Source organism: Streptococcus sp. SP8 (assembly GCF_030440045.1).
Taxonomy (GTDB): Bacteria; Bacillota; Bacilli; order Lactobacillales; family Streptococcaceae; genus Streptococcus; species Streptococcus parasanguinis_I.
The window spans coordinates 1-57,671 of record NZ_JAQFJL010000006.1 but is presented as its reverse complement, the minus strand read 5'-3'; the positions used below and the strand labels follow the sequence as shown (position 1 = coordinate 57,671).

Sequence of the window (57,671 nt, the reverse complement as noted above, 5' to 3'; positions counted from 1 at the left end):
TTCCTTGAGACCAAGTCCTAATTCTCGAATTCCACGTTCTCCTGCTTCTGTCAGCGGAGTGTCTGACCAGCCCTGTGCTCGTCCAATGGTATTAAACATGGTTTTTCCATGACGAGCAATATATAATCTGGTTTTTGTCATTGTATTACCTCCGTATGTATCTCTTTCATTATATCATTTTTTGCAAAAAGAAAGTAGGAAAGCTCTTACAAGTTTTTTGAAAAAGAAAAGGCTATGACCAAAGGGTCAGCCTTTCAGGACGGACTAGGATTCTTGCAAGCTTTCACCGACCTCACGGTAACTGCTATCTCCAATCCCCTTAACCGTCAATACTCCATCTTCGTATTCTACAAGGGTAACACTACCGTTTGAAAGAGGCAGATTAAGATTTGGTTTTCCTTCGATCAAGCAGACCAGGGTCTGAATGGTCCAACTATGGCTGACCACCAAGGCATTGCCTCCACCATTTTCTTCTACTTCTTTGGCAATGGCTTCAAAACCTTCTAGGATTCGGTTTTTCAAGACTTCCCATGGTTCAGCCCAATTTGCTGTGTCCACTTGGCAAATTCCATTGGCCAAGTTTTCCAAGGTCAAAGTCTTATAGTCTTCTACATCCAGCACGCGCGGCACGACACCGTGAAAGAGTTCCCCACCGTAGGCCCCATCAAAGCTACCAAAACACCACTCGCGGATCCGTTTGTCAAAGCGATAAGGAATCTGGTCTTTCAAGCCCAATTCATCAAGAATGATCCCCATTGTCTGAATGGCACGGCCTGAATCACTGGAATAAGCTCGAGTAAACTCCAAACCGGACTCACGCAAGCCGATTCCTAGAGCTTGAATCCCTCGTTCTCCTTCTGCTGTCAAGGGTGTATCGGACCAGCCTTGAGCACGGCCAATGGTATTAAACATGGTTCTCCCATGACGAATCACAAATAATCTTGTTTTAGCCATCTTGTCTCCTTTTGCAAGAAAAAAGTCTGGAGTTTCATCATCACAGACTTTTCTATTTTCTACTATTATACTAGATTTCTCTTAGTTTTTAAAGCTATGAACCGGAGCTGGAATTTGGCCACCACGGGAAATGAAATCAGCTGACGAAGCCTTGTTGACCTTCATTACCGGAGCAGACCCAAGAAGCCCTCCGAGCTCTAACATATCGCCCTCTTCCCCATAAGGAATGATCCGAACCGCTGTTGTCTTTTGGTTGATTACCCCGATAGCTGCTTCATCGGCGATCATGGCCGCAATGGTTGTATCTGGAGTATCAGCTGGAATAGCAATCATATCCAGACCGACTGAACAAATGGCAGTCATGGCTTCCAACTTTTCTAGGTTGATATGACCCGATTGGACCGCCGCAATCATCCCCTCATCTTCTGAGACCGGAATGAAGGCGCCTGACAGACCACCGACTTGGTTACAAGCCATGATGCCGCCTTTTTTCACTTGGTCATTAAGCAGAGCGAGCGCTGCAGTAGTACCATGGGTTCCTACCACTTCAAGACCCATAGCTTCAAGAACACGGGCAACCGAATCCCCAACAGCTGGTGTTGGCGCGAGAGACAAGTCTACAATCCCAAACTCCACACCAAGACGTTCACTAGCCATTTGACCCACTAATTGGCCGACACGGGTAATCTTGAAGGCTGTCTTTTTAACCGTTTCTGCCAAGACATCAAAGCTTGCACCAGGGACTTTTTCAATCGCCCGTTGGACCACACCAGGTCCTGAAACCCCAACGTTGATGACGACATCCGCTTCACCGACACCATGGAAGGCTCCCGCCATAAAGGGGTTATCTTCTACCGCATTGGCAAAGACTACGAGCTTACCAGGCCCCATCGGATCTGCTTGAGATGCTTCTTTAATGATGCGGCCCATGTCTCGAACAGCGGTCATATTGATCCCCGTCTTGGTCGATCCGATATTGACTGAAGAGCAGACAAAATCCGTCTCTGCAAGGGCGCGAGGAATGGAATTAATGAGGATTTCATCCCCTTTTTGGTAGCCTTTTTGAACCAAGGCTGAGAAGCCACCGATAAAGTTAACCCCAACTTCCTTCGCTGCACGATCCAGCGCCTTGGCAAAGGGTACATAGTCTGTCGCATTGGTTGCTGCTCCGATAATGGAAATCGGAGTGACCGAAACCCGCTTGTTCACAATGGGAATGCCGAGTTCCGCCGCGATCTCATCCCCAACAGCCACTAAGTCCTTGGCCTTTGTCACAATCTTCTTGTAGACTTTTTCCGCTGCCTTTTCGATATCCGGATCAATACAATCGAGAAGCGAAATCCCCATGGTGATAGTCCGAACATCGAAGTTCTGCTCCTCAATCATGGCAATGGTTTCTGTTACCTGTTTAATGTCCATAAATTCTCAACCCCTATCTTACAAATTGTGCATGGCATCAAAAATCGCTGCGCTTTGGATATTGATTTTTACATGAAGAGACTGTCCGAATTCTTCCAACTCTGAACGGAGCTGTGTGAAATCTTTTTTCTCATCTGACGATACAACCGCCATCATGGTAAAGTATTCATCCAATACGGTTTGAGAGATATCATCGATATTGAGTCCTAATTCTGCTACTTTCGTTGCGACACCCGCTACGATTCCTTTTTGGTCTTTTCCAACGACTGTAATAATTGCTTTCATTTCACTGCTCCATTCTATCTATTTGCTTCCATTGTAGCACATTCCCCTTAAAATCGCCCTCCTCAACTGGGAACGTTCGGATATTTTAAACGTGTATAAAAAAATAAAGAGGCTGGGACAAAAGTCCTAGCCTCTTTATTGTTTTTGGATTGTCGAGCAAGACGCAGTGGTTGAGTGGGCTCTACTACGCTGATTTCATCAGCTTTTACAGCCCTACTCAACTGTGCGGAGGTGAGACGACGAAATCGAATTCTAACGAATTACCGATTTCTGTCCCACTCTCTCTATTTTGACGATTCAGTTTCATCTTTTAAGAGCTCTTTCTTCACTCGCACCGTACTCTCATACTCAGCTCCAGCTAGACGGTCAAAGGGAAAGCGACGATTGAGCAAGACGATAGCAAGAGTGAGAATCAGGTACAATAAAAGCACAAAGAAGAGCAATAAAATCATGGACAGGGTTAAGAGGGAATTGTCCGTCAAATCGCTATTCAAGAGCGAAATCAAATAGAACAACCCTTGAGGAATCAAGTAGAAATAACCTACTACTAGGATTCCCCGCCAGATGGTGCGAAGCCATTTTTGCTTGTCAAAATGCAAGCGGAATTTCAATAAAGCCATTCCCAAGGTTTTGCCCCGCCACAAGGGAATCAAACCAAAATAAACAGCCAAAACTGCTACATAAGGAACCGTCTCTATACGCTCGATTACCGCGTAAAGCAAGGATAGCATCACAAAGTCGATCAAGAAGGCAAGACCCATCCGGAAACCAGATACTTTCGTCCCTACTCGGAAAGAATGCTCGTCAATTTCGTCTCTTGTTGGCAATAACCATACCAGGAACCAACCAAGCAGATAACCCACTCCACCACCAGTGGTATTTTGAATAATATCATCGACATCTGCTAGGCGGTAAGGGCCCGGATACAGAAAATAGAGACCTGATAACTGGGTCAACTCCAAAAAGAAACTAAAGAGGGCTGTCAGGAGAATCGTTTTCTTAAAACCACACTTGAAATAATAGCGTAGATACATCCCAAAAGGAATCAACATTAGGACATTAAAGGCAGGCACATAAAAAGTTGGATGCTTAAGGGCTTGAATCCAAGTACCAGTCTGCGCTAAATCAAAGGGGCTCTCCTTGAAAAAATCCACTACAAAAGCAAAAGGTTGGAGATTGACCATTTCCGAGTAGCTAGTATGAATCTTACTTGGATCCGGCAGAGGCAGGATCACCAAGAGATAGACCGTCATCAAGTAAAGCATAAAAGAATAGAAAATCAGCACCCGCAATTTATTGACCGAACCATATTTTCGATAATTCAAAATCATGTAGGGCAAGGTCAGCAAAAAAGCCAAAAAAGGGAAGAGCTGAACAGCTGTTTTGATTGTAGAGATATACCCCATTGTGTCTCCTTTTTTTCGTTATAAAATCACCCTTTGCACAATGACAAAAGGTGATTTCTTCATTGATATAGAATATTATACGGCCTGGTAGAGGAAGAGTCAAGGAAGTAGAGTTCTTTTCATTTTTTGAGATCCTTATTGAACTAAAATCAAAGATGAATCCTCTCACTGTAACATCCTTGGTATAGAATAGGAATCACAAGACTATCCTATTTGCTAGAATTTCAATCATCTCATCTGAAACTTTTCCCACATCAATTGCTTTACTATTTAGCATGGATGGCACAGCATAAGATAGCATTAAGGAGATAAGATTACGAATGATTCGTTCATTAGGCCAATTAACCAGCTCTCCTTTCGCCTTATATCTATCTAAAATAGGATTGAGTGGTATTACAATATTGTTCTGAACGATGTCCCCAGTTTTTTCAAACAAAGATGAATCAATTAAACACCTTGAAAAGAGAATTTTTATAATATCTCTATTGTTGGTCAGAAAATTTAGTCGATCCTCGATCATACTCCGAAAAAAAAACTGTAACACTTTCATCGTTACACAGAACTTTTTGATCAGTAAACAATTCAATTGTTTCAGGTATGACCTGATCAAAAAATAAGAGGAGAAGCGTATTGAGTATGCCTTCTTTTGTTTTAAAATAGCTAAAAACAGTCCCTTCTGATACTTCCGCTCGGCGTGCAATGTCAAGCGATGTAGTTTTTTCAAAACCGATTTCGGAAAACAAGGTTAAACTGGCAATTAGAACACGTTTTTGTTTATCACTCAATCTCATGAGTTGAATATGACGAACACAAGCTTGATTTAGATCAACCATTTTCCTTTCCTCCTCACTCCTCTTGAATCACAATCACACGTTTCCCTCTGGTATGCCCTTTTTCAAGATCCTTGTATGCTTCTTTTATTTCGGGTAATGAAAATGGATAGATTTTATCCAAACGAACTGAAATTTCCCCTTTGGAAACAAGCTCTGCAAGTGATAGGAAGTCATCATATTGTGAATGCCGTGGGCCTGTAAATTGAGCTCCTTTCAAGATAGCAGAAGGAGATGGAACCAGGGTAGCAATTTGATCACCTCGCAAACCCAATTGGAAGCCTAATTTTACATAGTCTCCCCCATAACAATCCAACATCTTGGTAACAGTTACTCCTGAGAGTTCTTGAATTTTTTCTTTGATCGATTCATGATAGGAAATCGGGATGGCACCGATCGATCTGAGGTAGTCCGCATTACCAGCACTAGCTATTCCAATAACTCTGACACCTTTTGAAACAGCATATTGTACTGCAATCGATCCAATTCCTCCAGATGCACCTGAAATGACAATTGTATCCTTATTTCCAATATTAATTTTTCGAAAAGCTCCTCCTACCGTTAAGGAACTAACCCCCAAGACTGATCCATGCAGAAAATCAATATTAGATGGCATAGAAGCGATCTCCGTCTCCTTCACACAAATCTCAGTTGCTAATGCTCCTCTTTTTGAACCAAGACCAGGTGCACTTATAATCGTCCCAAAGACTCTATCTCCTACCGAAAACTGAGTCACACTCTTACCTACTTCAATGATAGTCCCAGCAAAATCACGTGCAACGCCTCTAGGGAATAAAGAAGAAGCTTTCTCAAACCATCTACTAGGATGCTTTAGTTTCATTAAAAGGGATAACATCCGAAGCTGTTTAACACCCTCAAAAATTTTATAATCCACCGGATTTAATCCTACGGCAGCTACCTTGACCCTCACTTGATTTTCCTTTAGTGGTTCTGGTTCTACTTCTGCTAATTCTAAGACATCTATATTACCAAACCGATGAAATTGAATAGCTTTCACAGTCATACAATACATACCTCCATTGCAAAATTGAGTGATCACTCAATTTTAGATTATTATAGCATACAACTATCCATGATTCAATGATAGGTTCGACTAAAAGGATACAGAGAAATTTTACCTAACAAAAAACACCCAAGATTCTTCTCTTGAGTGTCTGTTAGGAATGACCCTATCCGCGTTTACTATATCAGGAACCTTTACTTTTCCTCTTCAAGCCTTTACTTCCGATAAAGACCAACAGATAACTAACAATCCCTGAAAGATGCAATAGTGTTGAGATCCATCCGGTGATTGCTGGTAAGAGCATGAGGCCAGATAGGAAAATTAAGAATAGATAAAACCATTTTTCGGTGCGTGAAAATTCTTTCCACACGTTTGGCAGGAGCATGACTCCTCCGGTCACAAAGGCGTATCCTACAGCAGAGATTCCTGTTGCCTGAATGTCCTGCCCCTGGGTTAAGAGGTGAAAAACAATGGAAGAGAGGACTATCGCCGTCACAAAAACGATCAAAACTTGTCTGGAGCCTCTTTTTCTTTCTAGCAGTCCTCCGAAGGGAAGGATCATGAGTCCATTTAACAACAAATGGACCCATAAAAACCAGATAGGTGCGCCTTTACTACCGTGCATCAGGGTCCCACTGACATATTGCCAACCATAGACCGGCTTCGAATGAAAAGCCAATAGGTCATACATAGCATCCCCATAAAAGGAAGTCAATAGACCGAGCGATAAACAGATTAGAGCTAAAGTACTGATAACAGGGTAGGTTGTAAGGATTCTTTTCATATTTATCTTCTCTTTTTCAAAAAACAGCGTTACGATGTCTCCATTCACGACCATTATACCATTTATTTCATTGGAGACAGAAACGTTTTTGCTTCTTTCGTTTCAAATCTTTGCTGGAAAAACGAAATATCGTGACTTATTAGTCGGTCATTATTCGTGACCGGAAAGCGATCCTGTTTTTTAGCCGTAGCAAAAATTTGACTTTCCATTTTAAAAAGAATATACTCATTCTAATCTGAGACAAATATTTTTTATTTTTTTAAATCAACAGTATTGCATTCAGAGAAATAAACGACTAACTTCATGGAGGTGACGCTATGTCATTAGAAGAAAAATTGAACCAAGTAAAAGGCTCTGTTAAAGAAGGCTTCGGTAAATTAACCGGCGATACAAAAACAGAAGCTGAAGGCACTGCTGAAAAAGTTGCTTCAAAAGCAAAAGAAGTTGCTGAAGATGCAAAAGAAGCTGTTGAAGGAGCGATCAAGGGCGTTAAAAATATCTTTCATAAAGAAGACAAATAGTCTTTAACATCCTAGACCCACTCTATTTTTCTACAGTCGTATTGACCGTGGAAGATAGGGTGGGTTTTTGTTTATCTTTCATTTAGTTTGGGTGTAGAAAAAACACCCCGAAGGGTGCTCTTTGTAAGTATAGTAATTCTTTCGAATTAACGTTTACTAAAGCTACTTTACAAACTTTTTAGAATTTTGTGTTTAGCTCTATCTTGGAATGAAATTTATTTTGATTGATTCATTCCTTTCAACATCGTCACCTACATTTGCGACACGATTCATAGAAATCCCTGTTATTTAAAGTAACGTTTTGTTTTTCTTAATTGTGCAATATTGATATAGAGATGGATGACAGCAGTTATAAGGGCAGCAACTAACTGTACTTGACCAAGAATAATGGATAGGGCAAACAAGATGATATAGACAGACGGTAAGATTAGCTGATTGAGTTTGAACAAGATTAAATAAGCCTCTACCATTTCCGCCTGTTTCTCTCCCTCGTCATAGGTTTCTAGATAATCTAATACCTCTTTTGGTGTGGCTAAAATAGAGAGTTGGTAATTACGAATTTTGCTCGTTGTTTTGATGCAGAAACTTCCAACAAGAATGGTTAATACTGCTAAGAGAAAAGCTGATATCGGTAAATCGTGGCTAGGCAACACTGTAAGCAAGCTAAAAAGCATACTAACTTGCAAAACATTGTAAGCAACTGTCCCATAATCTAGAGAGCGATACATCTTAATATAAGCTCGCTCGTTTAATTCATCATCTTCTTCTGCTAGGTAGCTAGCATAAACTTTCCTACTATTCATGATAAAATAGAGAGCTACTATTGTCGATAGTATTCCCAGACAGAAAAAGATGGTCGTCAAAATAAACTGTACTTGCTCTTGAGAAATGTTTAAATGAAGATTCGTAAAGGTAGCACCAAACATTCCGATTAAACCACCCAACAATAAACTTCCTAACAATAGTAATAAATGTTTCTTTTTCATTTTCTATCTTCTTTCTAAAATAAACCTAGCAGTCCTTGAACCAGAGCATGCCCAAATCCAAAAGTCGCCGTTAAAACTTGATCACCAAAACTATTCAGGAGAATGGCAACTAGATAGAAAAATAGAATCTTGTACCCTGATTTTTTGATGACTACTTCAAGAGATTCATTTCCCATCCAGCCAGCTAAAAAAGCATAACTTATCACTGTGAGAAGACTAATTTCTATCGAAGATAGAAAAAGCAAAACGGCTAATGCACGAATCATCAGAGGGTCTACATTGAAATAACGGGCGATACCGGCACAAACCCCTGCAATTTCTTTATGTTCGGTATCTACTTGAAAATCTGCCAAAAACTCTTTCATAATCTTACTCCTTTTATACTCTTTCTTTTACTTTCTTTTCTATCCGCTCAAATACTAAACTAAAAATCAAGCTACTCCAGAAAAAATAATTACTGTCTAAAATGTGAAACCATCCCAGCAAGGTCCCGATCATCATCGAAACATTTGCTATAAAGGCAATGATACAAAGATAATAAATTACTCTATATTTGTTCATGATTCTTCCTCCTCTAAGCGAAATACCGACTCTACTGGCTCATGAAATATCTGAGAGATTTTCAAGGCGATAATAATAGAGGGGGTATACTCATCACGCTCTAGCAAACTAATGGTCTGCCTAGATATACCTGCTAGCTTGGCAAGCTCAGTTTGGTTTAAACCATCACGAGCGCGAAGCTCTTTTAAACGATTTTTTAGCTTCATATTTACCGATTGTCTATCAAATTCAGCCACTTCGCTTAGATATCCCCAAAATGGTAGAATCTGATTTTTCCTCCTTTGTTATTATATAAGATATTATTACCGATATCCTCATAGTTTCTCCGTTCAAAGTCTTATTTCTTTAACTTGATTACATTGTAACATATCCTTTTATTTTTGACAATGATATTAGTCAAAAATATCATTATTTTTGTCATTTTGTAAATGATTTAGGTCAAGACTCTTATCCTGAATAAGAATTGATTTTATATTTTTCTAAATAGAGCTGAAATGGATACTTAAAATCAAAAAAATAACGGGGTCAACTTTGTATTTTTGAAACAAAAAAAGACATCCAAGAGAATACTCTTGAATGTCTGTAAACGTTGATAGTATCGTGTTGATTAACGTTTTGAGGCAATTGACTTCGTCGAATGACAGCCGTAATTGTAAGCGGCTAAAGCCACAACAACTACGTCAACTACCACAATTTAGTATGAAAATACAAAAAGAACACCTCGAAAGGTGCTCTTTGTAAGTATTGTAATTCTTTCGAATTAACGTTTACTAAATTGTGACGCTTTACGAGCTTTCTTAAGACCTGGTTTGGAAAGTATGGGTTTCAGTTGGACTAAAAACAGCGTATTATCAAGGCTTTTCAGAACGATATCTACTGATTAATTTCATAAAATATGAATCAATAGATTATAAATAGGGGAATAGTTTAGGTCTGTAAGCATTAAAATAATACACCTAACTTTGATCACCATTTTTTAGTTATTCACTCTTTTTTCAGATAGTGTTTTTAAAGTTATGATGTAAAATGCCGCAATTAAAACACTATACATCATAATCGGAGGATAGACAATTAAGTATAGAATCAATCCCACTCCTTTAATTATTTGGTCAGGTATCAATAACTTTCTATATTGTGCGGTAGCTTCAAGTAATTCTTTCTGATCTATATTGGGTTTATCAATTACTTTATGTAAAAACCAGTTTGCTACCGTTGAAACAACAACGATTATAATCTCCCTATAATCATGGAAAAGTAGTAAAAATAGTTGTTATCCTAGTTGATTAAAAAAATCTCTGATTTCCTCATCCTTTATAAAATAATATATAATTTTCCCCTCTCTTCTAGTGTCCAAGATATTTTGATTGGCTAGTTTACGAAGATGGTGGGAGGCAGATGCCATACTGAGATTTAATAAACAGGCTATATCGCAGACACAGAGTTCTTCGACGGCAAGGAGATAAAAGATGATATTTATCTGTTTATTATCGGTAAATTTTGATAAAATGCGAAGTGATTTTTGGACTTTTTCCTTTTTAAGGTAGTTCGTTGCGGTTGTAACATTTTGTTGATTTATAACATCCACTTGACAGATACTATCTTTTTTCATAATTTTTTCTCCTAGCCTAACACAGCCCATAGCATGTCAAAGCTGTTGTTTTCAATCAGGATATACATCCCCAATCCTAAATAGACAACGGCAATAAACCATCTGCTATATTTTTCCAAAGTTTCTCCAACAGAAGGGACTTGTGCCAATTTTTGGGCAGAAAAAACCAATAGATAAATCATGACTAGAAAAGTAAGTAAAGTCACTATCAAATTCGCTAAATTTAAGGTGGTAAAATATGGGACAAAGACACCAATATTGTCAGCGCCACAACTTGCAAAAGTAATCATAGCGACTAGAAAAATCAGGTTTTTATTGTCTTTTTGCAAACCATCTTTTGCAATAGCTTCTCCATCAGAATCTCCTAAAAGCAAAACTTTGAGGCCTAGGAAAATTGGAATCAAACCGAGTAAACCTAAAATCTCTTTACTAGGAATATAATTTAAGACAAATGCAAAAAGCAAACTTAGCAATATTAGACTAACAGAGCCTAGAAATTGTCCTAAATAGATGTTAATGATGTCCTTTCTGCTTTTTCTTTTGGCAAAAAATAACATTAGGATAATAAGTAAGTCTACGGCTGTCCCAGAATACAGGATTATTGAAGTAACAATATTTTGAATCATAAAACACCTCATTCAAATATATTTTTGAATGTATTCTAACATTAACCTTTGTAGATGTCAACTTAAAATCCACCAATTAATAATTGCATGTCAATATTTGTATTGTGAAACTAGTTTCAGAAATATATAGTCTTAAAGTATGTCCACTGCCAATGGTTTTTTCAATATTTAAAAGGAGAGAACCAATTTGGTCCTCTCCAGGGTATAATTTTCCACCAACCCACTACAGTTGACAAAGAGCCGTTATTCTCAAATGAGACAACTCCTTTTAGTTTTTATAACCTCAGCTTCTCGGTCTCTTACCTACTTTTAATAGAAAGACTACGAAGGACGATTCTTAAAGTAGTCAGATTGTGCAATATCGAAAGATTAGATGGGCTTAACCAATTTAACAACCCAAATCCAATTAAACTTCCATTTATTACAACTGTTTCTTGAATATTTCTTTGAATTAATTTCTGCAACGATTCAGATAAAGAATTCAATTCCTCGAAGAAATCTAAACGATTATCTAATAATAAAATATCACTCATCTGCTTAGAAATATCAGCACTTTCATTCATCACAACCCCAATATCTGCAAGCGTCAAGGCAGCAGAGTCGTTTAACCCGTCTCCAACCATCAAAATAGTTCGGCCAGCTTTCTGTAATTCCTGAACCAACTGAAACTTACCATCTGGTTTTAAATCAGTATAAACGTTGTCAAATGGCAGATCTTTAACCAACTCTTCTGTTCTAGCCAACGTATCACCAGTTGCCAGAATCAGTTTTTTCCCTTGGCGCTTTAGCTTTTTCAATGCAACTTTCGCCTCGCTTCTCAAGGGAGTGTGGATACAAAACATCCCAATTAATTCTTTCTTATAAGCCAAAAACAATAAATTGTAATGAGTCTTATATTGCTCAATCAAGGCCAGCTGCTCAGAACTAATTCTTACCTGTTCGTCTTGCATTAGTACATAATTTCCAATGACAACCGATTGACCATCAATTTGCGATTTAATCCCTTTGCTTGCAACATACTGAAGCTTGCCATGCATTTCTTCGTGTTCAATGCCTTCAATTTCAGCTTGTTTAACAATTGCATTGGCAATAGGATGATAGATATGTTCCTCCAAACATGCACTTATTCTTAAAATATCTTTCTCAGTATAATCTCCGAAAGGAAGAACCTTTTCAACCAAAGGATAACTCGTCGTGATGGTACCCGTTTTATCAAACAAGAAAGTATCCACTTCCAGATATTTTTCTAATACATCACCATCTTTAATAACCATTTCTCGATTTAGACCTTCCTTTATGGCCGTAAGGTAGGCTACAGGTGTGGATATTTTTAGAGCACATGAAAAATCCACCAATAAAAAGGAAATGGCTTTTGAAAACGAACCTGTTAACAGATAAGTCAAACCAGCACCTAAGAAGTTATATTTTACAACCTTGTCTGCCATCCTAATAAAATGACGTTGTTTTGTCTTCTTACTCTCTTCAGATTTTTTCATCAGATTGATGAGTTGCAAAATACGACTGTTTATCTGATTATCAGTCACACGAATTCTTAACTCTCCTGTTTCCAAAACAGTATTCGCACATACAGAATCTCCCTCTTTCTTTTCAACAGGGAAGCTCTCTCCAGTCAAGGAACTCTCATTGACCATGCCTAATCCTGAAACCACTTGGCCGTCAAACAAGATTTCATTACCTTGGGAGACAACTAATACATCACCTACTTGAACATCAGAACTCTTGATGCTGATGACCATGTCTCCCCGCACTAAGAAAACATCACTTTCTTTAGCAAGAAGGCTTTGTTCCAAATCTGTTGCTGTTTTTTTTAAAGACCACTGATCCAGATGATTACCCAAATCAAGCATAAACATGATGTTGCTAGCTGTCTTGGATTGGTTCATAAACAAGGACAACAAAATGGCCGAACAGTCCAAGACCTCCATGGTTAGTTCCTTGCGCGCTAAAGTTTGATAGGCTTCTTTGACATAACCCAAAGCCTGATAACAAGTCCAAATATAACGAATAGGGTAGGGTACAAAACTTCGAAACAGCAAACGCTTAATCGCTGCACCCGATACAATTGAATAAGCACTCTCTTCTCTACGAATGGGAAGAGTCATCAAGTCCGAAACTTTCCCCTTGTCAATTTTTTTTAAAAAGGCCTCTGCATTTTCTAATACAGAGAAGCCTTCTTTCATACGTAGAGTAAAGTGCTGCTGATCCATATAAAACTGAATAGAGTCGATCCCTTTTTCATCTTTAGCCAAGGAACGAAGATAATCTTGAATATCCAAGGTCAGTGAAAACGAGGACGATAATCGGATATGTTGATATCCTCTGTGTAGCACTTTAAAAGACATATTATTCACCTGTCAGGCTATCTAATTGTTCTTCTTTCTTTTCCTGTTCGTATAAATATTTAGCGTCTTGTAAAACATCATCACCGTGTTGTTTTACAACAGAAACAGATGCATCCAGTCCATCTTTCAATTTGTAAGCTTTAGCCAAGGCCTTAGAATAGCCTTTCTTAGCTTCTTTACTTGCTAAGACTTTCAAGCCAAGCGTCCCAAATGCTACCCCTCCTAAGAAGAGAGATGATTTTTTCGCAACTTTTGCGACGTTTAATACTTCTTTTAACATGTTTATTTCCTCCTTGTAACTATTGTAGCGAAAAATGACAGCAAAAGCAATTGCTGATATCTGATATATAGATAAAATTCTCTATACTGATATTTAATTATATTATGATGAAAACAATATACTTTATTTTTTGATACTGTCAATAATTATGTGTAAACACTTAAGTAGAGTTACGGAGTGTTAATTAAATAAGCTTTCAAGTGTATCAGAACATTGACCAAACCCTTTATGGATTCGTTGACTTTGCTTGAAATTATAATCTTCAAACAACGTAACTAAGTAACGTTCCAGAGCCTCCTCATTAGGAAAAAGAACCTTCTTTTTCGTTTGATGTTTGATTTCTTTGTTAAGAGACTCAATGAGGTTTGTCGAATACATGCTGTGCCAAATCTGGTAGGGAAACTGATAAAAAGTTAAAAGATTATCCGTCTTCTCCAGACTTTCCATGACTTTCCTATACTTTGGTTTCCATTCGGCGAGAAAGTCCTCTAAAGCTTGTCCTGCCATTTCTAAATTTTCAGCACGATAAATCATTATAAATTGCCCCAGAATAACCGCTCTATCTGCTCGTTTCACTTTACTAGCTAGATTTCGACTAATATGAATTAAGCAACATTGTTGTTTAGCTAATGGGTGAGCCTGACTGATAATCTGCTCAAGCCCCTTAAAGCCATCTGTAACTACAAGAGAAATCTGTTGGATTCCTTGGTTTTGAAGCTTGTCTAACAGGGTGGACCAAGAAGCATTGTTTTCTTGAGGCAACTGTGCATAGCATATCTCTATGCGACTAAAGTCGCTAGAGCTATCCTAATTGCGCACCGCCAGTTCTCATAGAAAAAAACACCTTGCAAGATGCAAAGTGTTTTCGTTTGTATTCTGCTGTCCAGTAACGAATTAACGTTTACTAAATTGTGATGCTTTACGGGCCTTTTTCAAGCCTGGTTTGGAAAGTATGAATTTCAGTTGGACTAAAAACAGCGTAATATCAAGACTTTTCTCCGCTTTTATAAAAGCTTTTTTCCAATCAAATTCAACTAATTTTATCCGAATGGTGTGGATTTTACCCCCAAAATTACAGAGAATGGAGCTGATAAACACTAAACGTTCACACCATTAGTTAAATGATTTTTTGTTCATCATTTTTCTTAGATGATAGAACTTCTAATTTATTTCTTATTCAAGCAAAAACAACCTGCTATAAGTAAGAAAGAGGAAGATACAAGAAAAACACGGCGTAAAAACCGATTCAGTTCATTGTCCTCAATCCTTGTCTGCTTCATTTTCTTTTACGAGATCGTTTTGTGAATCTTTTTCAGAGAGTTTTTGATCAATATACTTGTCAATGTTTTCATAAAATTCCTTGGTCGCTTCACTATCTAATGTTGGCGAGTTCTGAACTTGATTCACTTTCAATTGAACAGATTGAATACCGTAAGAGGCTTGTTTTTGGTGGAGTGTTTCTAATTCTTCTTCTGAAATCGGATCTCCAACAACCGTCAAGACCAATTCATTGTTACTTGACTTGTAGACTTGATTAATAACCGTATAATTGGCGAACTCTTTTCCTACAAACTGTTTGATCCCTTCTTTGCGCGCTTGTTCTATTGTCAGAGTAACTGCCGAATAGCTAGCTGGAAGAATCAACAATACAATCAAAGATATCAAGCCAATTCTCATTTTAATGCTCAGCTCTTTAAATGAAGTTAAAGGAGATTTTCTCATCAAAATTCTTGTTCCAACAATGTTGGCTAGCATGATAAAGACACAGTTGATCAAGAAAAGATAGAGAGCCCCCAATAAAAATCGTACATTCCCATTAGCTAAACCATAGCCAGCAGTACAGATAGGCGGCATCAGAGCTGTAGCAATGGCTACTCCTGGCACGATATTGTTTGCTTCTTTTTTCCTTGAACCGATCACACCAGCAATCCCACCAGCAATAGCAATGAGGACATCCCAAATGGTTGGAGAGGTTCGTGCAATCAACTCGCTACTTGCATAAGACAAGGGAGAAATCCAGAAATACAGAGTCGAGACAAGCAAACTGACCAACACTTGAGTCAATAAAACCTCTAGAGATTGCTTGATTAAACGCGTATCAAAAATAGCTAAACCGAATCCCAGTCCAACAATCGGTGTCATGAGAGGTGAAATCAACATGGCTCCTATAATGACAGCTGTTGAATTCATATTTAGTCCGATAGAGGCAATAAAAATTGCACACATCAAAATCGCTGTATCTCTCAATCGAACATGAAGGTCATCGTATAATTTCTCACGGTATTCCCGTGTTGAATAATTGGCAGTCATTTGTCCTCTCCTCTTTCCTTATTTAAATTGGTATAATAATTAAAAATAACAGCTGATAAACAGCCAAAAAATATGAGCCCATAAATCGTCAAGAAGACACTGGTAATCCTTCCAATCAAGGTCACAGCTAGGAGATCCCCGTAGCCGACAGTCGTCGAAGTCACAAAAGCATACCAAAGACCGTCTCCGTAATTTGTGATAGCAGGTTCAACTAGGAAAAGCACGCCTCCTGACCCAAAAACAAAGGTCACAAAACTCAGAGCAAACCGAGTAAAACCCGTAACCTGCATAATATGCCATAACATTTTTAAACGTTTCATTTGTTCTCCTTATTCATACTAGCTCCTGACCGAGCCGTTTTTTTCCAATAATCAAAGTGAAGATAGGACATGATCTCCATCAGAGAAAGATAGACAAACTGATAGATCTGATTTAAGCTGATTATCAACTGATATTGTTTGAAAAATGACTGGAAGAAAGACCAGATATGACTGTCTTGAATCAGTCCCTTCTTAATATCAGACAGGATATTAGCTAAAGCTCCCAAGGACTGAAACGGTAAATCCTTGACATTTATATAGATCCGGTCCACCACATCATTCAGACTGGTATCTTGGATGGCATGAAATTCTCCAAAGAGAACTCCTGCCGCTCCAAGAGTAGAAACAAATTCCACCAAATAATTTCTGAGGAAATTTTCTCAACCTTTTCCCATAATGTGTTTAGTGCCATCCATAACGATCCCAACCAGAAAAAGGAAAGAAAACAAGCAAAGAAATTTTGCCGTAAATCCCAAAAAGCTTCAAGACTTGGTGTTGTTGGTTTTTCTAACTCTAAAACCAAGATGGTCATAATAATTGCTAGAACAGCATCTGTCAATACAATTAATCTGTCTTTCTTCATCGGATTGCATCCCCTTTCTTTTTTGTAACATTCTATCTTATCGCATAATATTGGATATTCTTTCATAATCCGACTACAAACAAAAATAAACCAAAAAGTATGTCCCTATTATACTATATTTAACTCTAGAAGTATTCATCCATCTAATTAATAAATATATCATATTTCACAATAAGTGAATACTATCAAAGATTCATCCCCTTTCACTTCATCATGTAGTGTTGCTTAGATTTATCAAAAACAACCAAATTTGTATTAATTTCAAGTATCACCTAGTTACAAAAATTTGGGGTGAACAGAAAAAGCATCCCGTATTTTTGATACGAAATGCTTTCAATAAGTTTAAATAAGTTTTAACGTTTACTAAATTGTGATGCTTTACGAGCTTTTTTCAAGCCTGGTTTCTTACGTTCAACTTTACGTGAGTCACGTGTAAGAAGTCCTGCGCGTTTCAATGAATCGCGGAAGTCTGGGTCTACTTGAAGAAGGGCACGAGCAATACCATGACGGATAGCTCCTGCTTGACCTGCGTATCCACCACCTACAACGTTAACGAAAACGTCGTATGAACCTGCAGTTGAAGTAACTGCGAATGGTTGGTTGATTACAAGACGAAGGTCAGCGTGTGGGATGTACTCTTCAACATCTTTTTTGTTAACAGTGATTTTACCAGTTCCTGGAACAAGGCGAACGCGTGCAACAGCGTTTTTACGACGTCCAGTACCTGCATATTGTGCTTGTGACATACTTTATTGTTCCTTTCCTTAGATAAGTCCTGAAATATCAAGAACTTCTGGTTGTTGGGCAGCGTGAGTGTGCTCAGCTCCAACGAATACTTTCAATTTCATACCTTGAGCGCGGCCAAGAGTATTGTGTGGAAGCATACCTTTAACTGATTTCTCGATCAAACGTACTGCATTTTTAGAACGAAGTTCACCAGCAGAGATTGATTTCAATCCACCTGGGTGGTTTGAGTGAGTGTAGTAGATCTTATCAGTTGCTTTTTTACCAGTCAATTTAACTTTTTCAGCATTGATAACGATTACGAAGTCACCTGTATCAGTGTGAGGTGTGAATGTTGGTTTGTTTTTTCCGCGAAGCACGCTTGCAACAACTGCTGAAAGGCGTCCAAGAGGTACATCAGTTGCGTCAACAACGTACCATTTGCGTTCTACTTGGCCTGGTTTAGCCATGAATGTAGTTTTGTTCATGATTTCTCCTATATGAATGTCGTTTTTGTTTACAGGGCGGATGTTCCGGTCCGCAGGGTATTTGAAAGGTTCCGGGGCCTTACAAATGGGGTAAACAATACCGCCTACTATTGTATCAAAATTCTAAGATAAAAGTCAACCGATTTGGAAAATTATTTGCGATTTTCTTTTCCTATGACAAATCCGATCAAGGAATTTGGGCCGACGTGGGCGGAGATGACTGGTCCAAGGGGCGTTACAAGGACTTCGTCGATGCCATCAAGTGCAAGCATTTCTGCCTTCAACGCTTCGGCTCCTTCTAGATCGTTTGTATAAGAGACCAAGGCTGTGCTTTCACCGATATCGGTTTTGATCAACTCCAGTAATTCTCGGACGGCTTTTTTGCGTCCACGAACTTTCGTAATGGGCACTAATTTCCCTTCTGCATCAATCCAGAGAATGGGCTTGATGCTGGCTAGACTTCCCATGATCGCAGCGCTCTTTGAGAGGCGACCACCACGCATGAGGTGGTAGAGATCATCGACGAGGAAATAGGTCCGCAGTTTTGGAGCTAGAGCCATGATCTCTTCTTTGGCTTCTGCTAATGAGCGACCCGCATCGCGCGCTGCTACTGCCCGCATGACCAGGTAGCCCTCTCCAATCCCAGCAGCCTTCGGATCGACAATCTCGATCACGGCTTCCGGGTAGTCTTCTAAAACCAGGTCTCGTGCCATGACTGCACTCTGATAGGTCCCAGATAAGACCGATGAAAAGGCTACATAAAGTACAGCTTTTCCATCTTTTGCAAAGTGCTTAAAGGTCTCCTGAAATTGGCCCACATTGACCTGACTGGTTGTCGGTTTGGCTCCATTTTTCATGGCTTCTAAAAGCTCAGGGCTGGTCAATTGACCTTCTCCTACTGTCTGGTAAACCGTCCCATCTAACTCAATGGTCAAACCCAGAATGGTTACCTGGTGTTCCTTGGCCCAGTTTTGGTCCAAATCTGCGGTCGAATCGGTTAAAATAGCAAATGTCATTACTTGTCTCCCATCATTTCTTGTAATTGTCGCAATACTTCGTGATCGAGTGGTCGCATGGGTGGTTTTTGATCGTTGACCACTCGCTGCGCCTGGTTGAGGTTTCCTTTGACGACTGCGACCCGTTTTTCTAACTCTCTGGCAGATACCCGAAGAGCTCCTTGAGCAAATACGGTCCATTGCTCATTTAAGTCACTGGTCGCTACCGAAACTTGGTGGAGGGGCGTATTAAGCTCTGCCGCCAAGCGCTCGATATAGTCATCTGCCGTCTCATCCTCACCGGTAAAGACCACCTGAACATTGAACTCCTCATAGGTCTGCCGCACTCCTGGCATATACTGGGCATCAAAGACACAGATGACTTCGATCCCTTCAAAGCTAGCATAGTGACTCAGTTTTTGCAGGAGGATATTGCGAGCTGCATCGAGCTCACTTTTTTGAAAGAGCTGGCGGGTTTCCTGCCAAAAGGCAATCATATTGTAGCCGTCAACCAATAAGATTTTTCGTTTCATATCATTGCCTTTCTAGAATTATAGTCGGTTGCGAAAGACCTCATACATGAGGATGGCTGCTGCCACACTGGCATTGAGGCTTTGCACATGACCATTCATGGGAATAGTGATCATCTCATCGACTTGCTTTTTGATGTTGGCCGAGATCCCTTTTCCTTCATTGCCAATGATCAAGGCTAATTTGCCAGCCGTATTCCACTGGTGTGATGGCGTGCCGTTCATGTCGGTTCCAAAGATCCAGAAGCCCTCTTCCTTTAGCTTGTCTAAGGTTTGGCTAAGATTGGTCACACGCGCAATGGGAATGTGTTCCACTGCTCCGGTAGAAGTTTTAGAAACCACTGGGGTTACCCCAACCGCCCGGTGCTTAGGAATGATGACTCCTGAGACATTGGTCGCATCAGCTGTCCGTAAGATAGATCCAAGATTGTGCGGATCTGTTAAGCCATCGAGAATCAATAAAAGAGGGTTCTCTTCTTGGGCTGTCTGTTTCAGAATCGCTGCCAAGTCTGTGTAAGCAAAGGCTGCCACTCGAAGAACAAAGCCTTGGTGGACAGCTCCTTCTGTCATTTCCTGCAGGTTTTTCTTTGGCGTCCAAGAAATCGACACCTTCTTCTCAGCTGCTAAGGCCTTGATTTTGTCGACATTTTTTCCTCGGAGGTCTTCTTGAATATATAATTTATTGCCTGTATTGGCTTGTAAAGCCTCGGTGACTGCGTGGACACCGTATACGATATCGTTATTTTCCATAGAACTAGTATACCACAAGAAAGGAGGATGATGCCAATTCATGATATAATGAAATGAAATCTATTTTAATGAACGAACCAAACTAGAAAGGAAGCCATGCCTCTTTTTCAACGAACCATCAAGCTCACCTTGGCCACCTGTTTAGCAGCTGCCCTTGCTTATGCTCTGGGCTTGACCTATGCCATCTCAGCTGGCGTCATTGCCATCTTGAGTATCTCTGATACGCGTCGCAGTACGATCAAGCAAGCCTATCAGCGTTTTATGTCGACTTTGCTGGCCCTTGTGATCGGAAGTCTCGCTTTTTCCTTTTTTGGCTTCAACCTTTGGGCACTGGGAGTCTTTATCGCTCTCTATGTTCCATGCGCCTTTCTAATGGGCTGGCAGATCGGCATCACCCCTAGTACGGTCCTCGTCACCCATCTCTTGATTGAGCAGTCTACTTCCTGGGGGCTCTTGCTCAATGAACTTGCCCTCTTTTTAATAGGAACCAGCTTTGCCTTACTAGCCAATCTCTATATGCCCTCTCACCAGGCAGCGATCGATCACTATCATGATGTTGTCGAAGACCAACTAAAGAAGATTCTTGCCCGTTTTGCGGAATTACTTGGTAAAGGGGATGGTCGCAACGATGCCCGCTTGATCAAGGAATTGGATAGTATCCTAAAGGACGCTTTAAATCTGGTCTATCTGGATCATTCCAACCACCTTTTTCACCAAACCAACTACCACATTCACTACTTCGAAATGCGCAAGCGCCAAAACGATATCCTGCGGGATATGGCAGAAAACGTCAACCGCTGTCAGTTAGCAGCGAGTGAAAGTATGATCTTGGCTCAACTTTTTAAGAAGACTGCGCAACAGTTAAGTCAGGAAAATCCTGCCCAAAATCTTCTAGATGATATTACTCAGTATTTGGCGATCTTCCGCGAACGGCCCTTGCCCAAGACCCGGGAAGAATTTGAAACACGCGCCACCTTGCTCCAATTGTTAAGAGATTTAGAAACCTTCATTCAGGTCAAGGTTGATTTTTACCAACAATTTCATCAGGAGACAGAATAGACAGAGAAGCCCTTGCGAAATGCAAAGGCTTCTTTATTGCGTGAAATGTTGAAAACGCTTTCCTAAAATGGTATACTGGAGTAGGAAAATAACTTTTTAAGGAGGGTCTTCTATATGAAGTCTTCGTATAAGAAACATTTGTACACTACGACACTCAGCCTCTCAGCTGCTGTCTTGCTTTCTGTCATCGGTCATGGCCAAGTATCAGCCGATAGCTTAGAAGCGCCTCAAACAGAGCCAAGTACGGTCCTTGAAGCGGCACCCGCTACTGAGCAAGCTGTGACAGCTGAGACTGCCAGTCCTGCTACAGCTGAAAAAGGAGACACCGCAGCCCCTGCCACTTCTGCAGAAGCAACAGCGACTTCTGATGTGGCTTCTACTACAGAAGTTGCGCCAACCGCTAGTCCAAGCACTACCCGTGCGACAACGACCGCTGACCAAGCGACACGATTGGCTGATAGCACCATTTATCTCTCTGAAAAGAGTACGATTGATGACAAAGTCCAAGAAAAAGCTCAAGCTGCTGGCAAGATCAACTGGACCTTAGACAATAAGCCTCTCTCTGAGTGGAAAACTTGGGATATGGAGACAGGAACACTAAGCAAGGATCCATTCCTTACCATCACAGAGACCGCAAACGGAAATGATCTGGATCTCCACATCGACGTGCAGGATCTCTTTGGTGAAGATCTTAGCCTTCGGAGCCCAAATAATATCCGCCGGACTTATCGCAACTACATCGGCAATCATGAGCTGGTCGGAACCAATGCAGACTTGGGTGTGACCATCAATAAAACTCTTGTTTTTCGACCTTACCAAGACTACCATACACATGAAGAGATGCTAGCTGCTATCGAAAAATCCAAGGAAGAAGCGAAACCCGATCGTTTGGTGCAGTTAGAAACCCTTGGTAAGAGCGCCCAAGGCCGGGACATGAAGATGGGAATTGTGAGTAAGGACCAAGCCAGCATCGATCACTACCTGTCTAGCACCAATCCTACAGCTTTGACCAAACCAAGCGAAATGCTGGCTGCACTGAAGGACAAGACCTTGGATTACAAACTACCTGTCTTAGTCCACAACACCCACGCGGATGAGCAGCCTGGCATTGATATCATCACAGGCCTCTTTAATACCTTTGCAACCAAGGAAAAGGTGACCTTTAACACCACTGATGAAGCTGGAAATGCTAAAACTGTCACGCTAGATATTCCAACCTTGCTCAATAAATTCATCTTCTTATTTGACTTCACGGAAAACCCAGATGGGGACGCTCTCAACCTGCGGGCCCTAGCAAACGGGCTCGATCCAAACCGGGATGCCAGCTACCAAACCAACCCTGAAGTCCGGACCGTCATCCAAATGATCAACAAGTGGAATCCGATCGCTCTCTACGACTTACACGGTTTTGTAAAAGAATTCTTAATCGAACCTGCAACACCTCCACATGATCCGAACTTTGAATACGATCTCATGTCCAACCTCATGCTGGAAAATGCCCATCATATGGGACGGGCAGGAGTTGCCAATTCTAAATACAATAGTTACATCATTCCAAAACTGGATTGGGGCGATGGCTGGGATGACTCCTTCTCTGGCTATACAGGGGTTTATGCAGTCTACCATGGTATCTTAGGCCATACTATCGAAATTCCGGAAGGAAATGAAGAATCCTACAAAGCAGGTCGCAATGCCGTACTAGGAGGGATTGACTTCCTCAACCAAGATCCGGACCGTCTCCTTGAGATGCGTCTCAACTTCTACCTGCGCGGTCTCAATAAAACCGAAGATCCAAAAGCTGAAAATGAACTGGTCGGTCCAAATGGGAAAATCGTTGGACGTGTGAAAAATGGTCGTCCGAAATTCTTCCCAGACTACTACGTCATCCCAATGAGCCTCGACAAAGACAACGATGCCCAAGAAGCCTTCAATATGATCGACTACTTCAAACGCAATGGTGTCCTCGTCAAGGAACTCAAAGAAGATATTGGCAACTATAAAAAAGGGGACTTAGTCATTGACATGGCCCAAGCCAAACGTGGCTATGCCAACCACATTCTCTACAAGGGCTCCAACGAATCTGCCTGGGCTGCGATGTACGCAGAGTTGCTGGTCAACTTCCCAGATATGAGAGGCTTCAAGTCCGAACCTGTCTTTGCGGATGGTCTTTTCAACGGAAAATTAGGAGAAGTCACCACCACCCGCGCCACTCGTACCTCTGAGATCGATCCAAAAGCTCCTTACTATGTGATTGCAAATACCTCAGCCAGTGCCGTTAAAGCGGTTAACCAGGCTATTGCACAAGGAAAATCCGTCTACCTAACAGACGATGGCTACATCGTTGACCGCGATACCTTTGCTTCGCTCCTGCCAAACTATGCCATTTATGGGGATGCCCTCTACAAGGTGCCAAGCGGACCAACCTTGAAACCGATGAAGGTCTACTCTCCGAACTACCACTATAATTGGGCTGGAATAGATGCGCCTGCTCATACTAGTCTGGTCCTTGAAAAATTAGGCTTCCAAATCGTCAATACGCCAGAAGAAGCGGATGTTGTTATTTTGGAAAGCAACCGCTTTGACGCTTCCATCTTTGGTAAGAAACCAACCCTGGTCATTGGTGGGGAAGCCATGCAAAAATTGGAAAAATTGGGAGTTCTTACAGGATTTGACGCTGAAAAACTAAAAGGCGGTAGTGACTACGAAGGATTAATGAAAGCCATCATTGATGATCAGGATCCATTGACCAGCGGATACAAGAAGAATACCCTCTTCTACTCCAACTCAGGAAACTGGATTGAAAAGGTTCCAGAGCATTTCAAGACCTTGATGAGCATCGCTCCGAGCGATTATTATATTGCAGGTTGGTGGCCACATAATGATGTTCTGGCTAACAAAGTCATGGCCATCTCTGGAGAACTGATGGGACAACCACTCTTTGTCTATGCAGGAAATCCAACCAACCGTCAACACCCTGTCCACTTCTTCCGCTGGGTAACCAATGCGATCTTTGGCAGCAAGTTGGCAAGCTTGATGGATTACGTTCCAGCTAAAGAACCAGATCAAGTGGTGGTTCCAATTCATAACCAAACAAGCAATCCACAGCCAATCTTAGCCAAGAAGGATACTCCTAAAGTGCTCCTTCCACAAAAAGAAATGACAACAAAAAATGAAGAAAGCGTGCAAGCCTTGACTTACCAAGTAGGACAAAGCTTCCAAGAAAGTCCAGCCAAGGCACAATTGCCACAAACTGGAGAAGACACAACCGCACACTTCATTCTTTCAGGCTTCTTGCTAGCCGTTAGCGGAGGCTTCCTCCTCTTGAAAAAGAAAGAAGTTGAGTAAGTTCCAGGTTTAGACCTGGATGACATGAAAAGAACCTTCGCAGATGCGAAGGTTCTTTTTGGATCTAAACTATCTTTCAAAACTTTCCTTAGGTGAGTGCGGACATCAGCGAACTTCTTCGAAGTTCCATGACTTAGTTTTGAGCCTAAGATCTCAAAACTCCCGAGTGTTTGAAACAATAATGTTTCAAACACTTTTCTCACAGCGGAAAGCTTCAGTTTATACTTGACTGATTTTAAAGTATAGAAAACTTTTATAAATTGCTCCAGAATATTTATTGAAAATACTATTCTACATTAAATTCTAACACTGATGCAAAGTTTCTCCTTATTCCACCAATTCCAACACAACCGTTTGGTAAGGGGTCAATTCGAGCACTTGGTCTCCTTCTTGGAACAACCCAGCAGTATTATTTAAAACGACCGTTTTAATCGGAGCCGGCAACTCCAAGCTAGCTTGGCGATTTTGGAAATTGCTGACAACCAAGAGACGTTTGTCCCCACGGCGTTCAAAGGCGATGATGTTTTCACGGTCCCGATACGCTGGGATCATATCTCCAAATCGGATAGTATTTCCATAGAGGGGATGGCGATACAAGGCCGTCAGCTGCCGGTAATAATTCAAGATGGAATTTGGATCCTTTTCCTGATCTTCCACATTGATGGCAACATCTGGTTTGGGACTGATCAACCAAGCTGACCCATCGCTAAAGCCCAGACCTGGCTCTGCTGACCATTGCATGGGTGTCCGTGCATTGTCCCGGCTGTATTTGGCAATCGCAGCTAATGCTTCTTCCTCACTCAAACCAGCTTCTTTAGCCACATGGTAGCCATTGATGGTCGCGATATCATCAAAGTCCTCAACTGATTCAAAGATTTGGTTTTCCATCCCAATTTCTTGGCCTTGATAGATAAACGGAATTCCCTTGCGCAAAACCTGAATGGTCCCCAGGGCTTTTTTACTGGTATCGTTTACTGGACCTTCCACAATATAATGGGACACCCCACGAGGTTCGTCGTGGTTTTCGATGATGGTCGAGAGAACACCAATCCTATCTGCGCGCTCATGCGCTTGGAAAATACTTTCCTTAAGTTCTTCCGCTGTTGGAAGAGTATGGTCAAACCAGCCCTTTCCTTCCTGCCCTAAGCAGGTTTGCTTGAAGTCAAAGATAGAAGAAAAGACACCGTCTTTTCCAATGAAGAAATGCAATTCTTCGTCGGTTTCATTGAACACTTCCCCAACTGTGAAGGCATTGTACTTGGCGAAGGTTCGCTCATTTAACTCTTGCAAGAAAGGTTCAATCGATTGGGCATTCACTAGAGACTCCAGTACTGGGACCAAGCCATTTTCGCGATCAGACGGAAGCGAACGCCATTCTAGATCTTTTTTGATATTGATAATAGCATCGATCCTAAAGCCCGCAATTCCCTTGTCCAACCACCAGTTGATCATCTTGTAAATTTCTTCGCGCAAGACAGGATTTTGCCAATTAAGGTCTGGCTGATCCTTGTGATAAGAATGGAGATAGTATTTGTTGGTGCCAGGAACTGGTTCCCAGACACTGCCTCCAAAGTAACTTTCCCAGTTGTTGGGTTCCTTGTCACTTTCGATGAAATAAAAGTAATCTGCATAAGGGCCATCTGGATCTGCTAGAGCTTTTTGGAACCACTCGTGATGACTGGAGCAGTGGTTAACCACCAAGTCCATAATGATAGAAATGCCCCGCTTCTTACCTTCAGCAATTAGCTCCTCCATATCTTCCATAGTTCCAAAAATAGGATCAATGGCATAGTAGTCTGAAATATCATAGCCCTGGTCAATAAACGGACTCTTGTAAATAGGCGATAACCAGAGAATGTCAATTCCTAAGTTTTGAAGGTAATCGAGTTTCTTCGTGATTCCTTTCAAATCCCCAACGCCATCACCATTGCTATCTTTAAAGCTTTTTGGGTAGATCTGATAAGCGACCTTCCCCTTCCACCAGTCTTTTTCCATGTTTTGTCTCCTTAAAATGAAAGAGACTGAGACATATCGTATCAGTCTCTACAGTGTCAGTAGGTATTAGTATACTGTTTTTTCAGTTTCTTTGTCGAAGAAGTGAGCTTTGTTCAAGTCAAATCCAAGTTCGATGGTTTCACCAGTTCCAAGGTAGTCACGTGCATCTACTTTAGCGATGAATTCGTTGTCACCAACTTGGCAGTACAAGTGAGATTCTGAACCAAGCAATTCAGATACAGAGATCGTTGCTTTCACGACTGATTCTGGGAATGTTTCAAGGAAAGCAGCTTCTGTATTCACGTCTTCTGGACGGATACCAAAGATCAATTCTTTACCATCATAGCCTTTTTCTTTCAAGACTTTCAAAGCACCTTCTGGAACTTTCAAGTTCAATCCATTGGCAACGATGTGTCCACCTTCCAATTTCACGTTAATGAAGTTCATGGCAGGGCTTCCGATGAATCCAGCTACGAATTTATTCACAGGGTTCTTATACACTTCTTGCGGAGTACCGATTTGTTCTACACGTCCGATAGTACCTGTACCAGCTGGGTTTTTAGTAGCAGACATGATAACGATACGGTCAGCCAATGTCATCGCTTCTGTTTGGTCGTGAGTTACGTAGATGGTTGTAGCTCCGATACGGCGGTGGATTTTCGCGATTTCAGCACGCATGGATACACGAAGTTTCGCATCCAAGTTTGACAAAGGTTCGTCCATCAAGAACACTTTTGCATCACGGACAATGGCACGTCCCATGGCCACACGTTGACGTTGACCACCAGAAAGGTCAGCTGGTTTACGATCCAAAAATTCTTTCAAGCCAAGGATTTCAGCTGCTTCTTGTACACGTTTGTCGATATCTTCCTTGCTGTATTTACGCAATTTCAAACCAAATGCCATGTTATCGTACACAGTCATGTGTGGGTAAAGAGCGTAGTTTTGGAATACCATGGCAATATCACGGTCTTTAGGTGCCACGTTGTTTACAACAGTGCCATCGATCGAACATTCACCTTCTGTGATGTCTTCAAGACCAGCGATCATACGAAGAGTCGTTGATTTACCACATCCTGAAGGACCTACGAAAACGATAAATTCTTTGTCTTTGATGTCCAAGTTGAAGTCTTCAACTGAGTAATGTTCGCTATTTGGATATTTTTTATAAATGTGACTAAGATTCAATTCTACCATGATGGTACTCCTTTGATTTTTATAATTCTATTGTAAATGAAAACGTTTTACAAATCTATGGCAAGTCTCACAAAAAAGAAAAAGAGTTTTGTGCAAGTTGCACAAAACTCTGGATTGATTCCGTTTAAATCACATCTTGTAAGACCAAATGATAGCACAGGGCTAGATCTGTCAGATTTTTCAACTGAAGACCCGTCAACTCCTCCCACTTGTCAATCTTGTATTGGAGCGAATTGCGGTGGAGATAGAGTTGCTGGGCGGCCTTGGTTACAACTGCCCCATTGTCCCAAAGAGCAACAATGATGTCTTGCAATTGATCTTGACTTTCAATCAACTGATGCAAACTTGCCTTGATTGGAGTGAGATCCAAATCTGCCTGCTCGATTCCCCACAGATAGAGTTGAGAAAAGCGATAGACACCTTGATGACCTTCTCGAATCCAAGCTCGAAAGACGGCCTGTTCTGCTCGGATAACCGGAGATACTTTCCCAGCTTTTGACTCAGTCCATATTTGCCCGACCATGATGGATAAGCGAATGTTGAAATCATACTCCATGGCAGAGACGGTATCTTTTAAGATATCAGCCACAACCAGCGACTGCTCTTGATCTAGAATGAGTACATAGTCCTGTCCACTCAGTTGCAAGACTGCCCGAAAGTTGGGCAAGAGTGTCTGCATCATCTCTAACCAAGAAGCCGTCCCTTCTGCTGTTGAATGCGAGAGGTGGCAATAGACGAGCTGCATTTTTTTGATGACTTGAGGGGCTTCTCCCTTTCCATCGATCAGGTACTGGTACCAAGGATTGGGGGCAACCTCTTCTTCACCGCCCAACCAGGAAATCAATTGTTTTTCTCGCTCGGTTAGTTCTTCTTCCTTCAACAGCAACCATTGATGAGCCTGAAGGGGAATGGCTACATAACCAGCTGGTGGATTGGCTTGATCCGTCACCTCTGCATGAGGAAACCACTCTCTGATATTTTTCACTGCTTTCTTCCTTCTTCTACTTGCTGGATGCACCAGTCAATCAGCTCTTCTAGACGAGAGAGCTCCCCCGTCATATGGAGATAGCCCATGACAGCCTCAAAGCCTGTCGACATCCGATAAGTCACGACATCCGCATTTTTAGCTTTGGTATGGCTATTGGTATTACGACCGCGCTTGTAGATCTCCAACTCTTTTTCTGTCAGAATTTCTTGCTCCAGCATGCTTTCAATCAAGCTGGCCTGAGCTCTAGCAGAGACATAGCGGGTGGCAGCCTGGTGAAGCTTATTAGGCTTGGTCATACCTTGAAAAATCAGGTGTCTGCGAATATACATGGAATAGACCGCATCTCCCTCAAAGGCAAGGGCAATCCCATTGATTAGATTGACATCAATCACGTGTCCACCTTACACCTTCTTTTGTATCCAAGAGCTTGATTCCTTGCGCAGCCAATTGATCGCGAATGGCATCTGCTCGCGCAAAATCTTTCTTAGCCCGCGCTTCCTGACGTTCAGCGATCAAGGCTTCAATATCTGCATCCAAGACTTCTTCGACAAAGACCACTCCAAAGACTTCTAACATCTTGGTCAAGGCATCCTTGACTTCTTGATTGTAGTGACCAGAATTGATCCATTTAGCCAATTCAAAGACGACAGTGATGCCGTTTGCCGCATTGATATCTTCATCCATAGCCGCGATAAACTTGTCCACAAAGCTTTGTAAGTCTGCTGGATCCACTTCTCCTGTGAACGGTTGCTCATAGGTATTTTTCAAATACTTGAGGTTGGTCTCCGCATCGCGCACCGCTTTTTCTGTGAAGTTAATGGGCTTGCGGTAGTGCTGGGTCGCAAAGAAGAAGCGAAGCACTTGGCCGTCGATAGTCTTCAATGCATCATGCACGGTGATAAAGTTGCCTAAGGACTTGGACATCTTGACATTATCAATATTGACAAAGCCATTGTGCATCCAGTAGTTGGCAAAAGTTTTTCCGGTCTTAGCTTCTGATTGAGCGATTTCATTAGTATGGTGTGGAAACTCAAGGTCGGCTCCACCACCGTGGATATCAATAGTATCCCCTAAAATTCCCGTCGACATGACCGAACACTCGATGTGCCAACCCGGACGACCAGGTCCCCAAGGGCTGTCCCAAGAAATCTCACCTGGTTTGGCAGCTTTCCAAAGGGCAAAGTCGACTGGATTTTCCTTGCGAGCTGTTTCCTCATCTGTCCGACCTGAAGCTCCTAGTTCCAAATCTTCCAAGGTTTTATTGGCTAATTTTGCATAGTTGTGGGATTTTTCCACACGGAAATAAACATCGCCTTGACTCTCATAAGCATAGCCTTTTTCGATCAAATCATTGACAAAACGAATGATGTCATCCATAAACTCGACCACACGAGGGTGGCGGGTTGCAGGTTTCACGCCAAGAGCCGTTACATCCTCACGGAAGGCCGCAATATACTTGTCTGCCACTTCCTGTGGAGTAATGCCTTCTTCTTTGGCACGGTTAATGATCTTATCGTCCACATCTGTAAAGTTGGAAATGTAGGCAACTTCGTAGCCACGATACTCAAAGTAGCGACGAATCGTGTCAAAGGCTACCGTTGAACGGGCATTCCCTACGTGGATATAGTTGTAAACCGTTGGCCCACAGACATACATGCGGACCTTTCCTTCCTCGATGGGGATAAATTCTCGCAAATCACGAGACATAGTATCATAAATTTTTAACACGCTTCATTTCCTTTCTGTTTCTACTCTTTTGGCTTCAAGTAAACCACCTGAGTCTGTGTGACAAAGCCAATCTTTTCATACAAGCGTTTGGCACCTACATTGCTATCTTCCACTGCAATCTGAAATGCCTTATCATTTTGCTCCATGAGTTGGTTGATGAGGGATTTTGCCAAATAGCTTCCGTAGCCTTGCCCACGATAGACTTCAGCAATCGCAAGTCCATAAAGGTAATTGCATTTTCCAGATACATCGACCGTACAAACGCCAATCACTTGACCTTCTTTGAGTAATATGTACAGCAGACTATCAGGATCCTTCAAGGCCTCAGAAATGTATCTGTGGCTCACTTCCGGTGCTTCCACTTCATCTGAAAAGGTTTGGTGGTGGAGCTGGGCAATGGTTTCAAGATAAGAAGGTTCTGCCAAGAGCACATCGACATCCGAACGGGAATCTAATGCATAAGCGGTTCGATCACGTCCTAACCAGGTTTCTGTTTCGTCATCCTCAACCAGTCCCCAATTGCTGGCAAAATCAGGATGATTCTCTAGAAAAATACGCTCTGTCTGAAAAGTCACAGACTCAATTGGATAAGATGCCGTTTCTTTCTCAAAACTTCCATACAAAGCACGCGCAATTCCCTGTCGACGATGATTGGGGTGGACCAGGATCGCCACATCCACATCTTGATCATCCGCATAGACGGTTAATAGGCCAACAAGTTCACCTTTTTCATAATAAAGGAAAAAGGCCAGCATATCGGGGTCAAAATTGAGCATATTGGAGAGATAAGGATCCCGAAACGTTCCGTCATACTTCTGACAGATGGCAATAAGGGCCTTTGCTTCCAGTAGTTGGTGGTCATTCAATGTATTGGTTGATTGAATCACGTAGCGATCTCCTTACAAGCTCGAAGACCGATGGCTGGCTTCCTTAGCATGCTCCATCTTATTCATGTAGTATTCCCGTTTTTCTTCTTCTTGGTGAATGATTGGCTCATCCTTTTTGCCGTGAACACGAACAATTTTGGCAGGAATACCGACAACGGTCACATCACTCGGTACATCGGAGACCACGACAGCCCCTGCTCCGACTTTGGCCTTGGCTCCAATTTCCACCGGGCCGATGACTTGAGCATGGGCGGAAACCAAGGCTCCCTCACGTACCGTCGGATGGCGTTTGCCGACATCCTTTCCTGTTCCCCCAAGGGTCACCCCATGGTAGAGCATAACGCCTTTTTCAACAATGGCTGTTTCCCCGATAACGAGGCCCGCTCCATGGTCGATAAAGACACCAGAAGCAATGGTCGCACCTGGATGGATCTCGATCTGAGTCCAAAAACGCCAGAATTGGCTGTGCATCCGCGCCAAGAGCTTAAAGCCATGGTTCCACAAAAAGTGGGAAACACGGTGAGCTGCCAGAGCTTTGACGCCTGGATAGGTCAAAAGGACCTCCAGCGAGGTACGCGCTGCTGGGTCATTTTCTTTTACAATATTGATGGTTTCACGCCACCATCCCATACCGTGCTCCTCCTTTTCTAATGCTTATTCTGAATCTTTTTGTGTAATGGTAAAGTCTTTTTTAGGTTTGTGGTCTTTATTGTGGTGACGAGGACGATCGCCGTGACGAGGACCCTTTTCACCTTTTTCTTCTGAATGTTCAGGTTTTGGCGGACGTGGCAATAGTGCCTTCATAGAAGCATCGACACGACCCTTTTCATCAATCTTGATAATCTTGACATCGACTTCATCGCCAATCGCTACCAAGTCTTCGACACGGTTGGTACGAGTCCAAGCCATTTCAGAGATATGAACGAGGGCATCCGTCTTGTCAAAGAGATTGACAAAGGCACCAAATTTCTCGATCCGAACCACTTTGGCATGGTAGACTTCATCCACTTTGGCTTCACGGACCAAACCAGCAATGATTTCTTTAGCGCGGTTAATGGCAGCTTGGTCGCTCGAGTAGATAGACACGTTTCCTTCTTCGTCGATATCAATCTTAACGCCTGTTTCAGCGATGATCTTATCGATGGTTTCTCCACCCTTACCGATGACAATCTTAATCTTATCGACATCAATCTTGATGGTATCAATTTTCGGAGCAGTTGGCGCCAATTCTGGACGCACTTCTGGAATGGTTGCTTCGATGACATCAAGGATTTCAAAACGAGCTTTCTTGGCTTGAGCAAGTGCTTCAGTCAAAATTTCTGCAGTAATCCCTTGGATCTTGATATCCATTTGAAGGGCTGTAATCCCGTCACGCGTACCTGCAACCTTAAAGTCCATGTCTCCAAAGTGGTCTTCCAAACCTTGGATATCTGTCAATACGGTATAGTTGTTTCCATCTGAGATCAGACCCATGGCAATACCAGCTACTGGTGCCTTGATTGGCACACCACCAGCCATAAGGGCAAGCGTTCCCGCACAGATAGAGGCTTGAGATGAAGAACCATTTGATTCTAAGACTTCTGCTACCAAACGGATGGCATATGGGAATTCTTCCAAGCTTGGCAATACTTGAGCAAGGGCACGCTCACCGAGAGCACCGTGACCAATTTCACGACGACCAGGCGCACCGTAACGACCAGTTTCCCCTACAGAGTATTGTGGGAAGTTGTAGTGGTGCATAAAGCGTTTCTTGTACTCTGGATCCAAACCATCGATGATTTGCGTTTCACCCATTGGTGCCAAGGTCAAAACAGAAAGGGCTTGCGTTTGTCCACGAGTAAAGAGGCCTGAACCATGTACGCGGGGAAGGTAGTCGACTTGTGCATCCAAAGGACGGATTTCATCAACCTTACGACCGTCAGGACGTACCTTGTCTTCTGTGATCAAACGGCGCACTTCTGCGTGTTCCATTTGTTCCAAGATTTCAGCCACATCCCGCATGATGCGGTCAAATTCTTCGTGGTCTGCATATTTTTCTTCGTAAACGGCTGTCACTTGGTCTTTAACCGCTTGAGTCGCAGCTTCACGAGCTAATTTTTCTTCTACTTGGACTGCTTTTTGGAGGTCACTGTTGTAGGCTGCAATGATTTCAGCCTGCAAGTCAGCGTCCACGTGAAGCAATTCTACTTCTGCTTTTTCTTTCCCAACTGCTGCTACGATTTCTTCTTGGAAGGCAATCAATTCTTTAACAGCTTCGTGCCCTTTCAGAAGAGCTTCCAACATGATTTCTTCTGACAATTCTTTAGCGCCAGACTCTACCATGTTGATAGCGTGTTTGGTACCAGCTACTGTCAATTCAAGAAGCGAGCGCTCGGCTTGTTCTTGCGTTGGGTTGATGACGATTTCTCCGTCAACATAGCCCACTTGTACCCCAGCGATAGGTCCGTCAAATGGAATGTCTGAGATAGACAAGGCCAATGATGAACCAAACATGGCTGCCATTGGGGCAGATGCATTTTCATCGTAAGAAAGGACTGTGTTAATCACCTGCACTTCGTTACGGAAGCCTTCCGCAAACATTGGACGGATTGGACGGTCAATCAAACGCGCTGTCAAAGTCGCATCAGTAGAAGGACGTCCTTCCCGTTTCATAAAGCCGCCAGGAAATTTCCCAGCCGCATACATTTTTTCTTCGTAGTTGACTTGAAGTGGGAAGAAATCCCCAGTTGCCATCTTCTTAGACATGACAGCAGCCGTCAAGACAGTTGACTCCCCATAACGCACGACAACAGCGCCATTTGCTTGCTTGGCAACCTGACCAGTCTCTACGATTAACTCACGACCCGCAAAAGTCGTTTGAAACACTTGTTTTGTCATTGTAATCCCCTTTGGATTGATAAAATTATACGACTTGCCTACAAAGATCAAGATATTTTGGACGGTTCGGCTTGCCGAACATTTCTGTAGAAAAATAGGAAGGTGACGCCGCACTCGATGAGTGCTAGGAAGCTTATCTTTTTTCCTAAGAAATGAGGCCAAAATTCAGTTCATCAGGATACAAAGGGCGTGAAGAATCCCGTATGAAAATAGGAGATTGACGCAGTGTGCCACGCACACTAGGAAATCTATCTTTTTCACTAGGGATTTAGCCCGTGTTCAACTATCAAGATACCAAGGCCGTCAAAAGCAAAGTAAAAATAGGAAACTGACGAAGTCTTCGATGAAGACAAGACAGTTTATCTTTTTTACACGGCTTTTCGGCCGGGTTCAATTACTCAAGATACCAAGCCGTCAAGCAACTCAACGAGATAGGAATTTCAACAGCCTATCTGTCTGTTATATCCTCATCTTTGTATCCAAGCACGTATACCTTTTATTTTAACATATTCAAGCCCAAAAGAAAAAGGCTTTGAGGGCCTTTTTCTTTGATTCTTCAGCAAGTTCTATATAAAAATTTTAGAGCTAGATATAGCTTCTGATTATTTTTACGATTTTGCGAATTCAGTGCTGTCGACATAAAAGCGTGTTTTATGTGTTCCACCCTTGTAGTCCTTATTGTTTCGTTTCAAGACAAAACGTCTGTATGGTTCAGAAGTCCCTTGGATCGATGTGGTCACTTCAACTGAATTTTCATTGATCACCCATTCATCCGGTGAAGGGATTTCCATCGGTGGCATCGCTCCGCCACGACCACCAGGTACAATTTCGTAGAAGGCCTTGTCTTTTGTCGAATAGATCCAGCCGTCTTTCTTTTCATTTGTAAGCTGGATCAGCTTGTCTTGTGAAAGACTGCGGATTGAGTCCGATGTTTCTTCTGCATCTAATTTATCAATGACATCTTGCAGATTATAGGTCCCAGGCGTGTAGGTATTGTAGTAATCAATGAACATGTCTTGTGGGTAACCATCAACCGCGCCGTGGTCATTATTCAACTCTAGCAAGCGAGTCGGTTGCACCTGAAGTGAATAGGTCAAAGACGCACTGTTTTCAATAATCGAATAGATATCCGCTTGGTCCGCTTTTGACAAGGTCCCAATGGCTTCTTTATCATGTTCATCTGACTTATCTCCTTCGGTTTGCTCTTTTTCTTGGGCTTTATCAGATGATTTTTTAACCGATGAGGCTCCTACTGGACTGTGCTTGCGCTCATAGCGTTTGGGAGCACAAGCTGCTAGGGAAATTATCGAACCAACTGTTAAAAATAAAATAATAAATTTTTTCATAATATCTCCTATTTTTTTATCCTACTCTATCAAAGAAAATCTATTTACTCAGTATCAATGAAGAGACCACTAGCAAATATAAGTTAATTTTCTAACCTTTTTTAGTCTTCCTTATAGAACAAGTCGCTTTGATCTGAAATAACATTTTGACCCCAATAAATAATATCCTTGCTATTATCAACAGAAAAATTTCCATATTTTAATGATGCGGGAAACTCTTGACCTGCTGGGAAAAAACTCATTGCTGAAGCACCAGCTGGGGCAGTTGAATGAACACTACTGCTTAAGTATCCAAATTCATGATTAAAGCGGTCTACAACCTGGTCTGTTGGTTCACCATTGATCTTTGATATACCGTTATCATCAAATGTTACACTCATCCCTTTCCCATTTCTCCAGGTTCCTGCGATACTTGAGAAATTTCCGTTCTGAATCTCTTGAATATTCATTCCGCTGCTTTTTTTACTTGAGCTTGCTGATTTAGAACCATCCACGCGCGTTGTGAATTCAAGGGCGATCCAGCCTTGTCCAGATTCCAATTTGCCCCAGGTATGGCCATCTGCCTCTACTGTTTCCGTAATGGTGTGAGTTCCTTTTGCGATCATTCCCGCAGATGGTGCAGAAGTCGATGGCTCTTTTCGAATACGGAGATCCGACACACTGACTTGTACTTGGAAGCTTTCCGATTTTTTCTCTTCCGATTTTGCTGCTGATTTGGAATCCCCTGAACCTTCAAAAGTTTTCCAGTCCAGCTTACTGAGGTCCAACTGCTTGGCTGAAATCCCAAGAGCTTGTTCTGCTGTTTGGTCACCACCAATTTGAATGGTTGCTTTCTTTTCTTCCTTGGCTTCCCCTTTTCCTAGCGAATAAAGGGTCAATTCCATTTCTGGATTAAGAGATTGCCAAGTGGCATAGACGATTTGTCCATTGTCGAAAACTTCTAAGCTGGAGCGATAACCACCCACCGCAGCTGTATAAGCTGTATGGAGCAATTCAGCTTTTTGACCCTTGAGGTAATAGATAGCAGAAACATACTGTTTGTTTCCAGTGTATTGATTGGACACCAAGAGCTCATCCACACCATCTTTGTTCAAGTCTGTAAAAGCGTATTGGAAGGTTACCGGAGTTCCTAAGCGCTCCAAAGCATCTAGATAGATGCTTTCTTCTGAACCAGATTGTATTTTACCTAATTCCGCAAAGAGGCCTGCTTTATCCCCATTTTTAAGAGCAGTATCATACTTAGCATACCGCTCCAAAACCTCTTGATAATACTTCTGACCTGTATCCTTCTTTTCTTTTTTGACAGCTGATGACGTTGCTGTCTTTGGTTTACTTTGGCGTTCATAGCGTTTGGGCGTACAAGCCACCAGAGCTAGAACGGACGCACCCGCCAGTAGTGAAATCATAACCTTTTTCATAAAAAATTCCCCATTTAACTATCTTTTTCTTAAAATTATATCATTTTAGGCTGGGTTTCCCCAGCCTAAATAGAATTTTTATTTTGATTCGCGTTTGCGTTTCAATCCAACAAAACCTAGAGCCATCATAGCTACGCCCATAAGTCCAAGTGCACTTGCAGATTCACCAGTTGACGGTAATTCTTTCGTGTTTGCTTGTTTAGTTGGGTTAACTTGAGGTGTTGCCGGTGTGATTGCACCAGGTGTTCCTGTTACGATTGGGACAGTTGTCTTCATCACTTTGTTTTCAGTTGGTTCATGACGAACTGGTTCGTTGCGACGAGTTTCTTCTTCGTGTTTGATACGTTCTTGTTCACGACGAATTGTTTCTTCCCATTGTTTCGCTTTAACGAGTTTTTGGTAAGCTTCGAAGACACGAGTGTAGTCTTCTTGAGATGCTTTCGCTTTCAATTTCAAAGCTTCAAGTTTGGCAATTTCTGTTTCAAGAGTTGCTTTAGCTTCAGCTGTTTTAGCTTTTGCCTCAGTCAATGCTTTTTCAGCTTCAGCAAGTTTCACAGGTGCGCTCTTAAGCAATTCAAGATAATCTTTTGCGTCTTGTACAGCTTGTTCAGCTGATTTAACAGCTTGTTTAGAACGTTCCACTTGAGCTTTAGCTTCAGTTGTTGCAAGACCTTTTGCTTTCAAATCATTTTCTGCATCAAGAGCTGCCTGAAGGGCTTGTTTCAAAACTTCTTCTTGAGCAACCAATTTAGCTTTAGCGTCTTTCAATTCAGATTCACGTTGTGCACGAACTTGTTGCAAGTTTTCAAGATTTGATTGAGCGGTTGCGAGTTCAGCTTTAGCTGCTTCAAGAGCTTTCGCAGTTTCAGCAACTTTAGCTTGAGCTGCAGGAGTTTGTTCTTTGACAACAAGAGCGTCATCGTAAGCTTTTTGAGCTTTAGCGATAGCATTTTGAGCAGCGTTCAATTTAGTTTGAGCGTCAACTTGAGCTGATTTTGCCGAAGCAAGGTCATTTTCAGCAGATGTAACGGCTTGGTCAGCAGTTGCTTTCTTAGCTTTAGCTGCTTGAAGCGCTTGTTCTTCTTTTTCAACTGAATGTTTCACAGAATCGTTGTATTCTTGATCAGTGCTAAGGTAATCAGCTTTGTCTTGATTTGTTGGACGGTTTGTTGATAAGATGTGGAGTGATCCGGAGCTTACGCTGAATCCAATGCCCGAACCTTCAAGGGAAATCAAGTGTTTAGCGTGACCGTTTGCTTGATTACCATCTTGGAACATCATCATACGAATATCACCTGCAATCTCCTGTTTAAGGTTCAACATTGTATATCCGCCCATATTTTCTTTATGCCATTCTGGCAAAAGCCCACCGAGTGATTCAGATGCTCCATATTGACGGAGAATTGAGAGTTGGTGCCCCCAGTTTTTACCGAAGTTGAATTTATCAGGAGTTCCGCCATTGTCTTCGTAGAATTTAGAATATCCACGAGCGATAGCGTCTGCAAATTCTTGACCACCAACTGTCAATTGGATTGGTGTGATGGTTTTGCCTGGTTCGCGTTGTGACCAATATTGTTGGTTGAGGTCGTTCAACATTTGAGATACAAATTCAGCAATTTCTTTACGTTGAGCCGCTGTGAGATTTGCTAAATCAACGATTTCTCCGTTAACACCAATGCCAGTTTGGCTATAATCTGTTTCTGGTTGCAATTTCATGTATTCATCTTGATGAGCGATGAACCATTCGTAGTCTTTAATGTCGTGTTTTGCGTATTCAGCAGGAATAACGATTTTACGGAGAGCTCTATCTTGTTCCAACTTAGCAACTTTTTCTTGATAGTCCGCGTTTGCTTTGTCAAGAGCTTTTTGAGCCTCATCAACTTCAGCTTGAGCTACGCCGACTTTGGCTTTTGTTTCAGCAAGAGCTTTTTCTTTTGCTTGAACATTAGCTTTTGCATCAGCAAGACCTTGTTCGAGTGCAGGAATGTTCTTTTCAGTACGTTCTTTATCGAGAGCTGATTTTGTTTCATCGATTTTAGCTTGACGAGATGCGTCGAATTCTTTTGCACGAGTCAATTCGTCTTGAGCTGCTTTATTCACAGACTCTGCATCTTTCAGTTTATTTCCCGCAATCGTCACTGTCTCCTGTGCTCTGGTCAGTGTTGTCTCATTAAGAGCTTGTTCTGCCTTCTTCACTTCTTCCTTGCCTAAAGCGACTTTTGCTTTTTCATCGTCTACTTTTTTAGTAGCCTCTTCATAAGTTTTTCCTGATTCGGCTTCCGCTGTCTCAGCTGATTTCACACCTTCTTCAGCCGTTTTTACACTTTCTTCAGCTGATTTCACACCAGCCTCTTTTGTTTTAATGGCTTCTTCAGCTTTTGCAATATTTTCAGGAGTTGCTTCCTTCCCAGCTTCTTTTGTTTTTTCATAGGTTGCTGCTGCCGTTTTTTCAGCAGCTTCCGCTTCCTTAGCCTTTTGATCCGCTGCACTGACAACCTTTTCTTGTTCTGTTACTGTTTTAGCCGCAGCATCAGCTTGCTCTTTTGCTGTATCAACTGCCTCTTTTGTAACCTCAGCAGTACGATCGATATTTGAAACAGTTGCTGATGTCCCTGTCTGAGGTTGAGCAACTGACGCTTCTTCAGCTTGTACAACTGAAGTTACAGCAGTAGCGGCAATAATAGTAGCACCAATAGCAATACTTTTCTTTGTTGTTTTATTCATAATTATATTCCTTCTATTTTCTTCCCTACCTATTTATCCCGGATTTCTTATCTTCCATAACGAATATTCTCAAGTTCACTTGCTACAGCACGTGATGCAGCAGCTGCTTCTTGTGTTTCTGCAATTTGTCTTGCACTTAAAATATTTGCATGTTCTTGAAGCTTGATCATCCGTTCTTGATTAATAATCTGCTCTTTCTCAAGTTCGATCATCTCTGCCTCAAAGGCTCGACGTGCTTCTCGGTCTAAATATGTATCATATAAATTAATCGCTTCTTTTATGTTATCTGCTTTAAAGTTATTAAACGCGTGAATTAGATAATTCACTGCATCTAGTGCGTAATAATCCTTAGGGTACCATCCTTGACCAATTGCTACAGCTTGATTCCGGAAATTTTCCATCAAACGTCCCTCTTGCTGATAGGCCAATTCTAATCGTTGATTTTCTGCAACCACTGCTTGGTAATCTCTTAAATGCTGTTCATTTTTATTACGAATACCTTTATTCACAAACGCAATCATTAATTCCAGCTTATTTTGAATGATAAAATAAGTGGCTACAATTGACACTCCAAGTAGAATTAATGTTATAGGATTAGGAGTCAAAAGCAAACGTAGAGGGAATACAAGTAAGATCCCTCCCATAATCAGTGTCGCTGGATAAATCCAGCTATCCTTTGAACCTTTCATACGACGAAATAATAGAAATAAAAATCCCGATAAGAACAAAACTTCAAAGATAATATCACCGATTAATCGATTCACAGCACCAAGTAAGATGACATACAATAAATCCCCTAATAGTATCGAAATACTTGAAAATACCATAATTGAAAAAGCAAGCTTGAGGGATTTATGAGACAATGTGTTTTCGTTATATTCATCTTGTTGAATCAATTTGGCTGTTCTCATTTGATTAACAAGTGTAACTTGACGTGAACGGGCTTGAATAAATCCCAATATATTCTCACGAATGAGTTCTAATTTAGAGACAATTTCTTCTCTTGTTTCCATTAATAACCTCCTCTATCACTAATTAGCAACATTTTACTAAAATTTTGAATATAAGAATTGCCACAAAAAATTATTAAGCAATCCTTATATTCTTTAGAGCCATTAGTGTTGAGTATTGCATGAAATGCAATACTCTGATGTACTAAGTATATCAGCGAAATTCCAATCCATGCCTTACCTAAATATAGTGGTTAAACTTAAGTTTTTTAATCTTAACTTTTTTCCAGCTCTTTTCAAGATTTTCACACAAGCATTTTCCCCTCTTCCTCTATGTTTCTGCCCTTTTTTCTGATATACTTAGTATAGTTATTTGATCAAAAGGAGAACACTATGGAATTAAAAAAACGTTCTGAATTTCCTGAGAACGAACTCTGGGACCTCACAGCCCTCTACCAAGACCAGGAAGACTTCTTGCGTGCCATTGAAAAAACACGTGAAGAAATCAATGAATTTGTCCGTAACTACAAAGGCAACCTCCACACCTTTGAAGACTTTGAAGCTGCCTTTACAGTCTTTGAACAAATTCAGATCCAACTCAGCCACATTGGCAACTACAGCTTTATGCCCCAAACGACGGACTTTGGGGATGAAGCTTTTGCAGAAATTGCCCAAGCAGGGATGGATTTCGAAACTTGGGCGAGCGTTGAACTTTCCTTCTTTGATGATGCTTTGGTAGAAGCGGATGAAGAAGTCCTTGAACGCCTGGGTCAACTCCCTCACCTCACTTTTGCCATTCGTCAGGCTAAAATCAAAAAAGCTCACTACTTGGGAGCTGACGTAGAAAAAACTCTGACCAACCTGGGTGAAGTCTTCTACGGACCGCAAGACATCTATACCAAGATGCGGGCAGGTGACTTTGAAATGGCTGATTTTGAAGTAGATGGAAAAGTTTACAAGAATAGCTTTGTCACCTATGAAAACTTCTACCAAAACCATGAGAATGCGGAAGTCCGTGAAAAAGCCTTTCGTTCCTTCTCAGAAGGTCTCCGCAAGCACCAAAACACGGCTGCTGCTACCTATCTAGCCCAAGTCAAATCTGAAAAACTAATCGCAGATATGCGAGGCTACGATTCCGTATTTGACTATCTCTTGGCTGAACAGGAAGTGGATCGTGCCATGTTTGATCGTCAGATTGACCTGATCATGAAGGACTTCGCTCCAGTAGCTCAAAAATTCCTCAAACACGTGGCCAAGGTCAACGGCCTTGAGAAAATGACCTTTGCTGATTGGAAGTTGGACTTGGACAGTGCGCTCAACCCAGATGTCACCATTGATGACGCTTATGACTTGGTCATGAAATCTGTGGCACCTCTTGGCGAAGAATATTCTCGCGAAATTGCCCGCTACCAAACCGAACGTTGGGTCGATTTTGCCGCCAATGAAGGCAAGGATTCCGGTGGTTATGCAGCCGATCCTTACCGCGTCCATCCTTATGTCCTCATGAGCTGGACAGGACGAATGAGCGATGTTTACACCCTAATCCACGAGATCGGACACTCTGGTCAATTCATCTTCTCAGACAACAACCAAAGCTACTTCAACGCCCACATGTCGACCTACTATGTGGAAGCTCCTTCTACCTTTAACGAGCTCCTCCTTAGCGACTACTTGGAACACCAGTTTGACGATCCTCGTCAAAAACGCTTTGCCCTAGCTCACCGTTTGACAGACACCTACTTCCACAACTTCATCACCCACTTGCTAGAAGCAGCCTTCCAACGCAAGGTCTACACCCTGATCGAAGAAGGTGGTACCTTCGGTGCTAGCAAGCTCAACAGCATCATGAAGGAAGTCTTGACCGAATTCTGGGGAGACGCCGTTGAAATCGATGACGATGCAGCTTTGACCTGGATGCGCCAAAGCCACTACTACATGGGGCTTTACAGCTACACCTACTCAGCAGGCTTGGTTATCTCAACAGCGGGTTACCTGCATTTGAAGAACTCCGAAAATGGAGCTAAAGATTGGCTGGACCTCCTCAAATCAGGTGGTAGCAAGACCCCACTTGAGTCAGCCATGATCATCGGAGCAGATATCTCAACTGACAAACCACTTCGCGATACCATCCAATTCCTTTCAGACACTGTGGATCAAATTATTGCCTACAGTGCAGAATTGGGAGAATAAGAACAATTTTCAGACTTAGTTTAATCTAAGTCTGATTTTTTTATTAAAATGTTACCAGTTAGTGATTGAAAGCGCTCTTATATTGTGGTATGATTATTGTGAAAAACATTACTAAATATGGAGAAAAAAATGAAAAAGTTTGTCGATTATATCATGGCCCAACCAGTTTGGAAAGTCGTTCTTTACGGTCTCGGAATCCTCTTTATGATTTTTAATCCCAAGATCATTCTTCCTATCCTATTTTTTTGTGGTATAGGATTTGCCTGGTATTTTGCTAAAAAGAAACCCAACGCTGCTAAAAGAAATATCGCTGCTATTGCTTCAGTTCTTGCAGTCGGAGGTGCATACTTAATCAACCCTAATATTGCTTCCACTAAGCAAGAAGAGCAGGCTCAAGCCACTCATTTTGCATCCACTCCTTCTAAAAATGATGAAAGTGCGAAAAAAGAGGCTGAGGCAAAACGTGAAAAAGAAGTAAAAGAAAAAGCTGAGAAAGAGAAAGCAGAGAAAGCTGAAAAAGAGAGAAAGGCAAAAGAAGAACAAGAACGAAAAGAAAAAGAAGAACGCGAGAAAAAGGCGAAAGAAGAACAGGAACGAAAAGAAAAAGAAGAGCGTGAAAAAAAAGAGGCTGAAGCAAAACAACTTGCTGCTCAAGCTGAGTCTGCCGTACAAGCCTTAGAAAACAATCAAGTAATAGAAAATATTGCTCCAGCTCAAGCTGCCATCGCAAATGTAGCTGATCAAGGAACAAAAGATCGCTTAACTCATCGTGTTGGATTAGTACAAAATGCTATTACTGTCAGAGAACAACAAGCTGAACAAGCTCGACAAGCCACAGCTGCTGAACAGGCAAGACAAGCTGCCCAACAAGCGCAGCAACAACAAGCACAAAATCAAACTGTTTCGGGCGGTGGATATTATAGAGATGCAAGTGGAAGATGGCACAGACCAAATGGGCAATTCGCTTCAAAAAAAGAAATAGCCAGTATTGGATTAGCATGGTAAGCTCTCTAATAGAAACGAATGTCATCGCGCATAAAAAAAGCTAAAGAAGGTTCATTCTTCTTTAGCTTTTTTGCTTTTTAACTCAACTCCGCCACAATGGCCTTAATTTGTGCTGCGGTATGCACTCCTGCTACTTGTTTAACAACCTGCCCATCTTTTTTAAAGAGCAAGGTTGGGATGGACATAATGCCGAAAGCACGCGCTGTTTCTGGATTTTCATCCACATCCATTTTTAGGATTTTTAACTCATCTTCCGAAAGTTCTTCCGATAATTTTTCTAAAATAGGAGCTTGCATGCGACATGGACCACACCAGGTTGCCCAAAAGTCTACCAAGACCAAGCCTTCTTTTGTTTCTGCTTCAAATGTTGCGTCTGTAATTACTTTTGCCATTTTCTTTCTCCTTTAGTTTTGGTACTGCGTCAAATCTTGCTTCATCAAATAGAAGAAGACATCTCCGTAAGTCCCTTGGTAATCCAATTCATGCCCATTATAGGTCAGTTTCACAACAGGATAAAAATCTGCTACCCCAATCAAGCAAGCTTGTTGGGAGCGTTCAAACTCATCGTAGGAATCAAAATGCATGACTCTTTCTTGTTTTGCACCGTCTAGATATGTAATATCAATCATATCGATAACCTCTATTTCTTAAGATGCATCAATTGTAACTCTATACATTACATCTGTCAAACAAAACGACTTCCTCAGAATGATGGATCTCGTTCGATAAGGAAAAGACAACAAAAAAGCCCTCTGAATTCAGAGGGCTCCATTCTTGCTGGATAAAACGTTTCTAGACAAGGCGACGAACCGAAGATTGTACTATAATTCTAGTGAAAAAGAAAAGCTACTCTACAATAGAGTAACTTTTTTGTATTCAATTGAACACGGCCTAAGCACTTGGCAAAAAAGAACAGCCCTCTGAATTCAGAGAGCTGTTTTGAGCTCGGGCTAAAATCCTAGTGAAAAAGATGAAACTCCTTGTGTTCATCGAACACTGTGTCGTTTCCCTATTTTCATACGGATTTTTGGCGCCCTTAGCATCATGATTAACGACGAAGTCCAAGAGAGTTGATCAACTCACGGTAACGGTTAACGTCGTTTGTACGAAGGTAAGCCAACAAGTTACGACGGCGACCGATTTTCTTCATCAAACCACGGTAAGTAGCGTGGTCTTTTTTGTGTTGTTTGATGTGTTCGTTCAAGTGGTTGATTTCCCAAGTAAGGACAGCAACTTGTACTTCTACTGAACCAGTGTCACCTTCGTGACGTGCGTATTGTGCAATGATTTCATTTTTTTTCTCTTTTGAGATTGCCATGATAAGCTCCTTTTCTTTATGCTCTATCCGAGTGGCAGGTTTGGCATATCCTGCTACCAAGAAAGAGTTAGTTGTCTATTCGACCTTCTTATTCTACCAAGATTTCATCTTTCTGTCAAACACTTATGTTTCCTTTGAGAGGAGCTTTTCTCTTTTCTAAAAAGAACCTTGGGAATTTGGACGGTTTGATGGATCATTCTTCAAGTAACTTATTCAAAAGAGAGTGGGACAGAAATCGGTAATTCGTTAGAATTTGATTTCGTCGTCCCACCTCCGCACAGTTGAGTAGGGCTGTAAAAGCTGATGAAATCAGCGTAGTAGAGCCCACTCAACCACTGCGTCTTGCTCGACAATCCAAAAATAATTGAGAGGCTAGGACTTTTGTCCCAGCCTCTTTATCGGTATGAAGCTTATTTCTCTTTCCGTTTACCACGCAAGAGCAAAGCCAAAGCAAAAATTGCTAAGAGGGCACCGAGTATGGTCAATCCGTAAGCAACAACTTCACCAGTTGATGGAAGAATTTTTTTCTTTCCTTCTTTTGGTGTCGTTGGAGTTTCTGGTTTTTCCGGTGTGCTTGGCGGCGTTGTTGGCGGTGTCGTCGGTGGAGTTGTTGGCGGTGTCGTTGGTGGGGTTGTAGGCGGAGTCGTTGGCGGTGTACTTGGTGGTGTGGTAGGAGGTGTTGTTGGTGGTGTATGACGATTGGTTACCGTGAAACCATCAATGTTGCTTGTATAACCTGCTACTGGATCCTCTGTAATCGTGTAGGCAATCTTCTTACCTTCCTTGTATACGGGTAGATCCGTAAAGCTTGCCTGCCAATTATCCGTAGCTGTAATTTCTTTTACAGCCACTTCTTGACCATCCGCAAGGAGGCGAACTGTGATTTTTTCAGGACGAAGACCATCTTTATTGTCTGCATCATCCCAGATCTTCTTAACAGCTACTTCCGTTACTTCTGGTGTGCGGCTATTGGTGATCACTACATTTCCCTTGTTACTGTCATCGATCGTACTAGTATAGCCTTTGACTGTTCCAACTTCTTTCACTTGGTACTGAATCTCTTTGCCTTTCGCTTTTAGAGGCAAATTGCTAAAAGTATGAGTCCAGTTATTTTTAGCAGAAAGTTCTACTTCTTTTCCTTGAGCTTTGCCATCTGCATAGAGCTGTACCTTAATGGCGCTTGGACGTTTGCCATCTTGGTCATTGTTGTCTTCCCAACGTTTTGTAACAGTGACGCTGGTTTTACCTGGCTTGTAGCTATTGGTAATAGTTGTTCCATCAATCGCAGCAGAGTAATTGGCTACTGTGTCTTCTGTGACTGTGTAGACAATTTGTTTACCGTGATTGTATTTTGGAAGATTGGTAAAGACTGTCTTCCAATCAGTCGCTGCACTTAGCTCTTGGCTAGCTACTTCTGTACCATCTGCAAGGAGACGAACAGTGACCTTTTCAGGACGAACACCATCTTGATTATCATTATCTTTCCAGATCTTCGTTACTGGAATTTCAACAACTTCTGGTGTACGAGTGTTGGTAATATTGGTTCCTTCGATAGTTGTTTCATAGCCTTCAACAGGTTCTTCTGAAACAGTGTAAGCAATGACATTACCAGCATCATCGACCACATCGAGATTATCAAACTGATAAGCCCAGGTTCCTGCAGCATCTGCTTTCACTTCTTTGGAAGCGACTTTGACACCATTTGCTAGGAGGTTGACTGTGATTTTTGATGGACGCTTGCCATCTTGGTTGTCATTGTCATTCCATGTCTTTTGACCAGCAACGCTTGTTTTTTCTTTTTGGTTTACGACATCACGAGAAATTGCGAGGTCATTTCCAAAATCGTCCTTGCTGATCTTGATAGGTTCTTCAGAGAGCACATAGCCTGTCGGAGCTTGAATTTCTTTAACCGTATAAGCTTGTTTGATCAAACCAGTAATGGTGCCAACACCATTCTCATCTGTCGTAATGGTTCCAACTTGCTCACCAGTATCATCTGCTGTCACAGCAAAAACAGCACCTGCAAGAGCCTGACCATTTTCACCTTTTTTATGAATGGTGAAGGAGTATTTCTCACCATTGAAGTCTCCATCAAGGAATTGATACAGAATATCTGCAACCTTATTTTGCTCCTTGATTTCTGTCGCGGTCATCGTCGCATTGTTTTTGTAGGATGTATTGATGGCTGGGACCTTGTCCAAATAAACATCATAGCGAACAGTCATACCTTGTTCTGGAGCTAGATCTCCGATATGAACCGTCAGAGAACGACCGTCAGCACTGACAACAGGGGAATAATTCTTGGTTACATTTGTAGTATTCCGCAGATGATAGGCACCATCTTCGTTATCGATCTGCCAAGTTCCTGTATGGATATTGACAGAATCTGCTTTGATTTTTCCATCTGTAAAGGCCAATTGGTCTTTAATATCAATATTATGAAGGGCAGTGTGACCTTGATTGATATTCAAGGTATAGGTCAATTTTAATTTATCGTCTGAGTTGGTCCATCCCCATTTGCTAAAGACTTCTGGAGTAGGAGGATTTTCACCCGGGTTCACCCCTTTGTAATCGATATTCCCACCTGAAATCACTTTCTTATCGATCGTGAGAGTAAAATCAAGTGTCTTTTGACCTTTGACAACTTGGTGGTCTACACGCGCAAAGAAACGCAGTTTCCCTGTCACATTAGCCATTCTTTCAGGATAATCCGTATAGGTTACAGTAATGACTTTTCTTTGATCATCTACCGTTGCTGTCGCAACTTTTTGACCACTTGGATCCAGCAGGTCGATGGTGTCCGTTTCAAAGACCTTAAAGTCATCTCCAAGTTGGATAACGGTCTGATCTCCCTTTTTTACACGTCCATTCGGCAACACAAAGTTTGCTTCAACTTGAAAACTCTCCCAAACACCGAGTGGATCTGTAATCGCTCCACCAGTTGATTTCGATATGTTTACAGATGTCACAACATCATTGATCGTATCTGCATGGACTTTAGCTGGACTATTGGGTTTGGCAAATCCTAAAGCCGCTAGTAAAAATAGGGCAACTGTTGTCACAACAGAATAGAGCCACTTTTTCATAAACGATTTTTCTCCTTTTTCTACGTTTACTAGATAAGGTATGTGAGTAGAAAAATTATCACTACATATTGTGATTTTATACACAACCTATCTTTTTTCATTATAAACAATTTGCTTTGATATAACAAGCAATTAAATTCATTTTTTGTCTTTTCAGTTCATTTTCTTGATACAAATAAAAACAAGCAGTCTGTAAGAATCAGACTGCTTGTTTTTTTGCTTATAAGGGAACTCCGAAGACCTCTAGGGACTTGAGTTCAGAAGGATGGAGTCTCCGCCATTCTCCCAATTGAAGAGTGGGATCTAGCGTTAGAGGACCCATCGAGATCCGCTCTAAATCCACTACTTCCTTGCCACAGGCAGCGACCATGCGCTTGATCTGATGGAATTTGACTTCTGCAATTTCAATTTCGACATAGGAACTGGCGCTTGTCTCATGCACCTCTAAGATCTGCAATCTCGCAGGCAAAGTCGTGAAGTCTTTGAGGGCAATGCCTGCTTCAAAACGGGCCACATCTGCCTCATCCATGATCCCAGCCACCTGGGCACGGTAGACCTTCGACACATGCTTCTTCGGTGAAAGCATGGCATGGGCGAGCTTACCATTATTGGTCAAAAGGAGCAAGCCATGGGTATCGATATCTAGGCGCCCGACAGGAAAGACTTCCTTGTGACGGGCTGTCTCATCCAATAGATCCAAGACAGTTTGGTGATGGTCATCCTCAGTCGCTGAGATGACTCCAGCTGGTTTATGAAGCAGATAATACACAAAGGTTTCATGGACCAGATTTTCCCCCATAAAGGTCACCTGATCCTTGGCTGGATCAATCTGTAGCTTCCCTGCTGTCTCTTTTTTCCCATTCACTGCGATTTTCTTTTGCTTGAGAAGCTGCTTGACCTCGGTCCTACTCCCCACGCCACAATCCACTAAAAATTTATCTAGCCGCATGATTACTTCCCGCTCTTTCGCACAATCCAAAGGCCAAAAAAGGAAATCAGGATCATGAGGATACCAGAAAATCCAAAAATGAAGGCTGGAGCAGATGAGATCGTCCCTAATAGACTAAGGACAAAGGTCGTTGCGATCGAACCTGCACTACACCCCAACACCGCAATGGATGTTGCCTGACTTAATACTCCAGCTGGCATCTGATCAGATAAGACATTATAAACAGTTGTGAGAGCCACACTATAGGCAAAACCTGCAAGGATGGTCACAATGGCGAGCATCCAGAGATTGGTAGAAACCCCGATCAACAGTTGGGTCAAGCCATAAGCTACTCCCGAAACCAATAATAAACGATCACGGAATAGATAGGTCAAGGGCGAGAAGGCCAAACCTGCCAAGATCCCAACAAATTGCATGGCTGCTAAAATAACCCCCGCAGTTTGGGCAGTGCCATGTCCAACTTGTTCTACCACACTTGGAATCCGAACGGTGATCATGACATTGGACAAGACGATAGCTGCCGCAACGACTGCTAAACCTAGTGCCGTCCGCCATTGACCAGCTGTCATCTGATCATTCCGATGTTTCTCCTCTACACCAACTGTTTTCGAACTATATGGCACAAATAAGAGATACAAAAGTAAGATAGGAATGCTGATGCCGTAAACGAGAAAGGCAGCCTGCCAGCCAAAGCGAATCAAAAGGCTGACTCCAAAGGTTAAAACGGCCGTCCCAACAACTTCTGCAGAACCACGAATACCAAGAGTTTGGACGCGTTCTTTTCCTTTATAGCGCTCACTGATAATGGCAATGGCAGAAACATTGAGCAAACCAACTGCCATCCCGAAAATAATCCGAGACAAAAAGACAACTGGATAAGCTGGACTGATTAAGGGAATAAAGCCACATAGAGCGTAAGCAACTAAGCCCGTCACAATCATCTGACGCTCTGAAAATAGGCGTCCAATCCATTTATTGAAGATGAGTGAAACCATGATCCCGGCAGAAGGAAGCGAGACCAAGAGCTCAATCATGCTGTGAGGAATTCCCTTGTAATAGGCAAACATGGCCGACTGCGCACTCGAAATCGAAAACGAGGTCGTCAAAATAAATGAAAGCGCGAGAATACTCACTTTCTCCATGATTTTTTTCATTATTCTATCCTTTAAACTAATCTTTTTTTCACACTCCTCCTATAATAACACGAGCTAGTGACAGGACGCAATAGATTGAATTAAAAAAACGAAATGATTTCTCCATCATTTCGTTCGTGCTAGTAATTGTGAGGCGAAGACTCCCGTTAGGACCATCAAAGCACCAATCCAGACAAAGAGCAGGTGATTAGAGGGAGCTAGTGGCGTCACCAACTGGATGAAGAAAGAAGAGAGGGCTGACCCGAGATTGCAGCCGATCAAGACCAGCGAGGTCGCAAGGTTCAAGAGATTGGTCGGGATTTTTTCAGATAGGTGATAGAAGATACTGGTAACTCCCGTACTGTAGGTAAAACCGGCCAAGAGGGTTCCTAGAATCAGGCTCCACAGCTGGCTGGACAAACCAATCAAGGCCAAAGCCAGACCGAAACCAAAGCACATGATCATGAGCAAGTTCTTTTTGAAAACATGTGTCAAACTGGCAAAGCCTACCCCTGCGACAATCCCTGTTAATTGCATCAGACTCAAGACGGTTCCAGCTGTTGTCGCTGTTCCCATATGAGCGTCAACAATGATATCCGGCACGCGCAGACTAATAATAGAATTGAAACAAATGATGATACCAGCAATCACAGCTAGCATTAGACTAAAACGCCATTGAGGGGAGCGAAGGCGTGCGGAACCTTTCTTTTTCTCCTTCAAGCTAGCCTGTTTTTGCTCCTTAGGATACGGGACAAAAAGGATATAGAGGAGTAAAATCAAGTAACCACCACCATATACGGCAAAGATCGCTGGCCAGCCTAGGGGTAAGAGTTGGCCCACCATAAAGGTCAAGACGGCGGAGCCCACCACTTCAGCAGATCCCCGATAGCCCAGCATCCGAGTCTTGTCATTGCCCGAGTAGCGCTCACTGATAATTGAAATAGCCTTGGCATTGATCATTCCTGTCCCCAAGCCAAAGAGCAAACGACTTAGAAAGATGAGAGGATAGTCCTGCACGACCAAAGGCAAGAGGCCACTAGTTGAAAAGAGCAAAAGCCCTGCGACAATCATCTGGCGCTCACTCATCCACCGCTCGATCAGGCTATTTAAAAAGAGCATGGCTACGACCGCAAAGGCTGGCAGGGAAACCAAGAGTTCCACCTGACTTGCTGAATATCCGAAGTGACTAAAATAAGCCTTCATAGCCGGCAAACCGGCTGTAATTGAAAAGGATGAGATCAGCATGAGCGACAAGCTCAAGAGACTGATTCTTTCCATTGTTTTTTTCATTTTTTTATTTCCTACACTTTACTGGTAATACTTTGATTTCACTAGTTTTTTCAAAAAAGATTCAAACTAGTATTTTCAATAGAATCCTAGTATAATCAATTTAGAAATAGAAAAACAGGACATTTGTCCTATTTTAGGAGAGTGAGATGAAAAAAATTTCCCCATCTACAAGACTCAAGGAGATCATCACTGACTACCAATTGGACCAGATCTTTCCAGGCGACTGTCTCAGCCAGCTGGACCTCGTTCTCTATCAGGCTGGAGATTATATCTGCCGCCAAGGTTCTGAGCAAGATGTCATTCCTTATTTTCTCAAAGGCCGGCTCAAGATTATCCACAGTCTTGAAAATGGCAGCGACACCATCCTTGAAATCCAAGAAAAACCTGGACTCTTAGGAGAGATTGAGCTCCTGCTCGATCGGGTCTGTATCTCATCAGTCATTGCAGACCAAGACTCGCTAGTCGTCCAGCTCCCAGCCCAGCACTTTAAGAAGCGCCTCCTGTTTGATCCAACCTTTTTGCGCTCTACGGCCAAGACCTTGGCTGAGAAATTGCACCAGATCAACTATTTGGCTCCTGCAAACTTTCATTATTCGGTCAAGGAACGCCTCGCTACGCATTTTCTGGAACATTGCGATGAAAATGGGACCCTCAAGCCCAAGATGAATCAGCTGGCCCTGCGTTTTGGGATCAGCTACCGCCACCTTAGTCGCGTGATCAAACAGATGATTGACGAGGGGTTGATCAAAAGAGAAGGACGGGTCTATACGATTTTAGACCGAAAAAGAATGGGGGACTTGTCCATCAAACACACGGAAACAACTGACAGAAAACTTTAATTTCAGGTTCTTTTGTGTTATCATGGAGGGTAGAAAGAAAGTGAGAGTAAAACGATGAAAGCAATTGAAAAAGTTACAAGAGCGTCCCATTTGATTGATATGGATGACATTATCCGCGAAGGAAATCCAACACTTCGAGCTGTTGCAGAAGATGTAACCTTCCCTTTGTCTGATCAGGAAATTATCCTGGGTGAAAAAATGATGCAATTCTTGCACCATTCTCAAGACCCTGTTATGGCTGAAAAACTTGGCCTCCGTGGAGGAGTTGGACTTGCCGCACCACAGTTGGATATCTCTAAACGGATTATCGCTGTTTTGGTTCCCAATCCAGAAGATGCCGATGGCAACCCACCAAAAGAAGCCTATAGCCTTCAAGAAGTCATGTACAATCCAAAGGTTGTCGCCCATTCTGTGCAAGATGCAGCTCTTGGCGACGGGGAAGGCTGTCTCTCTGTAGACCGCAACGTCCCAGGCTATGTGGTTCGTCATGCCCGCGTGACGGTTGAGTATTTCACAAAAGATGGGGAAAAGAAACGCATCAAACTCAAAGGCTACAACTCCATTGTCGTTCAACATGAAATCGACCACACCAACGGCATCATGTTCTATGACCGCATCAACCCAAACAACCCATTTGAAATCAAAGAAGGACTTTTGATATTAGAATAAGATACAAAGGGCGTAAATGACAAAAATACCTAACTGAGAAAGCTCTCGGTTAGGTATTTTTTTGTTATTTTTTGCCTTGCCTTTTATTCGAAAACTTGCGTATGATGGTACGTGCCATGCTAATAAAGAAGTCCAAGGCAATTCCTAGGGTAATCATTCTGACAAGCCACACCAACCAGATTGGTCGTCTTACCTTTGCATCAGCATATCCTAAATGATCAAGTGCTACAAACATCAATAGATAGCATACTATTTCTAACGGAATGCGAAGTTTAGCTTTTTTTAGGCTGAAGCCTTTCAACCAATTCCATAGTAAATCCCACAACGTCGGATTATCTTCAGGTTCATCCTCCCAGTATTCCTTGCTTTTTGTTTTCAAATACAAGAGGTAACCCACTTCTGTCAGCAACTGAGTAAAAGCGTAACTGAATAGTATGCTTACGGATACTCCTAGCACCACTCCATAATAGCCAGTAAGGGCCGCTCCTATCATGGAGCAGACGAAGATGATCGTTAGGGCATTGCTACTGTAACTACTTGATTTTGCGAAATAATTTCCTAGGGTTCTAGTTGGTGAAAAGCCAATCTTTAACTGCTTCTTAAGCCAAAAATAATTATAAATAAAGCCCACTAAGGTACAAATCACAAGAAAAGGAATGACGATGAAGCCATATTTCGGGAAACCTACCTCAAATTCTTTATTTGCCAGAGCAGAAACAATGATGAGCAAGCCCATGACTTGGAGCGATAAAAACATCCCTGCATAGGTGAATAAGAGTAGGGTCGTTGACAATACTTGTCTTCTATATATAAATGTCCCCATTAACGGCAAGAAAAATGTAATGATATGGTAAAGACAATAGATGACGAGGATATCAAAAAACCAATGACTAAATGGTTTTATACCTTTTGATACATCATACGAATAAAAACAAAGGATTGCAATCGCGAACAGAAATACGCCTGTCCACGAAGTGATCATCATAGCCGCTGAAGCACGTGTATTGGCTAAACTTTTAAAGTAGACTTTGTTCACCTGCTCAATACCGACTGTCTTTTCGTTTTTCATGACATGCTCCTTTCTAAGAAATTCCTTTAAGATCCAAAAGCAGATGGATGTTGCACTTGCTTCTGAATTTCACTTAACTTGATCTACTTGACTTTGGCTTTGAAAGAGATGATTGGGGAATAAAAAATTAAATTCCCAGCTGATAAAAATAGAAATGATGAGATTAATAGACCAAAATGTATTATAAAATTGGGCTCAAAGTTTATTAAAATTGCATAACATACTGCAATGAACATGACTATAAGAAAAGTTACAAATATTAAAGGTAATAGTATGTTTTTTATATATTCAGGAAAGCAATACACTTTTCGAGGTGTTTTATCTGCCACAATTTCCTGCATCCCTTCCCCTCTACCCATCCAAATCCGAAGTCCCACTACAAAAATTAAAATCAACATCATCAAGGATAGATTAAGCAAGTGAGAGGTAAAATTGAGGTATTTTTCTATTGGAAACGCCCTTGCTAATAGCATGGAGGTTACACCTAGACCAACCGATGCCCTCCCGATATTATTATTCACTAAACTCTGATGCTTCTTGTCTCTTTCAAATACTTTTGGAGCTAGGACTCCTACTTCATCCTCTGTCAGCTGATAGGCTTTATGAGGGATAAAATAAACAAACCACGGAAGAAAATAGGTGATGATAATCGGCCGATCGACTTCCATCAAATACCACTCTCCGTCAACTTTTAATAAATGATAGAGAAAGTTCATTTTGGGCAACCGTTCGATTTTTGCTGGTTTAAACATAGATCATCCTTTCTTAACATTTACACTTTTTCCTATTTTTTAATTTTTGCCTTATAATCCTCGCCTGAAGCATATAATAATAAATTACCATGTGATAAAAAAACCAATGAAAAAGCAAATAAGGCCACATGAAGAATTAGATTGGGTTTACTGGTACTCAGAACAAAGCAAAATGATACAGCTGAAAGAAATAAAGCCAATGTTACTAATAGAAGATTTTTTAGTAGTAACCTAAATCTTACTGGGCGACAATACATTTTTTTAGCTTTCTTGGAAGGCTTTATGACCGACTCTTTTTTCCCAATACTGATCCAAATGCGAATTCCAAAAGCAATGATTAGAACAAGGATCATTAGCACTAGATTCAGTAGATGGGAAGTAAAATATAAATAATCCTCTATCGGAAAAGCTCTACCTAGTAAAACTGCTAAGGAACCAGCACCAAGTGTTGAAATCCCTGCTTTAGTCTGAGTTGAAAGTATGTTCTTATCTCTTTTAAGAACTTTCGGAGCTATTGCTTCTACTTCATCCTCTGTTAGCTGATAACCTTTATGAGGGATAAAATAGGTAAACCATGGAAGAAAATAGGTGATGATAATTGGTCGATCGACGTCCATTAAATACCATTCATTCTCTACTTTTAACAAACGATATCGAAAATTCATTTTCGGCAAACGATCGATTTTTGCTGGTTTAAACATAGATTGATCTTACTTTCTATACTATTTTATTCTTAGACAGTCATAATTATATTATTTATTCATAAAAGAACATACCATCCATCATACCTGATTTTACTTTGATGATCAAGTTTTGACCAAAAAAAGTATCTAACTTCTTAGCAGTTGGATACTTTTTACTCTATTATATTTTGGGCACAGGGGTTGATGGCTCAAAACACTGTTTTGAGGTAGTAGATAGGGATTGCGAAGCAAGGCCCCTTCCTCATCAACTGTGCGGGGGGGACTAAAAAGGTCCTGTGGACCTTTTTTGCCCGAGCCTTAAAATCGAAAAGCGAGGTAGAAATCAAACTCTTCGAGTTACTGATTTCTGTCCTGCTCCCTATATCGCCCAATCTCCGTTGCGGAAGACTGGGACGCGGGTGCCGTCTTCTCGGATACCGTCGATATCCATTTGGCTTGAGCCGATCATGAAGTCGACGTGGACGTCTGAGCGGTTAAGGCCGGCTGCTTCGAGTTCTTCTTCTGTGAACTCTGCGCCACCTTCTACACTGGTTGCATAGGCTGCTCCGATGGCCAAGTGGTTAGAGGCATTTTCATCGAAGAGCGTATTGAAGAAGGTAATGCCTGATTGGGAAATTGGGCTTGGATCTGGGACGAGGGCACATTCACCCAAGGCACGCGCTCCCTTGTTTTTGAAGACCAAATCTTTCATGACTTGATCGCCTTTTTCTGCTGTGATATCCACAATTTCTCCATTTTCAAAGGTCACTTTGATCCCTTCGATGATGTTTCCGTTATAGCTAAGCGGTTTTGTAGACGTTACATAACCTTCTGCGCGACGGAAGTCAGGAGCTGTGAAGACCTCTTCTGTCGGCATGTTTGGCAAGAAGCTTTCGCCTTGGGCATTGATGGCTCCGGCAGATTCCCAGACGTGGTTTTTCGGCAAGCCAAGAGTCAAATCAGTCCCTGGGGCTGTGTAATGAAGGGCTGAGAATTGTTCCTTATTCAGTGTATCTGCCTTGCTCTTGAGAATAGCTGCATGCTCTTCCCAAGCCTTGACTGGATCTTCCTCGTAGACTCGGCAAGTCTTGAAGATTTGATCCCACAGGAGATCCACTGCTTCTTCATCGCTCGCCGCATTTGGGAAGACCTTTTTCGCCCATTCTAAACCTGCTGCTGCAGCAACGGTCCAGCTGACCTTGTTAGATTGAGTAGCGATGCGCATTGGTTTCATGGCCATGCCCAAAGCCTTAGCCGAGGCAGAAAGCTTCTCTGCATCAACACCATTTAAGGCACCTGGATCAGACGAGCGCACACCCAAGCGACTAGCTTTGTGGTCTAAGAGGTAGTTCATCTCCGCAATCTTGTAGTCTGGCACATTGTCCAAACGATCCATCGGTGCATGGAGGAATTTTTCCCGGGTAGTGAAATCATCTGCCCATTGGACAATCACTTCATGCGCCCCCAAGGCATAGGCTTCCTTCACGATCAAGTGGGCCAATTCTCTTTGTTCCACATCGATGTTCAAGACCAAGGTATGCCCAGGTTGCACATTGATACCGTTCGCCACTAACAATTTAGCGTATTTTTCGAGGTTTTCTTTAAAATTTGGTAAAACCATTGTTTTCTCCTTCATAAGTGAATGATCTCCTCCTAGTATACCATAAGTCCATGTAAAAAGAGAGTGGGACAGAAATCGATAATTCGTTAGAATTCGATTTCGTCGTCCCACCTCCGCACAGTTGAGTAGGGCTGTAAAAGCTGATGAAATCAGCGTAGTAGAGCCCACTCAACCACTGCGTCTTGCTCGACAATCCAAAAATAATT

56 protein-coding genes and 1 pseudogene (1 of these 57 running past the window's edge) are annotated in these 57,671 nt (G+C 41.9%); 7 read left to right on the top strand and 50 right to left on the bottom strand.

Annotated features, from left to right (window positions below; all coding sequences use genetic code 11):
* From PCY11_RS06270 to PCY11_RS06235, 8 genes are all read right to left on the bottom strand, one after another.
* Window positions 1-141: the 5' portion of a histidine phosphatase family protein gene (locus tag PCY11_RS06270; RefSeq protein ID WP_024056387.1), read on the bottom strand. 561 nt of this gene lie to the left of the window's left edge; 141 of the gene's 702 nt are visible here — the first part of the coding sequence; the start codon lies at window positions 139-141; its stop codon lies off the left edge, out of view.
* A 123-nt stretch (window positions 142-264) separates the two neighbouring features.
* Complete coding sequence (locus PCY11_RS06265) at window positions 265-954, bottom strand: histidine phosphatase family protein (protein ID WP_024056386.1); 690 nt, start codon at window positions 952-954, stop codon at window positions 265-267.
* Window positions 955-1,035: 81 nt separating this feature from the next.
* The gene (locus tag PCY11_RS06260; protein ID WP_070845759.1) at window positions 1,036-2,373 is read right to left on the bottom strand and encodes a PFL family protein; all 1,338 of its coding nucleotides are present in this window, start codon (window positions 2,371-2,373) and stop codon (window positions 1,036-1,038) included.
* Between the two features lie 18 nt (window positions 2,374-2,391).
* Window positions 2,392-2,658, bottom strand: coding sequence for an ACT domain-containing protein (locus tag PCY11_RS06255; protein WP_003004214.1), 267 nt, complete (start codon window positions 2,656-2,658; stop codon window positions 2,392-2,394).
* 284 nt (window positions 2,659-2,942) lie between these two features.
* Window positions 2,943-4,064: a VanZ family protein gene (locus PCY11_RS06250; RefSeq protein ID WP_049523601.1), complete on the bottom strand. Its 1,122-nt coding sequence runs from the start codon at window positions 4,062-4,064 to the stop codon at window positions 2,943-2,945.
* A gap of 482 nt (window positions 4,065-4,546) precedes the next feature.
* Entirely contained in the window at window positions 4,547-4,897 is a 351-nt protein-coding gene (locus tag PCY11_RS06245) for a TetR/AcrR family transcriptional regulator (protein WP_256318011.1), read from the bottom strand.
* 13 nt (window positions 4,898-4,910) lie between these two features.
* Complete coding sequence (locus tag PCY11_RS06240; RefSeq protein ID WP_301362585.1) at window positions 4,911-5,918, bottom strand: NADP-dependent oxidoreductase; 1,008 nt, start codon at window positions 5,916-5,918, stop codon at window positions 4,911-4,913.
* Window positions 5,919-6,102: 184 nt separating this feature from the next.
* Window positions 6,103-6,702, bottom strand: a complete 600-nt coding sequence (locus PCY11_RS06235) for a rhomboid family intramembrane serine protease (protein WP_301362584.1) — start codon at window positions 6,700-6,702, stop codon at window positions 6,103-6,105.
* Window positions 6,703-7,019: 317 nt separating this feature from the next.
* Between PCY11_RS06235 and PCY11_RS06230 the strand changes: the two genes are divergently transcribed.
* A complete protein-coding gene (locus PCY11_RS06230; protein WP_023919356.1) occupies window positions 7,020-7,223 on the top strand; it encodes a CsbD family protein in 204 nt (67 codons plus the stop codon).
* Window positions 7,224-7,507: 284 nt separating this feature from the next.
* On the opposite strand, the gene PCY11_RS06225 is transcribed toward PCY11_RS06230, so the two are convergent.
* The 19 genes and pseudogenes from PCY11_RS06225 to rlmB all read right to left on the bottom strand — a co-directional run bounded on the left by PCY11_RS06225 (window position 7,508) and on the right by rlmB (window position 20,347).
* Window positions 7,508-8,209: a DUF3169 family protein gene (locus tag PCY11_RS06225; RefSeq protein WP_125826504.1), complete on the bottom strand. Its 702-nt coding sequence runs from the start codon at window positions 8,207-8,209 to the stop codon at window positions 7,508-7,510.
* 14 nt (window positions 8,210-8,223) lie between these two features.
* Window positions 8,224-8,574 carry a PspC domain-containing protein gene (locus PCY11_RS06220; RefSeq protein ID WP_049499704.1) on the bottom strand — a complete coding sequence of 117 codons (351 nt, stop codon included), beginning with the start codon at window positions 8,572-8,574 and terminating at the stop codon, window positions 8,224-8,226.
* Window positions 8,575-8,587: 13 nt separating this feature from the next.
* Entirely contained in the window at window positions 8,588-8,770 is a 183-nt protein-coding gene (locus PCY11_RS06215; RefSeq protein WP_061591346.1) for a hypothetical protein, read from the bottom strand.
* On the bottom strand, window positions 8,767-8,976 hold the full coding sequence (locus tag PCY11_RS06210) for a helix-turn-helix transcriptional regulator (RefSeq protein WP_031576108.1): 210 nt from the start codon (window positions 8,974-8,976) through the stop codon (window positions 8,767-8,769). The genes PCY11_RS06215 and PCY11_RS06210 overlap by 4 nt, the downstream gene beginning before the upstream one ends.
* A gap of 770 nt (window positions 8,977-9,746) precedes the next feature.
* Window positions 9,747-9,998: pseudogene (locus PCY11_RS10985) on the bottom strand (hypothetical protein); the annotation flags it as partial.
* 42 nt (window positions 9,999-10,040) lie between these two features.
* Entirely contained in the window at window positions 10,041-10,379 is a 339-nt protein-coding gene (gene cadX / locus PCY11_RS06205) for a Cd(II)/Zn(II)-sensing metalloregulatory transcriptional regulator CadX (RefSeq protein ID WP_301362583.1), read from the bottom strand.
* Window positions 10,380-10,390: 11 nt separating this feature from the next.
* Window positions 10,391-11,005 (bottom strand): CadD family cadmium resistance transporter, encoded by a 615-nt coding sequence (locus PCY11_RS06200; protein WP_301362582.1) that lies wholly within the window; start codon window positions 11,003-11,005, stop codon window positions 10,391-10,393.
* A 299-nt stretch (window positions 11,006-11,304) separates the two neighbouring features.
* Window positions 11,305-13,368 (bottom strand): heavy metal translocating P-type ATPase, encoded by a 2,064-nt coding sequence (locus tag PCY11_RS06195; RefSeq protein ID WP_002893754.1) that lies wholly within the window; start codon window positions 13,366-13,368, stop codon window positions 11,305-11,307.
* Between the two features lies 1 nt (window position 13,369).
* Window positions 13,370-13,648 carry a DUF6110 family protein gene (locus PCY11_RS06190; RefSeq protein WP_002893755.1) on the bottom strand — a complete coding sequence of 93 codons (279 nt, stop codon included), beginning with the start codon at window positions 13,646-13,648 and terminating at the stop codon, window positions 13,370-13,372.
* Window positions 13,649-13,828: 180 nt separating this feature from the next.
* Window positions 13,829-14,431, bottom strand: a complete 603-nt coding sequence (locus PCY11_RS06185; protein ID WP_255260894.1) for a transposase — start codon at window positions 14,429-14,431, stop codon at window positions 13,829-13,831.
* Window positions 14,432-14,908: 477 nt separating this feature from the next.
* On the bottom strand, window positions 14,909-15,958 hold the full coding sequence (locus PCY11_RS06180) for a DUF389 domain-containing protein (protein WP_000126416.1): 1,050 nt from the start codon (window positions 15,956-15,958) through the stop codon (window positions 14,909-14,911).
* Window positions 15,955-16,278 (bottom strand): potassium channel family protein, encoded by a 324-nt coding sequence (locus PCY11_RS06175; RefSeq protein WP_000825751.1) that lies wholly within the window; start codon window positions 16,276-16,278, stop codon window positions 15,955-15,957. Before PCY11_RS06175 ends, PCY11_RS06180 begins: the two co-directional genes overlap by 4 nt.
* Entirely contained in the window at window positions 16,275-16,634 is a 360-nt protein-coding gene (locus PCY11_RS06170; protein ID WP_000397555.1) for a hypothetical protein, read from the bottom strand. The genes PCY11_RS06175 and PCY11_RS06170 overlap by 4 nt, the downstream gene beginning before the upstream one ends.
* Window positions 16,559-16,861, bottom strand: coding sequence for a TMEM175 family protein (locus tag PCY11_RS06165; RefSeq protein WP_006151097.1), 303 nt, complete (start codon window positions 16,859-16,861; stop codon window positions 16,559-16,561). Before PCY11_RS06165 ends, PCY11_RS06170 begins: the two co-directional genes overlap by 76 nt.
* Before the next feature lie 353 nt (window positions 16,862-17,214).
* Window positions 17,215-17,607, bottom strand: a complete 393-nt coding sequence (gene rpsI, locus PCY11_RS06160; protein WP_002893764.1) for a 30S ribosomal protein S9 — start codon at window positions 17,605-17,607, stop codon at window positions 17,215-17,217.
* An 18-nt stretch (window positions 17,608-17,625) separates the two neighbouring features.
* Window positions 17,626-18,072: a 50S ribosomal protein L13 gene (gene rplM, locus PCY11_RS06155; protein WP_002876943.1), complete on the bottom strand. Its 447-nt coding sequence runs from the start codon at window positions 18,070-18,072 to the stop codon at window positions 17,626-17,628.
* Window positions 18,073-18,224: 152 nt separating this feature from the next.
* A complete protein-coding gene (locus PCY11_RS06150; protein ID WP_125334920.1) occupies window positions 18,225-19,088 on the bottom strand; it encodes a DegV family protein in 864 nt (287 codons plus the stop codon).
* Window positions 19,088-19,600, bottom strand: a complete 513-nt coding sequence (locus PCY11_RS06145) for an NYN domain-containing protein (protein WP_003004212.1) — start codon at window positions 19,598-19,600, stop codon at window positions 19,088-19,090. The genes PCY11_RS06150 and PCY11_RS06145 overlap by 1 nt, the downstream gene beginning before the upstream one ends.
* A gap of 18 nt (window positions 19,601-19,618) precedes the next feature.
* Window positions 19,619-20,347 carry a 23S rRNA (guanosine(2251)-2'-O)-methyltransferase RlmB gene (gene rlmB, locus PCY11_RS06140; protein ID WP_301362581.1) on the bottom strand — a complete coding sequence of 243 codons (729 nt, stop codon included), beginning with the start codon at window positions 20,345-20,347 and terminating at the stop codon, window positions 19,619-19,621.
* 96 nt (window positions 20,348-20,443) lie between these two features.
* On the opposite strand from rlmB, the gene PCY11_RS06135 reads away from it, so the two are divergent.
* Window positions 20,444-21,406: an aromatic acid exporter family protein gene (locus PCY11_RS06135; protein WP_125334922.1), complete on the top strand. Its 963-nt coding sequence runs from the start codon at window positions 20,444-20,446 to the stop codon at window positions 21,404-21,406.
* A 114-nt stretch (window positions 21,407-21,520) separates the two neighbouring features.
* Window positions 21,521-24,751, top strand: coding sequence for an LPXTG-anchored zinc carboxypeptidase (locus tag PCY11_RS06130; protein WP_301362580.1), 3,231 nt, complete (start codon window positions 21,521-21,523; stop codon window positions 24,749-24,751).
* A 327-nt stretch (window positions 24,752-25,078) separates the two neighbouring features.
* On the opposite strand, the gene PCY11_RS06125 is transcribed toward PCY11_RS06130, so the two are convergent.
* The 12 genes from PCY11_RS06125 to PCY11_RS06070 all read right to left on the bottom strand — a co-directional run bounded on the left by PCY11_RS06125 (window position 25,079) and on the right by PCY11_RS06070 (window position 40,924).
* On the bottom strand, window positions 25,079-26,746 hold the full coding sequence (locus PCY11_RS06125) for an alpha-glucosidase (protein WP_301362579.1): 1,668 nt from the start codon (window positions 26,744-26,746) through the stop codon (window positions 25,079-25,081).
* A 66-nt stretch (window positions 26,747-26,812) separates the two neighbouring features.
* Window positions 26,813-27,943 (bottom strand): ABC transporter ATP-binding protein, encoded by a 1,131-nt coding sequence (locus tag PCY11_RS06120; protein ID WP_003010064.1) that lies wholly within the window; start codon window positions 27,941-27,943, stop codon window positions 26,813-26,815.
* A 124-nt stretch (window positions 27,944-28,067) separates the two neighbouring features.
* Window positions 28,068-28,928, bottom strand: a complete 861-nt coding sequence (locus tag PCY11_RS06115) for a helix-turn-helix domain-containing protein (protein WP_070674832.1) — start codon at window positions 28,926-28,928, stop codon at window positions 28,068-28,070.
* A complete protein-coding gene (locus PCY11_RS06110) occupies window positions 28,925-29,323 on the bottom strand; it encodes a Mini-ribonuclease 3 (protein ID WP_003004765.1) in 399 nt (132 codons plus the stop codon). The genes PCY11_RS06115 and PCY11_RS06110 overlap by 4 nt, the downstream gene beginning before the upstream one ends.
* On the bottom strand, window positions 29,316-30,659 hold the full coding sequence (gene cysS, locus PCY11_RS06105; protein ID WP_070845784.1) for a cysteine--tRNA ligase: 1,344 nt from the start codon (window positions 30,657-30,659) through the stop codon (window positions 29,316-29,318). The genes PCY11_RS06110 and cysS overlap by 8 nt, the downstream gene beginning before the upstream one ends.
* Before the next feature lie 20 nt (window positions 30,660-30,679).
* Window positions 30,680-31,546, bottom strand: a complete 867-nt coding sequence (locus tag PCY11_RS06100) for a GNAT family N-acetyltransferase (RefSeq protein WP_070845786.1) — start codon at window positions 31,544-31,546, stop codon at window positions 30,680-30,682.
* 12 nt (window positions 31,547-31,558) lie between these two features.
* Complete coding sequence (gene cysE, locus PCY11_RS06095) at window positions 31,559-32,176, bottom strand: serine O-acetyltransferase (protein ID WP_049487790.1); 618 nt, start codon at window positions 32,174-32,176, stop codon at window positions 31,559-31,561.
* Between the two features lie 24 nt (window positions 32,177-32,200).
* Window positions 32,201-34,423, bottom strand: coding sequence for a polyribonucleotide nucleotidyltransferase (pnp, locus tag PCY11_RS06090; RefSeq protein ID WP_049487789.1), 2,223 nt, complete (start codon window positions 34,421-34,423; stop codon window positions 32,201-32,203).
* 608 nt (window positions 34,424-35,031) lie between these two features.
* The gene (locus PCY11_RS06085; protein WP_049523567.1) at window positions 35,032-35,769 is read right to left on the bottom strand and encodes a hypothetical protein; all 738 of its coding nucleotides are present in this window, start codon (window positions 35,767-35,769) and stop codon (window positions 35,032-35,034) included.
* A 101-nt stretch (window positions 35,770-35,870) separates the two neighbouring features.
* Window positions 35,871-37,187 carry a DUF6287 domain-containing protein gene (locus PCY11_RS06080; protein WP_042759817.1) on the bottom strand — a complete coding sequence of 439 codons (1,317 nt, stop codon included), beginning with the start codon at window positions 37,185-37,187 and terminating at the stop codon, window positions 35,871-35,873.
* Between the two features lie 78 nt (window positions 37,188-37,265).
* Complete coding sequence (locus PCY11_RS06075; protein ID WP_024054788.1) at window positions 37,266-39,911, bottom strand: SEC10/PgrA surface exclusion domain-containing protein; 2,646 nt, start codon at window positions 39,909-39,911, stop codon at window positions 37,266-37,268.
* A 47-nt stretch (window positions 39,912-39,958) separates the two neighbouring features.
* The gene (locus tag PCY11_RS06070) at window positions 39,959-40,924 is read right to left on the bottom strand and encodes a hypothetical protein (RefSeq protein WP_024054789.1); all 966 of its coding nucleotides are present in this window, start codon (window positions 40,922-40,924) and stop codon (window positions 39,959-39,961) included.
* 330 nt (window positions 40,925-41,254) lie between these two features.
* On the opposite strand from PCY11_RS06070, the gene pepF reads away from it, so the two are divergent.
* Window positions 41,255-43,051, top strand: a complete 1,797-nt coding sequence (gene pepF / locus PCY11_RS06065) for an oligoendopeptidase F (protein ID WP_070845787.1) — start codon at window positions 41,255-41,257, stop codon at window positions 43,049-43,051.
* Between the two features lie 129 nt (window positions 43,052-43,180).
* A complete protein-coding gene (locus PCY11_RS06060) occupies window positions 43,181-44,056 on the top strand; it encodes a calcium-binding protein (RefSeq protein ID WP_070845788.1) in 876 nt (291 codons plus the stop codon).
* A gap of 77 nt (window positions 44,057-44,133) precedes the next feature.
* Here the strand turns inward: PCY11_RS06060 and trxA are convergent, their stop codons facing one another.
* From trxA to PCY11_RS06025, 7 genes are all read right to left on the bottom strand, one after another.
* Window positions 44,134-44,448: a thioredoxin gene (gene trxA / locus PCY11_RS06055; RefSeq protein ID WP_070845789.1), complete on the bottom strand. Its 315-nt coding sequence runs from the start codon at window positions 44,446-44,448 to the stop codon at window positions 44,134-44,136.
* A gap of 12 nt (window positions 44,449-44,460) precedes the next feature.
* The gene (locus tag PCY11_RS06050) at window positions 44,461-44,685 is read right to left on the bottom strand and encodes a DUF4649 family protein (protein ID WP_024054957.1); all 225 of its coding nucleotides are present in this window, start codon (window positions 44,683-44,685) and stop codon (window positions 44,461-44,463) included.
* A 419-nt stretch (window positions 44,686-45,104) separates the two neighbouring features.
* On the bottom strand, window positions 45,105-45,374 hold the full coding sequence (gene rpsO / locus PCY11_RS06045) for a 30S ribosomal protein S15 (protein ID WP_003004251.1): 270 nt from the start codon (window positions 45,372-45,374) through the stop codon (window positions 45,105-45,107).
* Between the two features lie 410 nt (window positions 45,375-45,784).
* A complete protein-coding gene (locus tag PCY11_RS06040; protein WP_070845790.1) occupies window positions 45,785-48,460 on the bottom strand; it encodes a Cna B-type domain-containing protein in 2,676 nt (891 codons plus the stop codon).
* Window positions 48,461-48,680: 220 nt separating this feature from the next.
* The gene (locus PCY11_RS06035) at window positions 48,681-49,409 is read right to left on the bottom strand and encodes a pseudouridine synthase (RefSeq protein WP_301362577.1); all 729 of its coding nucleotides are present in this window, start codon (window positions 49,407-49,409) and stop codon (window positions 48,681-48,683) included.
* A 2-nt stretch (window positions 49,410-49,411) separates the two neighbouring features.
* Window positions 49,412-50,563, bottom strand: a complete 1,152-nt coding sequence (locus PCY11_RS06030) for an MFS transporter (protein WP_070845793.1) — start codon at window positions 50,561-50,563, stop codon at window positions 49,412-49,414.
* 105 nt (window positions 50,564-50,668) lie between these two features.
* A complete protein-coding gene (locus PCY11_RS06025) occupies window positions 50,669-51,832 on the bottom strand; it encodes an MFS transporter (RefSeq protein WP_070845795.1) in 1,164 nt (387 codons plus the stop codon).
* A 146-nt stretch (window positions 51,833-51,978) separates the two neighbouring features.
* Between PCY11_RS06025 and PCY11_RS06020 the strand changes: the two genes are divergently transcribed.
* Window positions 51,979-52,671, top strand: coding sequence for a cyclic nucleotide-binding domain-containing protein (locus PCY11_RS06020; protein ID WP_049523282.1), 693 nt, complete (start codon window positions 51,979-51,981; stop codon window positions 52,669-52,671).
* Window positions 52,672-52,725: 54 nt separating this feature from the next.
* A complete protein-coding gene (def, locus tag PCY11_RS06015; RefSeq protein ID WP_003004253.1) occupies window positions 52,726-53,340 on the top strand; it encodes a peptide deformylase in 615 nt (204 codons plus the stop codon).
* Between the two features lie 64 nt (window positions 53,341-53,404).
* Here def and PCY11_RS06010 read toward each other — a convergent pair whose 3' ends face one another.
* From PCY11_RS06010 to PCY11_RS05995, 4 genes are all read right to left on the bottom strand, one after another.
* A complete protein-coding gene (locus PCY11_RS06010) occupies window positions 53,405-54,409 on the bottom strand; it encodes a hypothetical protein (protein ID WP_049523284.1) in 1,005 nt (334 codons plus the stop codon).
* Between the two features lie 83 nt (window positions 54,410-54,492).
* Window positions 54,493-55,161, bottom strand: coding sequence for a DUF443 family protein (locus PCY11_RS06005; RefSeq protein ID WP_301362576.1), 669 nt, complete (start codon window positions 55,159-55,161; stop codon window positions 54,493-54,495).
* Between the two features lie 32 nt (window positions 55,162-55,193).
* A complete protein-coding gene (locus tag PCY11_RS06000; protein WP_049523288.1) occupies window positions 55,194-55,862 on the bottom strand; it encodes a DUF443 family protein in 669 nt (222 codons plus the stop codon).
* Between the two features lie 361 nt (window positions 55,863-56,223).
* Window positions 56,224-57,465: an aminopeptidase gene (locus PCY11_RS05995; protein ID WP_061590964.1), complete on the bottom strand. Its 1,242-nt coding sequence runs from the start codon at window positions 57,463-57,465 to the stop codon at window positions 56,224-56,226.
* Window positions 57,466-57,671: the final 206 nt, after the last annotated feature.

Bases quoted from the DNA above. Each gene is read 5' to 3' on its own strand.
- PCY11_RS06265 (WP_024056386.1), bottom strand. From the start codon at position 954: ATGGCTAAAACAAGATTATTTGTGATTCGTCATGGGAGAACCATGTTT.
- PCY11_RS06260 (WP_070845759.1), bottom strand. From the start codon at position 2,373: ATGGACATTAAACAGGTAACAGAAACCATTGCCATGATTGAGGAGCAG.
- PCY11_RS06255 (WP_003004214.1), bottom strand. From the start codon at position 2,658: ATGAAAGCAATTATTACAGTCGTTGGAAAAGACCAAAAAGGAATCGTA.
- PCY11_RS06250 (WP_049523601.1), bottom strand. From the start codon at position 4,064: ATGGGGTATATCTCTACAATCAAAACAGCTGTTCAGCTCTTCCCTTTT.
- PCY11_RS06245 (WP_256318011.1), bottom strand. From the start codon at position 4,897: ATGGTTGATCTAAATCAAGCTTGTGTTCGTCATATTCAACTCATGAGA.
- PCY11_RS06240 (WP_301362585.1), bottom strand. From the start codon at position 5,918: ATGACTGTGAAAGCTATTCAATTTCATCGGTTTGGTAATATAGATGTC.
- PCY11_RS06235 (WP_301362584.1), bottom strand. From the start codon at position 6,702: ATGAAAAGAATCCTTACAACCTACCCTGTTATCAGTACTTTAGCTCTA.
- PCY11_RS06230 (WP_023919356.1), top strand. From the start codon at position 7,020: ATGTCATTAGAAGAAAAATTGAACCAAGTAAAAGGCTCTGTTAAAGAA.
- PCY11_RS06225 (WP_125826504.1), bottom strand. From the start codon at position 8,209: ATGAAAAAGAAACATTTATTACTATTGTTAGGAAGTTTATTGTTGGGT.
- PCY11_RS06220 (WP_049499704.1), bottom strand. From the start codon at position 8,574: ATGAAAGAGTTTTTGGCAGATTTTCAAGTAGATACCGAACATAAAGAA.
- PCY11_RS06215 (WP_061591346.1), bottom strand. From the start codon at position 8,770: ATGAACAAATATAGAGTAATTTATTATCTTTGTATCATTGCCTTTATA.
- PCY11_RS06210 (WP_031576108.1), bottom strand. From the start codon at position 8,976: ATGAAGCTAAAAAATCGTTTAAAAGAGCTTCGCGCTCGTGATGGTTTA.
- cadX (WP_301362583.1), bottom strand. From the start codon at position 10,379: ATGAAAAAAGATAGTATCTGTCAAGTGGATGTTATAAATCAACAAAAT.
- PCY11_RS06200 (WP_301362582.1), bottom strand. From the start codon at position 11,005: ATGATTCAAAATATTGTTACTTCAATAATCCTGTATTCTGGGACAGCC.
- PCY11_RS06195 (WP_002893754.1), bottom strand. From the start codon at position 13,368: ATGTCTTTTAAAGTGCTACACAGAGGATATCAACATATCCGATTATCG.
- PCY11_RS06190 (WP_002893755.1), bottom strand. From the start codon at position 13,648: ATGTTAAAAGAAGTATTAAACGTCGCAAAAGTTGCGAAAAAATCATCT.
- PCY11_RS06180 (WP_000126416.1), bottom strand. From the start codon at position 15,958: ATGACTGCCAATTATTCAACACGGGAATACCGTGAGAAATTATACGAT.
- PCY11_RS06175 (WP_000825751.1), bottom strand. From the start codon at position 16,278: ATGAAACGTTTAAAAATGTTATGGCATATTATGCAGGTTACGGGTTTT.
- PCY11_RS06165 (WP_006151097.1), bottom strand. From the start codon at position 16,861: ATGAAGAAAGACAGATTAATTGTATTGACAGATGCTGTTCTAGCAATT.
- rpsI (WP_002893764.1), bottom strand. From the start codon at position 17,607: ATGTCACAAGCACAATATGCAGGTACTGGACGTCGTAAAAACGCTGTT.
- rplM (WP_002876943.1), bottom strand. From the start codon at position 18,072: ATGAACAAAACTACATTCATGGCTAAACCAGGCCAAGTAGAACGCAAA.
- PCY11_RS06150 (WP_125334920.1), bottom strand. From the start codon at position 19,088: ATGACATTTGCTATTTTAACCGATTCGACCGCAGATTTGGACCAAAAC.
- PCY11_RS06145 (WP_003004212.1), bottom strand. From the start codon at position 19,600: ATGAAACGAAAAATCTTATTGGTTGACGGCTACAATATGATTGCCTTT.
- rlmB (WP_301362581.1), bottom strand. From the start codon at position 20,347: ATGGAAAATAACGATATCGTATACGGTGTCCACGCAGTCACCGAGGCT.
- PCY11_RS06135 (WP_125334922.1), top strand. From the start codon at position 20,444: ATGCCTCTTTTTCAACGAACCATCAAGCTCACCTTGGCCACCTGTTTA.
- PCY11_RS06130 (WP_301362580.1), top strand. From the start codon at position 21,521: ATGAAGTCTTCGTATAAGAAACATTTGTACACTACGACACTCAGCCTC.
- PCY11_RS06125 (WP_301362579.1), bottom strand. From the start codon at position 26,746: ATGGAAAAAGACTGGTGGAAGGGGAAGGTCGCTTATCAGATCTACCCA.
- PCY11_RS06120 (WP_003010064.1), bottom strand. From the start codon at position 27,943: ATGGTAGAATTGAATCTTAGTCACATTTATAAAAAATATCCAAATAGC.
- cysE (WP_049487790.1), bottom strand. From the start codon at position 32,176: ATGGGATGGTGGCGTGAAACCATCAATATTGTAAAAGAAAATGACCCA.
- pnp (WP_049487789.1), bottom strand. From the start codon at position 34,423: ATGACAAAACAAGTGTTTCAAACGACTTTTGCGGGTCGTGAGTTAATC.
- PCY11_RS06085 (WP_049523567.1), bottom strand. From the start codon at position 35,769: ATGAAAAAATTTATTATTTTATTTTTAACAGTTGGTTCGATAATTTCC.
- PCY11_RS06080 (WP_042759817.1), bottom strand. From the start codon at position 37,187: ATGAAAAAGGTTATGATTTCACTACTGGCGGGTGCGTCCGTTCTAGCT.
- PCY11_RS06075 (WP_024054788.1), bottom strand. From the start codon at position 39,911: ATGAATAAAACAACAAAGAAAAGTATTGCTATTGGTGCTACTATTATT.
- PCY11_RS06070 (WP_024054789.1), bottom strand. From the start codon at position 40,924: ATGGAAACAAGAGAAGAAATTGTCTCTAAATTAGAACTCATTCGTGAG.
- pepF (WP_070845787.1), top strand. From the start codon at position 41,255: ATGGAATTAAAAAAACGTTCTGAATTTCCTGAGAACGAACTCTGGGAC.
- PCY11_RS06060 (WP_070845788.1), top strand. From the start codon at position 43,181: ATGAAAAAGTTTGTCGATTATATCATGGCCCAACCAGTTTGGAAAGTC.
- trxA (WP_070845789.1), bottom strand. From the start codon at position 44,448: ATGGCAAAAGTAATTACAGACGCAACATTTGAAGCAGAAACAAAAGAA.
- PCY11_RS06050 (WP_024054957.1), bottom strand. From the start codon at position 44,685: ATGATTGATATTACATATCTAGACGGTGCAAAACAAGAAAGAGTCATG.
- rpsO (WP_003004251.1), bottom strand. From the start codon at position 45,374: ATGGCAATCTCAAAAGAGAAAAAAAATGAAATCATTGCACAATACGCA.
- PCY11_RS06040 (WP_070845790.1), bottom strand. From the start codon at position 48,460: ATGAAAAAGTGGCTCTATTCTGTTGTGACAACAGTTGCCCTATTTTTA.
- PCY11_RS06035 (WP_301362577.1), bottom strand. From the start codon at position 49,409: ATGCGGCTAGATAAATTTTTAGTGGATTGTGGCGTGGGGAGTAGGACC.
- PCY11_RS06030 (WP_070845793.1), bottom strand. From the start codon at position 50,563: ATGAAAAAAATCATGGAGAAAGTGAGTATTCTCGCGCTTTCATTTATT.
- PCY11_RS06025 (WP_070845795.1), bottom strand. From the start codon at position 51,832: ATGAAAAAAACAATGGAAAGAATCAGTCTCTTGAGCTTGTCGCTCATG.
- PCY11_RS06020 (WP_049523282.1), top strand. From the start codon at position 51,979: ATGAAAAAAATTTCCCCATCTACAAGACTCAAGGAGATCATCACTGAC.
- def (WP_003004253.1), top strand. From the start codon at position 52,726: ATGAAAGCAATTGAAAAAGTTACAAGAGCGTCCCATTTGATTGATATG.
- PCY11_RS06010 (WP_049523284.1), bottom strand. From the start codon at position 54,409: ATGAAAAACGAAAAGACAGTCGGTATTGAGCAGGTGAACAAAGTCTAC.
- PCY11_RS06005 (WP_301362576.1), bottom strand. From the start codon at position 55,161: ATGTTTAAACCAGCAAAAATCGAACGGTTGCCCAAAATGAACTTTCTC.
- PCY11_RS06000 (WP_049523288.1), bottom strand. From the start codon at position 55,862: ATGTTTAAACCAGCAAAAATCGATCGTTTGCCGAAAATGAATTTTCGA.
- PCY11_RS05995 (WP_061590964.1), bottom strand. From the start codon at position 57,465: ATGGTTTTACCAAATTTTAAAGAAAACCTCGAAAAATACGCTAAATTG.